The organism is Actinoplanes flavus, from assembly GCF_017592555.1.
In the GTDB taxonomy this organism is placed as follows: domain Bacteria; phylum Actinomycetota; class Actinomycetes; order Mycobacteriales; family Micromonosporaceae; genus Actinoplanes; species Actinoplanes flavus.
In genome coordinates this window covers 57,672-114,483 of record NZ_JAGFNS010000019.1, presented here as the reverse complement: position 1 = coordinate 114,483, position 56,812 = coordinate 57,672, and the positions used below count along the sequence as shown (strand labels likewise).

The following is a 56,812-nucleotide window of genomic DNA, read 5'->3' as shown; positions in this document are numbered from 1 at the left end:
CCTGCGCAAGCTTCCCGTTCGGCGCTCATCCCGAGCCGGGGGACACCACAATCTACGATCGTGACGAGAAGATCGGGGCGAAACGGTAGGCGGCGGCGCATCCGGTGGATCGGCGCCTTCCTGGTGGTAACGGGCAGCGTGACCGCCGGGGTCGTCCTGGCGGTGCAGGGTAGGGACGCCGTCGTACCGGCCCCCACCGTGGCCGCCGACCGCGGCGAGGTCACCCGGGACGTGGCCGCCACCGGCATCGTCGAACCCGCCACCACCCGCGGCCTGGCCTTCGGGGTGGACGGCGCCGTCGCGTCGGTGTCGGTGCGCCCCGGCAACCGGGTCACCAAGGGGCAGACCCTCGCCGCGCTCGACGCCACCGGCGCGGCCGACGACATGAGCGACGCCCGGATCGCCCTGTCCGAGGCGCAGAGCCGGCTCACCGAGGCGACGACCGTCGCGGTGAGCGCCGCCTGCGCCGAGCCGAAGGCGGCGGCCGCCGGACCGTGCGCCACCGGCGGCGACCCGGTTCTCACCGCCGAACAGCAGGTCCACCAGGCCGCACACCGGGTCGGGGAGGCCGAGGCGGCACTGCGCGGCACGACGCTCACGGCGCCGTTCACCGGCACCGTGCTCGCCGTCGAGGGCGGCGTCGGCGACCGGGTCGAGAGCGGGTCCACCTTCGTCACCCTGGGCGACACGTACGCCATGCGGGTCCGCGCCGCGTTCCCGGAGACCGACGCCGCCGCCCTCGAGACCGGCCAGCCCGCCCGCATCACGCCGGCCGGCTCGGACGGCACGTACGACGGCGAGGTGGTGCAGGCCGACCCGGTCGGCACGGCGGACGGCGCCCGGGTCCGGTACGGCGTGCTGGTGTCCCTCGACGACCCGCCGGGCGATCTGCTGATCGGGCAGAGCGCCCGGGTCGGGATCCGTACCGGCCACGTGGACGATGCGCTGCGGGTGCCGTCGACCGCGGTCCACGACGTCTCCGGCGACTCCGGCACGGTGCTGGTGCGCGGCGGCGGAACGACGGTCGAGCGCGCCGTGACGATCGGGCTGCGGGGCGACCGGTACACCGAGATCACCGACGGTCTCACCGAGGGCGACCAGGTCGTACGTTACCGGTGATCGCGGAATCCGTGGATCACCGGATCACGAACCGCCCGGAAGGCATGATGACGGTGTGAATGCGCTGCGCCGTCCCAGCACGGCGGTGAACGCCCTGCTGGTCCTGCTGATCGCCGCTGCCGGACTCTGGAGCTGGACCCTGTTGCGGGACGCCTCGGGGTCGGCACGGGCGAGCGCGGCGGGCGTCCGGACGGTGACCGTCACCCAGGGCACGGTCACCCGGACCGTGTCCGCGGACGGCGCCGTGGCCAGCGCCGCCACCGCCACCGCCACCTTCACCACACCGGGAACGGTCACCGCGATCAAGGTGAAGGTCGGTGACGTGGTCGGCGCCGGCGCCCTGCTGGCCCGGGTCGACCCGGCCGGCGCCGAACGTGACCTGGAACTGGCCCGGGCCGACCTGGCGGCCGCCGAGGACGCGCTGGACCGCGCCGCGAACGCCGGCGCCGACACCGGCCCGGCGGCCGACGCCGTCACCGAGGCCGAACTGGCCGTCGACGAGGCGGAGGCCGCGGTCGCCGGGACGAAGCTGAAGGCGCCGGCCGGCGGGACGGTGATCGCGGTCAACGGGTCGCTGGGCGGGCCGGGCACCACGGACGGGAGCGGGTTCGTCGACCTGGCCGATCTGACCAGGCTCCAGATCACCGCGGGTTTCCCGGAGGCCGGCGCCACCGAGCTCCAGGAGGGCCAGAGCGCCACCATCACCTGGAACGCGCTGGACGGCGCCGAGTCCACCGGCGAGGTGACCGCCGTCGCCCCGACCGCCACCAGCGAGGACGACGTGGTGACCTACGGCGTCACGGTCAGCCTCCCGGACCCGCCGGAGGACGCCAGACCCGGCCAGACCGTGACGGTCTCGGTGGTCACCGGCAGCGTGGAGAACACCGTCATGGTCGACGCGGCGGCCGTCACCAGCGCCGGCGGCCGGAAGACCGTGACCGTCCTGGGCGGCGACGGCAAACCGGAGATCCGGGAGGTGGAGGTTGGCCTGGAGGGCGACGACGCCTACCAGATCACCGCGGGCCTGGCCCCCGGCGAGCGGGTCGTGGTGCCGGCTAGGGGCCCGCGATGACCGCCACACCGACCGAGGTAGGACCGCTGTGACCAGCTACGACACCGAAGCCCTGCCGCGGCGCCGCTGGTGGAACCGCACCACGATCGGGCTGCTCGGCGCGGTCCTGCTGGCCGGCGGGTTCCTCGCCGGCGTCCAGGCCCACGACCGTTGGGGCGGCCCGGCGGTCTTCCCGCCGGACGCGGTCCGGCCGGGCGGTGATGCCGGCGGTCACCCGGCCGCGCGGCCGCTGCCGGCGGGCGGCACCACCGGGATCGTCCAGCTCGTCGACGGCGACATGCTCTACGTGACGACAGCGGACGGCGAGACGGTCACCGTCCGGGCCGGCGACACCACGGTGAAGGTGAGCCGGACCACCGGCCTGGAGACCCTCACCTCGGGGCTGCCGGTCACGGTGGAGGGCGCCGCGGACTCCGAGGGCGTCATCACGGCGACGTCGATCACGGCCGGCTGACCGGTCACCGGTAGCGTTCCCGGCGGTGCCGCGCGATCAGGACGACGGCGATGACGGTGGCGAACACGTCCGCCGTGATGATCAGACCCGGCCACCCGAACAGCAGCATCACCGGCGGAACCAGGACGAACAGCGCGACGCAGAGGACGAAGACGATGGGGAACCGGACCTCGGGCTCCGGCGCGGCCATCCGCGCGGCGAACTCGGGGTCGGCTTCGAGCTCGCTCTCCAGCTCGGCGAGGGTGCGCCGATCATCATCGCTCAGCATCGATTTGCCCTCCAGGCCCGCCTGATACCCCGGCCTCCGTGGGTCTAAACCGGCGGGAACAGGGAATTCCGCTGACATGAAAAATCAGCGCGAACCGGAAGAGAAGAAGCCCGAGGACATGCCCCGCCATCCGGCGGCACGTCCCCGGGCCGAGGCGGACCGTGAGCTGGTCCCGCCCGACGAGCCGCTCACCGGAGCCGCGGGGCCAGACCCGAGGGGCCGAGGAGAGCGGTGAGCAGGGCGGTCCGTTCGGCCATGCCGTCGGCCGACACCCATTCGGTACGGGCGTGCGCACCCCCGCCGCGGGGTGCCAGCCCGTCCACGGTGGGCCGCCCCAGCGCGCCGGTGGTGTTGGTGTCCGCCGCGCCGTCGGCCGGCCGGCCGTCCAGGGTCTGCCCGAGACCGGCCGCGATGCCCCGGATCCGGTCCAGCAGCAGCGCCCCGGCGTGATCCGGCCGCCAGGTGGGGCGGTGCGACAGCAGCCGCGCCGACACGGCCGCCCGCTCCCGGACCGGCCGCAGCGCCCGCAACTCGCCGAGCAGCGCCTCCTCGTCGGCCGGGTCGGAGAACCGTAGCCCCAGGTCGGCGTGCGCCCGGCCGGCCACCACGTTGGTCCGGCCACCGCCGGCGATCGTCCCGGTGTTCAGCAGCACCGGCCGCCGCGCCGCCACCGCCCGGACGTGGATCAGCTGGTCCACCAGCTCGTCGATGGCGTTCGCCCCGGCGTCCGGGTCCAGCGCGGCGTGCGCCTCCACCCCGGTCACCTCGATCCGGGCCCGGGTGCTGCCCCGGCGGCCCGTCTTCAGGTCGCCGCCCGGGTGCGGCGGCTCCAGGCCGAGCACCGCGGCGGCGCGCCCGGCCTCGGCGCGCACCAGGGCCCCGGCGGTCGGCGAGCCGATCTCCTCGTCGGCGACGACGATCACCCGTACCTCCGGATGGTCCTGATCCTTGATCCGGGCCGCCGCCGCGAGAAGCGCGACGAGGCCGGCCTTGGTGTCGTAGACGCCGGGACCGCGCACCACGTCACCCTCCACCGACCAGGGCATCCCGGCGAGCGTGCCGACCGGCCACACCGTGTCGTAGTGGGAGAGCAGCAGGACCGGCGGGCCGGTGACGCCGCGGGCCGGCAGGCTCCAGAGCAGGTGGTCGCCGGTCGGGTGCGGCTCGCGGGCGGTCGTGAAACCGGCGCGACCGGCGTCCGCCTCCAGCACCTCGGCCAGGGCGGCCAGCGAGCGGGCATCCCCGGTGGGTGACTCGAGGATCGTGTACCGGTGCAGCGCTGCCAGCTCGGGTGACGACATATACGAACGCTAAGTTGCCCCTACAGCGTTGTCAACGAGCGATGATGTTGCCAGGATGGCACTCATACGTTCCTTATCCTTACCCGGAGGTGCGGTATGGAGCTGTCGGTGCGGGAGCTCGACGGACTCGCCGAGTGGACTGCGGCGGCCCGCCTCTACCGGACGGTCTTCGGCTACGAGGAGCCGGAGTACGGGGTGAGCCCCCGCCTGCTGGCCGCCCTCCGGGAGAACTCCGGCTCGGTGATCGGCGCCCTCGACCCGGCCGGCGAGGTGATCGGCTTCTGCTTCGGCTTCTCCGCGGTCGACGGCGGCGAGCTCTACCACTACTCGCAGGCCGCCGTCGTCGCGCCCGGGGCCCAGGGCCTCGGCGTCGGCCGCCTGCTCAAACAGGCGCAGGCCGAGGTGGCGCGCGGCACGGGAGCGCGCACCATGCGGTGGACCTTCGATCCGTACGCGCTGCGCAACGCCCACTTCAACCTGGCCGTGCTGCGCGCCACCGGGGTCCGGTTCCTGCCCGGCTACTACGGCGGCGACACCGACCGGATCCTGGTCAGCTGGGACCTGTGGCACGCCCGCAAGTCCGGCGTCCCCGGCCCGCCCGTGCAGACCCCGGCCGACCCGCGGTTCGCCGCGCCGTCACTGTCCGACCGGGCCCGGCTGCGCGCGAGCCTCCAGGAGCGGTTCGCGTCCGGCGGCCGCCTGGTCGGCGTCGCCCGGGTGCCGGGGGCCGCGGACCGGGTCGTCTACACGTTCGAGAACGCTCAACCGTGACGACCCGGCGGTCCACCCCGTCCGAGCGGTTCGACCGCAACGTGCAGCGCCGCTCCGCCCAGGTGCTCAAGCAGCGTGTCCTGGAGCAGCAGCGCACCGAGTTCGAGAAGGCGCTGGCCTGGGCCGCCGAACAGGACGCCATCGAACGGGCCGCCGCCCTGATCGTGTCGGCCCGCCGGCGCTACCTGATCGGGCACGGCAAGTCGCTCGGCTACGCCTCGATGCTGGCGGTCGACCTGAGCGCCGGGCTGTCCGGCGTGCACCTCGTCGACGGCGGCTCGGCCCGGCCGCTCGACGTGCTCAGCGACATCCGGCAGGGCGACCTGCTGATCGCCGTGTCCCTGTCCCGCTACCGCCGGGAGACCGTGGACGTGGCGTCGGCGTACGCGCGGCGCGGCGGCGACCTGGTGCTGATCACCGACGCCGACGACACCCCGCTGTCCGCCCACGCCACGACCGCCATCGTGATCGGCGCCGAGAGCGCGTCGTACGCGAACTCGCCCACCTCGGTCGTGCTCGCCCTGCACCTGCTCGCCACCCTGACCATCGCCAGCTCCAAGGGCGCCGGCCGCCGCCTGCGCGACCGCGACGACCTCGCCGCGGAACTGGGCCTCTACACGGAAGAGACATGATCCGGATCGAGAAGGTGGAGCTGCGCCGGGTCCGGCTGCCGCTCGTGCACCGGTTCCAGACCAGCTCCCACGCCAAACGGGAGCTGGAACACATCCTCGTCACCCTCACCGGTTCGGACGGGGCCGTCGGCTGGGGGGAGATCGCCTCGCCGAGCGGGCCGTTCTACAGCGCCGAGACCGTGGACAGCTGCTGGGCGGTCGCCCGCACCTTCCTGGCGCCGCTCGTACTGGCCACCCGGTGGGAGCATCCGTCCGAGCTGGCGGCGGCCATGGCGAAGGTGCGGGGGAACCATTTCGCGCGGGCCGGGTTCGACATGGCGGGCTGGGCACTCTGGTCGCGGGCGACGGGCGTACCCCTCTCGAAAGGTCTGGGGGGTGAGCGGGCGAAGGTCGAAGCCGGTGTGTCGCTCGGCATCGAGCCCACCATCGACGACCTGCTCGCCCAGGTCGGGGCCCGGGTCGCCGAGGGATACCGGCGGGTGAAGCTGAAGATCGCGCCGGGCTGGGACGTCGAACCGGTCCGCGCGGTCCGTGCCGCCTTCCCCTCCGTGCCGGTGCACGTGGACGCCAACGGCGCCTATTCTCTTGACGATCGTGCGATCTTCGAGGAGCTGGACGGGCTCGGCCTGCTGATGATCGAGCAGCCGTTCGCACCGCGCGCCCTGGTCGACCACGCCGCGCTGCAAGCCGCCCTGCGGACGCCGATCTGCCTCGACGAGTCGGTCGAGGAGGTCGACGACCTGATCACCGCGTTACGGCTGGGCGCCGGGCGGATCCTCAACATCAAGGTCTCCCGGATGGGCGGGCTCACCCCCGCGGTCCGCGTCCACGATCTGGCCGTCGCCCACGACGTGCCGGTGTGGTGCGGCGGCATGCACGAGTTCGGGATCGGCCGGGCCGCGAACGTGGCGCTCAGCTCGCTGCCCGGCTTCACCCTGCCCTCCGACGTCTCCGGCTCGGACAAGTACTACGCCCGGGACGTCACCACCGAACCGGTCGTCTGCGACGGCGGATTCGTCGAGGTGCCCTCCGTACCCGGTCTGGGCTGGGAGGCCGACCTGGACTTCCTCGCGTCACGGACGACCGGCCGGGAGACGGTCAGCCCTTGATGCCGTGCACCGCCGGCACGGTCAGGGTGCGCCTCGCCGCCGTGCCGCCCAGCACGATCTTGCGGAGCGCGACGTTGTTGCCGGTGGTCAGCTCGGCCAGGCGGTTGCTCGGGTTCGCCGTCACCTGGATCCAGTAGGTGCCGTTCGGCAGGCCCGTGATGTCGAACGACTGGCCGGGCCGGTCCTGGGTGTAGGTGTCGCCGTTGCCGATGTCCAGCACCTCACGCACCGCCACCACGGTGTTCGCCCCGCACGAGGTCTCCAGCGAGGTGTTCTCCGGCCGCCACTTCGCACCCGCGATCGTGTAGTCGACCGCGTCCGTGTTCGCCAGGCAGAACGCCTCCTTGCCGCTGCGCACCGCCAGCTTCTTGTCGCTCTTCAGCAGCGTGTACTGCGCGAAATCGGTGAAGTGCCAGTGCTTGTGGCCCTCCCGGTCGTCCCACTCCATGGTGCCCGCCGGACGGGACCCGACCTGCTTGCCCTTCGCGTCGAAGAAATACTGGTACGCGTCCATCAGATCCGTTCCGGTACGCCGGAAGCCGTCCACCACCAGCGGAGACGTGCCGGCGTTCCAGACCGTGGCGCCGAAGTTGACGTACCACTTCCGGTCCTCCTGCGAGAGGCTGATGCCCCAGGCCGGCAGCGACCGCAGATCCGGCTTCGGACCGGCCTTCGGCGCCGCCCGCAAGACGGTGGGCCGGCTCGCCGCCGCGCGGAACTCGGGCAGCCGGTCGGAGACCTGACCGTGCGCCTCGTGGCCGCCGGCCAGCGACTTGTCCGCGACCGGCTCGACGTCGACGACGTTCAGAGCCACCTTGGCGGTGGCGCTCTTCGCCGGGATGCCGAACACCTTCCGGTACGCCGGATTCACCGTCGCCGTGGCCGTGTACCGGCCCGCCTTCAACGCCTTCAACGTCGCCGCCGACGCCGGCTGGTCGGTGATCGCGGCGTTCCAGCCGGCCTGCACACCCCAGACTGCGCCCAGCGTGAACGGATTCTCGCCGCCGCACCCCATCGGGTACGGGTTGGTCGCCGGAGCGGTCGGCCGGGTCCGCGCCGACTGGTCCGAGTTGCCGCAGAACCGCGTCCGGTACGTCGCGACCGTCTTCCCCCTGGCGTCCGCGATCGTGATCGTGGTGAAGTCCTTGAGCCCGGTGAAGTCCCTGACCGTCCCGGCCGGAAGCCGCACCCAGGTGCGCTTGCCCTTGGTGACTACGCTGCGGTGCGCGACGATCGGCTTGTCGTAACCGGCCCTCCTGGCCCGCACCACCAGCGGATCCTTCCCGGCGATCACGTGCAGGCCCAGGTTGAACGACAGATAGACGTCGTCGCCGTCGACGTACCGCTCCGCCGTCACCGTCCTGCTCGCGGCCACCAGCGTCAACGGAGACGGAACCGCCGCCGCCTCGGCCACGCCGGCGCTCGCCAGCACCACGGCACAGGCCGCGATGATCGCGATCGTCCTCTTCATGTTCTTCCTCCCCCTTGGAACAGCTTTGCGGTCATCTCACCCGCAATGCTGTGAAACTCCTGTGAAGCGAGGAGGTTTGGCGTGAACCCGGGACCCCGAGGCGGTCATCGCCGGGTTCACGCCCGATGCAGCTCCCTCAGCCGCTCTTCATCTCGGCTGTCAGTTGCCGAAGGCGGCTTTCACCTCGGCCGGGGTGAGCCCGTGAGCCCGGAAGCCGGTGGTTCCCGTCTCCAGCAGTTCCCGGGCCGCGTCCCGAACCGCCCCGTAGGCCGCCCAGGCCAGCGCCCCGCCCACCGAGACCCGCCGGACCCCAAGCTTCGCCAGCTCCGGCACGCTCGGCGCACCCGGCAGAGCGAGCACGTTCACCGGCGCCTGAACAGCGGCGACCACCCGCTCGATGTCCCCGACAGCCTTCACCCCCGGCGCGAACAGCACGTCGGCACCCGCATCCCGGTAGGCCACCAGCCGATCGATCGTGTCGTCGAGATCCCCGGCCCCGTACAGGAAGTTCTCGGCCCGGGCGGTCACCACCACCCCGTGCCGCCGGGCGGCCTCCACCGCGGCCCCGACCCGCTCGACACCGACCGCGAGCGATTCCACCACCCCCGCCACCGGGTCGTAGTCCTCGATCGACACCCCCGAAGCCCCGGCCTCCGCCAGCAGATCCACGGTCTCCGCGATCCCCTCGGCGGTCTCCGCGAACAGCCGCTCCGAGTCCACACTGACCGGAACCCCGGCCCCCGCCGTCACCGCCGCGACATGGGCCACCAGCTCATCCCTGGTGACCTGCTGATCCAGCTTCCCCAGAGTGGCCGCCAGCCCCGACGAGGTGGTCGCCAGGGCCGGGAAGCCCACCCCCTCCAGCACCCGGGCCGACCCCACGTCGAACGCATTGGCGATCACGAAGGTCCCGGCCGAGTGCAGTTCCCGAAAGCGATTACGAAGCGCATCCATGCCCTTCACCCTGGCACACCCTCCACAGGCCCCTCGCCCTCAACCCCTTCACCGGTACGCCGTTCGCCGCCCCCACCACATTCCCACCCCCACCGAACCGCGCAGCCGCTGCCGCGCCCCACCGAACCGCGCAGCCGCCCGCCACACTCCGCCGGGTCGCGCGGCCGCCCGCCGCGCCCCACCGGGTCGCGCGGCCGCCTGCCACGCTCCGCCGGGTCGTGCGGTCACCTGCCCCATCCCGCCGGGTCGGGGCGGCCGCCTGGTCCACTCCGCGGGGCCGTGCGGTTGCCTGCCCCGTCCCGCCGAGTCGCGCGGGCGCCCGCCATGTCCTACTGAGCCGTGCGGCCGCCTGCCACACCCAACTGTGCCGCGTCTACCGGGCGGAGTTCGGCTGTTCATTCCAGTCGCTGGCAGGATGGTGCTCCCGGGATATTCAATCGGCTGGATCCGTGTCATCCGAAAATGTGGCCGCGAATATGTCCGACGGGAATTCGGGCGCTCAAGCGGATCAGCCCGGAGCGAGAACGGAGAATTCTCGAAACTGTGTGAGGCCAATCCCAGTGGCGATATTCGACCCGGAGTTCGACCGGCGCACCCCTCGCGTATTGGCACTGATCGACCTTCCGGAGCCCCGCGATCCGGCCACCCGCGGCACCCCCATGGATCGCAACCACCTCCTGTCTCGCTGTCACCCGGCGTGATCCGGGGCCGAGTGCGAGCCACTTGCCCTGACAAAGCCCACCGAATGCCCACCGCGGCCACTCTCGCGACCCCATCACCCACGCCGTCCCGCCGCGCGGCCCCGTCTAGCGCGCGATCCCGGCCCTCGGATCCGACCGTCGCACGGATCTTCCGCACGGCAACCACGAACCGGGCGGCGCTGCCGCCACTCCGCACGCGGTCACCACACGCGGCAAGCGGAGCCGCGTCCGATCCACATCGAACAGAAGACATGCTGATCCGGCTATGCTGCGTTGACCCACCCGCCCCAAACCGTGCCGCGCTCGGCGGCAGGGCTCCAACCGGTGGGTTGCTGGTCAGGGCGGGTGGTTGTGCTTCGCTCGATCGCCGTGCCGTGACCAGGGGTTTTGTCGTGGTCGGTGGCTGGGCTCCAATCGATGGGTTGCTGGTCAGCGTCGGTGGTTGCGCTTCGACCGGTTGCCTTGCCGTGGCCGGCGGTTTCACTGGGACGGGCCGCTGGGCTTCGGCCGGTGGGTTGCTGGTCGGAGCGGGTGGTTGTGCTTCGCTCGATCGCCGTGCTGTGACCAGGGGTTTGGCCGTGGCCGGTGGTGGGGCTTCGGCCGGTGGGTTGCTGGTCAGGGCCGCTGGTTGCGCTTTGACCGATTGCTTCGCCGTGGCCGGATCAGGCGTGCGTGAGATCTGCTCATGGGACCGATCGACCGCGGCGGGAGGGGCGGCAGCGGCCCGGCGCAAGCGTTGAGCGTGACGCTGACGAAGGCCCCATGCTCGATGCCGCTCATGCTCGCGGCGGAAATCCTCAGCGGCTTGAGAATAGTTTCGGCGCGCGCGGCGATCACGCATCCTCGCCAACTCTTTCGGGGGGAACATCTGGAGCTGGCTCATACCTGAATTGTCTCCCGGCCGGAGAGAAAACTGTAAGCCCTGGCCGAAAGTCGATCATGCCAATCCCATTTCGAGGATGCCGCGAAGAAGACGCCACTGCTGTAGTCGGATTTCGAAGAAACTGCCGGACGCCCGCGCATGGCTCTCGATCAGCGGCATCGCGCCCATCGGGCCCGTCACGGCCGACCGGACGCCAAGGCGTGAGTGGTGGACGGCATCGAGTGGCAGAGTGGGGTGTTGGCAATCATGACGACGCCACCGCAACCGGCGGCGCGTTTCTCGACGCCATCGCAACCGGCGGCGCGTTCTTCGACGTCACCGCGACCGGCGGCGCGTTTCTCGACGTCACCGCGACCGGCGGCGCGTTTCTCGACGTCACCGCGACCGACGGCGCGTTCCTCGACGCCACCGCAACCGGCCGCGCGTTCCTCGACGCCACCGCAACCGGCCGCACGGTCCTCGATCCGGAGGGGGTGAGGGTGAGTGGGCAGGTCCGCCCGGCGGGCGCGGCAGAGCCTCGAGTCGCAGTCCGCTCGCGGGGCGGGGCGGGACGGCGAATAGTGCCGGGGGCGGCGAAGCGCGTACCGGAATATATGGCCCTCATGCAGGTGAAGATCGGCCGCCATGGCGCACGCAGATGGGGCTGATCCCGCCCTGCCCGAACTGGATGACACGGTGTTCGGGCAGGGCGGGATCAGCGGACCATCTCCGCCGGGCGGCCTCAGTCGAAGACCGAGATCCGCGTCCGGTGGTGGGTGGGTGACTCGATCTCGTCGACGGCGGCGACCGCCAGGTCGGCATAGGACAGCGTCGTGCCGGAGGCGGTCTCGCCGCCGGTGCGGTAGCGGCCGGTTCGCGCGGCGTTCACGTCCAGATGGGCCGGTGGGGTGAGCATCAGCCAGTCGACGGGGGTGTCCGCGGCGCGGAGGTGTTCCAGGCCGGCGGTGTGGGCGAGGGCGAAGGGGCGGAACTCGGTGGGCAGGACGGCCGGATCGTCGAGGAGCAGGCCGCCGTCGGCGGAGCGCAGGTTGACGAACAGGCCGATCAGGACGAGGCGCGGCACGCCGGCCGAGGCCAGGCCGGTGAGCAGGGCCTCGTCGGCGGTGACGAACCATTTCTCGTCGAGGGTGCCGAGGGCCGCCAGTTCCTCGGGGCCGGAGGCGGGGGAGACCGCGTTGACCACGGCGTCGTGGCCGCGGACGAGGTCGGCGATGGCGGCGGCGTCCTGCACGTCGCCCGGGACGACACGGTCGGCGCTGAGCGTGGGGTGGCGGGCCGGGTCGCGGACGACCCCGGTCACCCGATGGCCGCGGCGCTGGGCCTCGGCGGTGACGGCGCGGCCGGCCCGGCCACCGGCTCCGAAGATGACGATGCTGGTCATGGCGCGGACGCTAATCGACGGGGGTCTGGTTACCGCAACGAAACCGGCGATACGGTGGGCTTCGTGACGACCGAGTTGAGTCCGGACATGTTCGCTCCCGAGTGCCCGACCCGGCAGGTGCCGCTGCGGATCGGTGACAAGTGGACGGCGATGATCGTGCTCTGTCTGGAGGACGGGCCGCGCCGGTTCGGTGAGCTGCTCGTGCCGTTGCCGGCGATCACGAAGAAGGTGCTGGCCGAAACGCTGCGGGCGATGGAACGCGACGGCCTGGTGACGCGCACCGAGTTCCCGGCGAACCCGCCGCATGTGGAGTATGCGCTCACCCCGCTGGGCCGCAGCCTGCTGACCCTGATCGACGCGGCCCGCGACTGGTGCGCCGAGCACCTTCCGGAGCTGACCGAGGCGCGCCGGGCCTACACCAGTTCGTTCAGCGCCGCGTCGAAGATCTCGTGATGCCGGGCCACGTCGGCGAGCGTGGTCTGCGGGCACATCAGCGCCATGTTGTGGAACGGCGTCAGCAGCACACCCCGGTTGGCCAGGTAGACGTGCAGGAAGTCCTCGAGTTCGGGGTCCGCGCCGCGGGCTGACTCGGTGCCGTTGCGCGGGGCGGGACTGGCGAACCGGTATTCGACCCGGGCGCCGAGCCGGCTCACCGACCAGGGCAGCCGGTACCCCTCGATGATCTTCACCAGGCCGTCGGCGAACGCCGTAGCCCTCTCGATCATGCCGGCGAACGCGGCCTCGGTGAGCACCTCGCTCAGGGTGGCGCGGGTCGCGGCCATCGACACCGGGTTGCCGGCCAGCGTGCCGCCCACCCCACCCATGTCCACCAGGTCCAGATCGTCCCTTCCGCTGAGCGTTCCGGCCAGCTCCGCGCTCAATCCGTACGCCCCGACGGGCACCCCGCCACCGATCGCCTTCCCGATCGTCACCACGTCGGGCTCCAGACCCCAGTACGCGGTCGCCCCGCCCGGCCCGGCCGAGAACGTGTGCGTCTCGTCGTGGATCAGGTAGGTGCCGTACCGGCGGGTCAGCTCCCGCACCCCGGCCAGATAGCCGTCCTCCGGCAGCACGATCCCGATGTTCGTGAGCGCCGGCTCCATCAGCACCGCGGCCACGTCGCCGTACGCCAGCTCCCGCTCCAGCCCCGCCAGATCGTTGAACTCGGCCACCCGGCTGGTCATCGTGACGTCCACCGGCGCGCCGACGTTGCCCTCCCGCGAGACGCCCCGCCCGTCCGGGCCCACCACGATCAGCGACTCGTCCACCGAGCCGTGGTAGCAGTAGCTGTTCACCAGGATCTTCGACCGGCCGGTGACCGCGCGCAGCAGCCGGATCGCCCACCGGTTGGCGTCCGTGGCGGTCAGCGCGAAACTCCAGGCCGGCAGCCCGAAACGGCGGGCCAGTTCGGCGCCGGCGACCGCGGCGTCCTCGGTCGGCATCATGGTGGCCAGGCCGCTGCGGAGACGCTCGGTGACCGCGGCGACCACCGGCTCGGGGGAGTGGCCGGCCATCGCGCCGGTGTCGCCGAGAGCGAAGTCGACGAACTCGTTGCCGTCCACGTCGGTGATCCGGTTCCCCGACGCCCTGTCCAAGTAGATCGGGAAATTTCCGGCGGCCTTGTTCATCCAGGTCATCGGCACCCGGCCGAAGAGATGGGTGGCGTTCGCATAGGCGTTCTTCGAGCCGGGGTGCCGGTCGGCGAAAGTGGCGAGCTCCCTCTGCGTGAGAGTGGTCAACCGCGAGCGCGAAATGGAATCCGTCGACATGGCGCGACGCTACCAGGGAATCGTTACTCCTCCGACGCTCTCAGAACGGTTACCGTCTTTCCTCGGCCGTCGGTCACGTACAGGCGCTTGCCGTCCGGTGACAGCGCGTTGACCCGCGGACTGTCCCCGACCCCGACCGTCGACACCACCTTGCCCGAGGACAGGTCGATGACCGAGAGATTGTCGGACCCCTCGTTCACGATGTACGCGTGCCGGCTGTCCCCGGAGATCATCACCGCCTGCGGCTCCCGCCCCACCTTGATCTTGTGGATCAGCCGCTGGTCGCCGGTGTCGTAGACCTCCACCGTGTCCAGGTCGTAGTTGGTCGCCACCAGCCGCTTCCCGTCCGGGGTGACGGCCAGCGCGTGCGGCGACTTGCCGACCTTGAAATTCTTCCGCACCAGCCGGTCCGCCACACTCACCACCGAGATCTGGCTCGACTCGTGGTTGGCGGTGAACGCGGTCCGCCCGTCCGGCGTGAAGACGATCCAGTGCGGATTCGGCGGCACCGAGATCCGCGCCGCCTCGGTCAGCGTCTTGTCGTCGTAGATCTCCACCCGGGCCCCGTTGTGGATCGGCACCCACACCTTCCCGTCCGGCGCCACCGCCGGCTCGAACGGCCGCGGCCCGGTCCGGATCGTCTTGACCAGGCTCCGGTTCGCCGTGTCGATCACCGCGAGCCCGTTGCCGGTGAAGTCGTTCTCGAACAGCGACACATACAGCCGGCCGCCGTCCGCCGACAACGCCAGGAACCGCGGCGTGTTCGGCACCTTCACCACGCTGATCTTCTTCGACTGCACGTCCACGATGTGCACGTCCCTGGAACTCTGATCGGCCACGTAGATCGTCCGATTGTCCGGCGAGACCGCCACACCCTCCGGCTCCTGACCGAGTTTGATCTGCTCCAGCACCACCGGCTTCGCCAGACTCGCGGGCGCGGCCGGCGCTTGCGTCCCGGCCGGCTCGGTCGGCACGGCCCCGGGCTCCTGCGACGCCTGCTGCGTGGGAGTCGTCCGCGGCGGGGCGGCTTCCGGCTCGTCGTTGCTCAGGGCAAACCGCACTCCGGCGTACGTCGCGCCGGCCAGCAGAAGCAACGCCACCAGCACCCCCGCCACCAGAGCCAGGCGTTTGCGCGGCGGCTTACCCCCTTCGTCACCGTACGGTCCGGAGCCCCCGAACCCTGATCCGTCCTCATAGGTCACCCGGGGCGGACCGCCGTACCCGCTGCCCCCGCGCCCGCCGGCCGGCCCGTAGCCGGCAGCTCCCGGTCCACCGGGTTGGCCGAAAGTGGCCGCTCCCGAGCCGTCGGCCGGCCCGTAGCTCCCGCTTCCCGGCCCACCGGCCTGCCCGTATGCGTCGGTTCCCGGTCCGGCGGTCGGCCCGTAGCCGCCAGCTCCCGGTCCACCGGGTTGGCCGAAAGTGGCCGCTGCCGAGCCGTCGGCCGGCCCGTGGCTCCCGGTTCCCGGCCCACCGGCCTGCCCGTATGCGTCGGTTCCCGGTCCGGCGGTCTGTCCGGGAGCGGTTGTTTCGGTGCCGGCGGCCGGGCCGTAGGCGGTGCCAGGCTGTACGCCCGGGTAGCCGGCGCTGTAGGCGTCGGTTGGCTGGTCGTCCGGATGTGCTGTCCCCGGTGCCTGGGCGGCCCTGGGTTGCGTCTGTGCCCACGGGTCGGCGGCCGGTTGCGTCTGCCCCCACGGGTCGGCCGCCGGTTGAGCCTGTGCCCACGGGTCGGACCCAGGCCAGGCGGTCGCCGGGGAGGTCGGCCATCCGCCGGCCGGTGACGTGGGCCATCCATCGGCCGCCGGCGACGTCGGCCACCCGGCCGCACCGGCTCCCGCCGGCCTTGCGCTCGCCGGGCCTGAGTCTGCGGGCCTTGCGCTCGCCGGGCCTGAGTCTGCCGGGCTTGTGCTTGCCGCGCCTGAGTCTGCCGGGCTTGTGCTTGCCGGGCCTGTGCTTGCCGGGCTTGCGCTGGCATCCGCCGCGCCGGGTCCTCCCGCGACAGCGTCGGGTCCGCCAGCGACAGCGCCGGCAGCCGCTGCTGCGGCCGATGCCCCGGCCATACCCACGTCCGATGTGCCTCCGGCCGTGTGGCCGGTCCTGAGGGGATCTCCTGCCGTCAGGTTCCCGTGCGCCGGGCCGGTTTCGGAAGGGCCATGTGCGTATGTGCCCGGCCAGGGCGCGGTTGCTGTATCCGGTCCGGTCGAGGCTTCCGTTCCCGGACCAGCGGTCGACGCGGCCCACGGGCGGGCCGGTGTGCCCTGCTGTTCGGTGCCCGGCCATCCGTGCGGCTGCTGCTCCCCGGCGAACCCCCGAGCGGCACCCGCCTCCGCGAACCCACCACGCTCCGCGGCCGACTCGCCTTGCGCTGACGGGACCAGCCAAGGCCCACTCTCCTCAGCCGGTTGCCGTTGAGCCGGGATCGAGACCCCGTTCCCCGACGTCCGCCCCGGCCACGGCCCGGCCGGCCCCGCCGAACTCTCCTCCACCGAACCGCGGCCACCGTCATCGGCCCGACCGGATGCGGGCCCCTCCGCGCCATGCTCATCGAGGTCGGGGGACGCTCCCTCCCGAGCACTCTCGCCCCTGCCACCCGCGTTCACTACGGAATCCGCATTCGTGTCGCTCGGGTGCATTCCCTCTTCGGCTGCTGCTGCCGCTGCGTCCGCCGCGCCAGTGCCCGCGGTGTCTGCCGTGACAGCGCCCGGTGTGCCTGCCGTGCTCGCGACGGCATCTGCATTCGTGCCGCTCGGTTGCGTTTCCTCTGCGGCTGCTGCCGCAGCGCCCGCCGGGACAGCGCCCGTGGTGTCCGCCGTGGCGGTGCCTGCCGACACAGCGCCCGTGGTGTCCGCCGCGCCAGCGCCCGGTGTGCGTGCCGTGTTCGCGACGGCATCGGTGTTGGTGTCGCTCGGTTGCGTTTCCTCTGCGGTCGCTGCCGCAGCGCCCGCCAGGACAGCGCCCGTGGTGTCTGCCGTGGCGGTACTTGCCGTGACAGTGCCCGGCGTGCCTGCTGTGGCAGCGCCCGTGGTGTCCACCGCGGCAGTGCCTGCCGTGTTCGCGACGGCATCGGTGTTGGTGTCGCTCGGTTGCGTTTCCTCTGCGGTTGCTGCCGGAGCACCTGCCGGGACAGCGCCCGTGGTGTCTGCCGTGGCGGTACTTGCCGTGACAGTGCCCGGCGTGCCTGCCGTGCTCGCGACGGCATCTGCGTTGGTGTCGCCCGCGTGCGTTTCCCCTGCGGCTGCTGCCGGAGCACCTCCCGGGACAGCGTCCGCAGTGCCTGCCGTGTCGGAGACCGCCGAGACTCGGCCGGGTTTCCGCCCCGCCGAAGGCCAGAGACCGTCCGGATCGGACTCCTGTGAACCCCACGACCTGCCCGGTACCGGCCACCCTCCGCCGTCCACGACCGCAGGCCGTCGGGTCTGGTCGACCACGGGGTTCGGGCTGCTATCCGCGGTTTCTGATTCCGAGGCGGTTCCCGGCTCCGAACCGGTTCCCGGCTCCGAACCGGTGGACCGGACCGGGTCCGGGCTTTCCGTGATCGCCGCGCCGGTCGCGTTCACGTCCGGCAGTCCTCCAGCCGGGCTGCCGTCCGCCGATTCCTCAGCGGCCTCTGCCTGGTCGCCGTCCGGCACGGGGATGTCATCGGAAGCCGCCACGGGGATCGTTGAGCCATCGGCCGTCCGGTCCGGCCCGGAAGCCGGATCTTCCGCGCTGGAACCCGCTGCGGAATGCGCGGGGGAGTTGTCGTCGGCACCGTCGGGTTCGGATTCGTCCGCCGGGCCGACGATGACGTCATCTCGGTGTCCCGGGCCGGCCGACGGGTCTTTGGCGGAAACGGGCATGTTGTCCCTGTTGGAGACCGGTGCAGCGCTCGCCGGGTCGCTCTCCGCCGTAGTGGCGTCCCCATCTGCCTCCGAACCGGTGATCGCGACCGGTTCCGGAGAACCCGGGACATCCGCTGCTGCCGTTACCGGGAACGAGCCACGTACCGTCGCCCTGGGCGCGACCAGGGGTTCGTCATCCGAAGACCCGGACGATCCGGTCTCCGGAAGAGTGGCTCCGGACTCACTACCGCGAACACCCGAGCGCTCCACAGCCGAGGTGTCGCTGTCTGTTTCCGGTTCGGACGCCACCGAAGGCTCAACGACGGGCCTGACGGTCTCCCCGGACGGGGCTGCTTCGCTGGCACCCGCGCCAGTCGAGTCACCGTGCGGCTCGTCCACATGGCCGTCAGACACCAAGCCGCCGACGGATGGCCAAGCCACCCGACCACCGGCGTCACCCATCTGCCCGGCGGTAGAACTCTCCGTCGACGCCGATTCGCCGGTAGCTGCCCAGCCGGCCTGATGCCCCGGACCGCCCGGCCTCCCGGCCGTGGGGATGCTGGAGCGACTCGGTGACGGTGGCCCGCTGGTGGGTGCCCACGGCGAGGTCCGTGCCGCGGTGCGCGCCCCAGCCGAATCGTCCGAGCCCGGAACTCCACCGGGAGAGACCCGCGGCGACGCGCCAGCGGACAGCGCCGAAGACGCCGGTACCGACGGAGAGCTCTCAGCGGGCGGGGTGTGCGTCTGGCCGGCGGACACCCCCGATGGGGTTTCGGTGGGCCGGTCGGTGTGGGGCGCTGGGCTGGTGGGTGTCTGGTCGGTGCGGACCCATGGTGGGGTTTCGGCGGGTTGGCTGGTGGGGAGTGCCGGGTTGGTGGGTGTCTGGTCGGTGCGGACCCATGGTGGGGTTTCGGCGGGTTGGCTGGTGGGGAGTGCCGGGTTGGTGGGTGTCTGGTCGGAGCGGACCCATGGTGAGGCTTCGGTGGGCCGGTCGGGGTGGGGCGAGTGGCCGGATCGGACCCCCGGGGAAGCGTCAGCGGGCGGACCCTGGATCGGTGACGCGCCGGCAGCAGCGTCCGGATGCGAGGCGGTGCTGCCCGCGGCCGGTGACGGGGTGCTCCGAGCCGGGGGGCCGCTTGTGGGCGACCATGCCGGGGAGCCTGATGTCGGTGCCCATCCAGGGGATCCGGTTGAGGGCGGGACCGCTTCCGCCGTACCGGAGGAGGGGTTGGGGGATGCCGGCGCCGAAGCGGAGGATGGCCATGCCGCCGGTGATCCCGCGGCCGTGGGCGTGTCGACCGGCTGAGCGGGTGGTGCGGTCTCCCCAAGCCCGTGTGCCGCTGCGGAGTCCGGTGTCTGGCTCTGCCAGGGCTGAGGCCAGGCCGTCTCGCCGGGCCACGCTTCTTCGGGCGTCGGAATCTCGCCCGGCCAGGGCTGGCCGCCCGCTGCCCAGGCAGCCTCCCACGCGGCCTGCGAGCTACCCGGCGCCGGCGGAGCGAAGCCATCGGCCGGAGGCAAGGTGTGAGCGCCGGATGTGGGTGGGATGGTGTGTGGGCCGCTGCCGGGAGGCGAGGTGTGCGGCCCGGCACCGGATGTGGGTGGGATGGTGTGTGGGCCGCTGCCGGGAGGCGAGGTGTGCGGCCCGGCACCGGATGTGGGTGGGATGGTGTTTGGGCCGCTGCCGGGAGGCGAGGTGTGCGGCCCGGCACCGGATCCGGGAGGGATGGCTTGCGGGCCCCCGCCCGGAGCCGGTGTGTGCGGCCCGGTGCCGGTTGAAGGCGGGGGAGGGACGGCGTATGGGCCGGCGCCGGAAGTCGGTCGGGAACCCACCGCCGGCGACCCGGGAGGCAGGAAACCACTCGCGGCCGGAGCGCCGCTGCTGGGCGGGACAGCGGTCGGAGGGCCGCTAGCGGGGGGCAAGGCCGGAGGGCCGCTCGCGGGGACGGCCGGCGGGCCGCTCGCGGGAGGCACGGCCGGAGGGCCGCTCGCGGGTGGGGTGCCGGGCGGCGCGGGCAAAGCAGTAGCTGCGCCGTTGCCGACGGGTGCCGGGACCCAGCCGCCGGTGGCCACGTCGAAGTCCGCGGCGACCTCGCCGGTCACGGTGAGCCGGGCGGATCCCGCCGGGCCGTCGAGGGTGACCGCCCCGTCGAGCCGGCCGACCGTGGGGAACCAGGAGACGCGCAGCACGTTGCCTTCGAGGCGGGCGTGCAGGCCCTCGGTGTCGCTGGAGACCGCCGACGCGGCGGCCAGTGGTGGGCCCTGGACGGCGACGACGGCGGCGAGCTGGCGGGTTCCGGGGGCGACCCGGCCGAAGTCGACGGCCGGTTCGGCGAGGCGGATCGAGGTGCGGCGGAGGGCGGCCGACGCCGCGGCGGCGACCCGGCCTTCGCCGGTGGCGAGCCGCCGCAGCGACGAGCGGGCCTCGACGGCGCGGGACAGGTCCTCGCCGGCGGCCGCGACCGCGAGCTGGGCGATCTGGGCCATCTGGTCGCTGCCCTGGCGGCGGATCCGGGCCAGGTACGGTTGCCGGCCCGACCCGAACACCCACTGCCGCACGCTGGGGTCGCGTTCGCGCAGGTGGTCGTGGAGTTCGCCGATGCCGATCCAGCCGTCCCGGTCGCGGTCGGCGGCGCCGGTGACGACGCCGTCGGTGATGAGCCCGGCGAAGGTGGGTGGTTCGGGCCGGGCGGTGGCGGCGATGACGACGCGGCTCTGCCACTCGGCGGCCCGCGCCGCGCGGAAGTGGTGCCCGGCGTCGACGGGGCTGCCGGTCCGCCCGTCGAGCAGGACGACGGCCTGTCCGGCCCGGCTCCGCTGCATGAGGGCGGCCATCTGCGCCACGTCGATCGCGGTGTCGGTGGGCCGGCCCATCACCGTGTCGGCGGTGGCGAGGTAGAGCCCGCCGCCGGGCCCGGTCAGCATGACGCCACGGAAGTAGACGAGGACGCAGTCGTCCTGCTCCCGGCCGTCGAAGATCGACTTGATTCGGGAGTACGCCTCGCGCGCCCCGGGATCTCGTAGATACGTCACGTCGAACCCGCCGAGCGCCGGCTCCCCGAGCATGTCCGCGAACGCCGGAACATCTGCCGACGGCACCGAGAACCTGCGCAACACGGGGTCGTCGTGCTGCTCGACGCTAACCACTACTGCCAGTCGTCGCCCGCTCATCGCATGCATCACCCGCCATCCATGGTGCGATGCCGAGGCGCGACACGAAACCCCGAGTTGATTACGAACGGCGTCGATCCGGCGACACTGCGTTGTTGATCTAGCCGGGGCGCGGTGGGCGGCGCTGTTCCGCGGTGGGTGCCCGCATGGCGATCCACCAGCGATGATGTTGCCGAATCGCCGGGCTCGGGGAGAGGTGGAAGGACGTCGATCCATGGTGCGCCGGAGAGTGTGCCGAAGTCACGGCGGATTCCGGGCTTTCACCGGATCCGGTGGTTCTACCATGATCGGATGTCTGATCTGTCCGGCGCCTTCGGGTTGCGCTCCGTGACGCCGGCGACCGTCGAGGTCGATTTCGGGGCCGGTCCACAGACGATGACCGCCGCGACGGCCGTACTCGATCTGATGCATCGCGTGCCCGCCGACGGCCCGGTCGATTTCACCGCGCTGGACGCCTTCCCGCGGAGCAGGAACATCCTGTGGTCCGGCGCCGACCGGGGTCTCGCCGAGGCGCTCCGCCCCCGTCCGCGGATCCGCTTCCTCGAATGGCGCGATCCGGTCGGCGACATCGACCTCACCGGCACCGCGGTCGGCGCCTTGCGCGTGCTCGGCTGCGGCGAGCTGCGCAGCCTCCGGCTGCCCGGCATGGAGACTCTCCTCCTGGCGGGCCGGTCACGCTCGCTGCGGGTCGATCTTCCCGATGCGGGGTACGACGTGAGCCTGCGCTGGTTCCCCGACGGCCTTCACCGGATGCGAGACGCCGGGGAACCGGGCGTGCGGCTCTCCGACGGCCTTCACCGGATGCGAGGCGGTGGGGAACCGGGCGTGCGGCTTCCCGACGGCCTCCATCGGGTGCGGAACCTCTGGCTCCGGGTGGGCGCCGGGGTGTCCGCCTCGGTGCTGTCCGGCCTGACCGAGCTGACGGACCTGCGGGTCGACTTCGAGGACCCGCGGAGCACGCTGGAGGATCCGCACCTGCTGGCCGCCTGCTCCCGCCTGCGCGCCGTCTCGCTGTTCGGCGCCTACGCCCTCGGCCCGGACGACCTGCCCGATCTTCCGGAGTTGCGCCGCCTCGAGGTGGACGGGATCCGCCGCAGCGTGGCCGGGGCGCTGCGCGACCGCTATCGGGGCAGCGCCGTGCGGGTGCGGATACGGGGTGACGTCGCCGACGCCTGGCTGGCCCGGAACCTCGGCAACCCGTTCCGGAACTGGGTGGAGGAGTCCGAGGCGGCCGCCGAGGAGGCCGGTTCCGCCTATGCGCGGGCGCTCGCGGCCGCCGAGGGCATCGTCCCGTCGGCGCCGGATCGTCTTCCGCGAGCCGAGCGCGCGCTGCGCCGGTTCATCGCCGACGTCAACGGCCTGGATCAACGGTACGGGGTGATCGAGACCGCCGAACGGGAACAGGTCTGGGACGTCTACCTCGACCTGGCCGCCCGCTTCCACGTGCCGGCGCGGGAGGGGCCGGCCGAGTGGTTCGACGACGGCCGGGAGTTCTGACCCCACCATCGAAATCGGTTCCCGCCGCCTGGCCGGGCGACGCGACCGCTCCACCGGGCGCGACTCGGCGGGGTGGCGCCGGGCCGCGACCCTCGTCGCGAGGTCGAGGTGGCCCGGCGGCGGCCGCCGGGCGTGCCCCCGGTGAAGGGGCACGCCCGGGTCCGTTCAGCTCTTGGCGCCGACCAGCTCGCGGGCCTTCTCCGGCCAGGAGGCGAGGCTCGCCGAACCGCGCATGCCGGCCGCGTTGATCGCCTGCTTGAGGCTGTCCACGTCGGAGTCGGCCAGCTTCGCGTAGGTGGTGATGCCGGCCGCGGCGAGCGCGATGGCCACCTTCGGGCCGATGCCCGCGATCTTCGTGAGGTCGTCCGGCTCGTCGATCGGGGCGGGCGTGCCCGCCAGGTCGGGCTCCTCGGTGATGACGGCCTGCGCCGGAATGACCGGCTCGGGCGCGACCACCGGCTCGGGAGCGACGACGGGCTCCGGGGCCACGACGGGCTCGGGAGCGACGACGGGCTCCGGGGCGACGACCGGCTCCGGGGCGGGCACGGGCTCAGCGGCGGCGACCGGCTCGGGATCGGCGACGGGCTCGGCGACAGCGACGGCGACCGGCTCCGGCTCGGCGACAGCGACGGGCTCGGGCTCGGGCTCGGCGACAGCGACGGGCTCGGGCTCGGTGACTGCGACCGGCTCGGGCTCCGCGATGACGACCGTCTCGGCGTCGGCGATGACGACGGTCTCCTCGTCGGCGGCCTTCTCCGCCACCGGCTCCGCGATGACGACCGTCTCGGACTCGGCGATGACGACGGTCTCCTCGTCAGCGGCCTTCTCCGCCACCGGCTCGGCGGCCGCCGGCTCGGCCGGGGTCTCGGGCTCGACGGCGGGTGTGGTCTCGGCCTCGGGCTCGACGGCGACGGGCGCGGCGGTGGGCTCGTCGGCGGGCGAGGTCACGGGAGACGGCTCGGAGTCGGTGTCGGCCGGCGTCGCGACGACCGCGACGGTCTCGGTCGAGGACGTCGACGGGGTCGAGGTCGTCGTGGCCGGGGCGGCGGAGCCGGAGCGGCGGCCCCAGATCAGCCAGCCGGCTATCACGCCGATCACGAGCCCGGCAACAACGGAGAGGAATGATGCCATATCGGGCCTCCGGACAGGAGAGGAGGGTGCATGTGGTAGCGGGCAGCTTCGCACATCGCTTCAAGCTGCCACGACGAGGGTGTCGACCAGCGTCGAACACCCGCCACCTGCGGTGCCCCAAGATTTCCGTCCGGTTACGCCGATCGGGTGAACCGGTCCGGTCACCCGATCAGGTACGCGATACGGCGCCCGGAACGAACCGGTTCGTCGCATACGTGATGGCCCACAGCACCACCCCGATGAGCAGCAGCACCCCGGCCACCCGGTAGTCCGCCCCGGCCCGCCCGGAGAGGGGGCTGGCCAGGAAGGCGCAGGCGACCGCCCCGAGCACCGGGATCACCGTCGGCGCCCGGAAGTGCTGGTGCTCGACCCGGTCGCGCCGCAGCACCAGACAGGCCACGTTGACGACGGTGAAGACGCAGAGCAGCAGCAGCGCCGTGGTGCCGCCGAGGGCGGTCAGATCGGCGAACCAGATCAGCCCGAACGCGATCAGGGTGGTGAACACGATTCCCACCCAGGGCGTACGGCGACGGCGGTGCACCCGGCCCAGCACCTTCGGGAGGACCCGCTCGTTCGCCATCCCGTACAGCAGCCGGCTGGCCATCATCATGTTGATCAGCGCCGAGTTGGCCACCGCGAACATGGTGATGAACGCGAACACCCACAGTGGGAACCCGGGCGCCCCGGCCTGCACCACCTTGAGCAGCGGCGTGTCACCGGAGCCGAGGTCGGCGGGCGCGACCAGCGCGACCGCCGAGATCGCCACCAGTACGTAGATGAGCCCGGTCACGCAGAGCCCGGTGAGCATGACGCGCGGGAAGATCCGGACCGGGTCGCGGGTCTCCTCGGCCATGTTGACCGAGTCCTCGAAGCCGACCATCGCGAAGAAGGCCAGCGCGGTCCCGGCGGTCACGGACAGCCACACGCTCTCCCCGGGCGGGGTGTTGAACTCGGTGAGCCGGGACAGGTCGCCGTTGCCGCCGCCGAGCGCCCACGCGCCGACCCCGATGACGATCAGCAGGCCGGTCAGCTCCACGCAGGTCAGCACCACGTTGGCCTTGACGCTCTCCCCGACGCCCCGGAAGTTGATCAGGCCGACCAGGGTGATGAAGCCGAGCGCCACGGCGGTGAGCGCCAGCCCGTCGCCGAGGGACAGGTCGAACGCCTTGCCGAAGTTCCCGGCGAACGCCTTGGACGCGCTGGACGCCGAGGTCAGCCCGGAGCACATCACCGCGAAGGTGACCATGAAGGTCAGGAAGTGCACCCCGAACGCCTTGTGCGTGTAGAGCGCCGCGCCGGCGGCCCGTGGGTACTTCGTCACCAGCTCCAGATAGCTGAACGCGGTGAGCAGCGCGACCACGAACGCCAGCAGGAACGGCAGCCACACCGCGCCGCCGACCTCGTTGGCCACCTTGCCGGTCAGCGCGTACACCCCGGTGCCGAGGATGTCCCCGACCACGAACAGCAGCAGAAGCGCCGGGCCGATGACCCGGTTGAGGGTGGGCTGCTCCGACCCGGGCGAGGTCACATCCGCCATGAGTGCTCCTTGCGAAGGTCCACTGCGGATTAGTGACGTTACCCGTACCGTGGGTCACATGCATATCGTGCTTGCCGCAAATCCCCAGGCCGAGCAGCCGTGGGTGACCGACGCCGTCGCCGACCTGGTCCGGCAGACGGGCGCGTCGGTCACGGTGATCGCGGTGGACGAGCTGGAGAGCGAGTATCTTTCGCCGATGCCGCGCAGCGTCTACACCGAGCGGGCCGAGCATGCCGCGGAGGCCGCGGTCCGGCGGTTGGCCGGGGCCGGGATCGAGGCTTCGCGTACGGTCCTGCCGGGCCGCGCCGCGGAGCAGATCATCCGGTTCGCGAGCGAGCAGGAGGCCGACCTGATCGTCCTCGGTTCGAGCGTGCGGCCGGTGGTGACGCAGCGCCTGCTGGGGAGCGTGCCGCTGACCCTGATCGAGAAGGCGGGCCGCCCGGTGCTGGTGGTCACCCGCCCCGTGAACGAGTGACCACCAGCTCAGATCACGGGACCGCGGGGTAGTCGGCCACGAAGACCGGCTGCCCGACCTTGGTGGTGTCCGCGGCCTCGCCGACGCCGTTGACCACGTGGTCGATGATGCCGGCGCTCAGGTTGACGGTCATGATGTGGTGCAGCTTGACACCGGGAGTCTGCGGCACCTCGAACCCGTTCTCGGTGTGGATCGACGGGTTGTTCTGGTTGAAGACGTAGACGCCCGCACCGTACAGATGATGGGTCTTGACCTTTGATCCGACCTTGTAGCCGGCGTAGCCCTCGACCGATCCGTTCATCCAGTCGGCCTGCGTGGGCGGGTCGTACGGAAGCTCGTTCTGGTAGAGGACCGTGGTGCCGCGCTCGCCGTTCCAGACGGTGTTGTACTTCTGGAAGTGCTCGACGAACAGGCCGGTCGCGGTGACGTCGTCGCCGTTGATGACGGCGCCGTAGCGGCCGGTGTTGGTCTTCCAGCGGTCGGTGTCGCCGTTCACGCCGTTGGTGAAGCCCTCGACGCCGTGGTCGCCGCGCCACACCCAGGTGTGGTCGATCAGCACGTCGTCGCTGTTGACCTCGAGCGCGATGTTGGTCTTGCCGATGTGCGGGCCGCCGACGCGGAAGTAGACGTCGTTCAGCGTCGTCGGGTTGGCCGCCGAGCTGAAGCCGAGGCCGTGCTTCTGGCCGACGCGCAGCAGGACCGGCGACTCCTTGGTGCCGGCGTCGATGGTGACACCGGCGATGATCACGCCGGGCACGTTGGCGACGTCGAGCGGGACGGAGCCGTTGACCGCGGTCAGCGTGGCGTGGCCGAGGCCGAGCACCACGGTGTTCGGGCGGCGCACCTCGATGCTGCGGGCGATGTCGTACACGCCCGGGGTGAGCAGCAGGTGCTTGCCGAGCGCCAGCGCCACGTTGATCTTGGTGACCGAGTCACCCGGCTTCGCGACGTAGAAGTCGGAGAGCGGGATGGTCCGGCCGGAGGTGTCGTCCCAGGAGGTGCCGGCCGTGTTGCGCTTGGCGGCGGGCACACGCACCTGGTACTTGCCCTTGGCGTCGACGAACAGGAACGGCTTCTCCCGGCTGACCGGGGTGGTGTCGAGGGTGGTGTAGGGCGGGTTCGGGAACGCCGCGTCGTCGGGCGCGCCGGTCACCCCGGCGAACACCTGGTTCCAGACGGCGTTGGACCAGCTCGCCACCTCGCTGTTGCGGGTGAGCCACTGCTGCTGGGAGCCGTTGACGGTGGTCGGCAGCTTCGAGTTGGCGATGAAGCCGCCGCTGGCGTACTGCGGGCCGGCGGTGCAGTAGTCCATCAGCGACAGGGTGCCGTTGGTGAACTGGGTCCGGCGCAGCGAGACGGCCTGGGAGACGGCCCAGAAGTTGGCGGTCTGCCGGCAGCCGTCCTGGCCCGCGCCGTTGATGTTGACGGTCAGGTTGGACAGGGTGCGCCAGAAGTTGACGAGCGCGATGCAGTTGGGGTTGGCCGGGTCCGAGCCGAGGCAGCGGTTGTACGCCTCCACCTTGCCGTTGATCACCACGTCGCCCGGGTTCGCCCCGAGGCCGGTGATCTCCGTGTAGTAGCCGACCTTGATCTGGAGCGGCTGCTCGGCGGTGCCGTAGGTGCCCGGCTTGAACAGGTACGCGTACCGGGCCGTACCCATCTCGTTGTCGACCTGCTTGGCGTAGGTGGCGTCCAGGGTGGCCTGGATGTCACCGACCGGCATGCTGGGGTCGAAGACGGTGACGTTGGAGCCGAAGCCCGGGATGCCGGAGCCGTGCGCCGATGCCGGTGAGCCCGGCAGGGCGGCGAGTGAGAGCCCGAGAGCGAGGGCGCCCACCGCGGCGCGGCGGAACGGGCGGATTCTCGTCATGCGGAGGGATTCCTTCCGAAACAAGATCGCAATGATGCCCGTCACAGAAACAACCGTGGATCGCCCGTGTCAAGGGAAGCTGTCCGGCATGCGGCCCGAACCGGGGCAAGACGGTCAGGTTCCGGAACCAAACTGACCGAAAAGCCGGTCGGAACCGCTCCCGGAAGCGGTTACGAGACGGCCTCCGCGAAGACGACGATGTTGCTCCGGTAGCTGCCCCGGCCCCGGTCGAAGACACCGCCACAGGTGATCAGGCGCAGCCCGGGACGATCCAGAGAGGCGTACACCTGGTGGCTCGGGAAGTCCCGCTTCGGATAGGCGGCCACCTTCGTCACGGTGAACCGGGCCACGGTGCCGTCGGTACGGCGTACCGCGATGGGGTCACCCGGCCTCGCCTCACCCAGCCGGTGAAAGACCGCGGGCCCGTCCCGCGCCGTGTCCACGTGCCCGGCCAGCACCGACGCGCCCACCTCGCCCGGCGTGGGGGAGTGGCGGTACCAGCCGGCCGGGGCGTCGCCGCGCAGCGGCGGCACCTCGAGCGTCCCGTCGTCCTGGAGCCCGAGCGTCATCAGCGCGGTGTCCACACCGATCGACGGGATCTCCAGGCGCACCGGCACCGACCGCGTCATCCCCCGCTGCTTCTCACCGCCCGCCGCGCGGTTCTTCCCACCGCCCGCCGTCGCTTCCTTGTCGCCACCCGCGGCGCCCTTCGTCTTCTCGCCGCCGGCCGCCTGCTTCTCCTTCTCACCACCCGCCGCACCCTTATCGTTCTCGCCGCCCGCGGCGCCGTTCTCGTTCTCACCACCTGCGGCGCCCTTCTCCTTCTCGCCGCCCGCCGCGCGCTTCTCCTTCTCACCGCCCGACGCCGAGCCGGACGGCGTGAGGTGAGAGGGCGAAGCGCCGACAGCCCCGGCCTCGACGGGTAGCGGTCCGGTGTCCTCGGTGCGCAGGCCGAGCGTGACGGTCGCGGTTCCGAGCAGAGCCAGCACGGCGGCGAAGGCCGCCGCGCGGCGATCATGGATGCGGGGCATGCCGCGCCTATCGGTGGTCCGGGCGCCGCATGCTGTACGCCCCCGCACCGGCCGCCGCGATCAACAGGAACAGGCCCGTCACCAGCAGCGTGAGGCGCCGCCCGCCGACCAGACCGCCACCCCCGGTGTCCACGCCGCCGGAAGGTGTCGGCCGCGCAGAGGCGTTGGGCTCATCGGTGACCGGGGGAGGCCCGGTCGTAACGGGAGGTTCGGTCGTGCCGGGCGGTTCGGTCGTGCCGGGTGGCTCGGCCGTGCCCGGCGGCGCGGCCGTGCCGGATCCACCGGAGCCTGGCGGCACTGATCCGTTTCCGCCACCGGACGGCCCCGGGTCAACGCCACCCGGCTGCGAGACGCTCGGATTCGGCTCGTTCGGATTCGGCTCGTTCGGGATCGTCCCGCTCGGAATCGGCCCACTCGGGATCGGCCCGGCCGGGTTCGACGCTCCCGGGTCCGGCGACGCGGGCGGGGCCGATGACGCCGGCCCGGCGGCGGGCGGCTGGTCGCCGTCCCGGCTGTCGCAGTACGCCAGCACCGAGAAGAGCAGAATCAGCGCGAGCAGCAGCCCCGCGCCGATCGCGACGGCCCGGTTGTTCTGCAACGGGCTCGGCCGGCGGTGTGCCGGATAGCTGCTGGGGTCGGACATGCGGTCCTTCCGGGGACGGCCGGGGTGGGCGCCACGCTAGTGGTCCTCTTCCCCGTTCCGCAGCCTTCTATCCGTGATCGGTCACTTCGGACGGTCACCGGGGCCGGGCGGGGCGGCAGCTTGGGGCGTCGAGCCCCGCCCGGCGCGACAAGCGTGCCGCGCGCCCCTCTCGTTTCGCTCTCGATCCGCTGTCCGGTGCGGATCACCGCGGAACCGATGCGCTGTCCGGTGCGGATCACAGCGAAACCGATCCGCTGTCCGGTGCGGATCGCGGCAGAACCGATCGTTGTCCGTCCGGACCACAGCGGAACCGACGCGCTGTCCGGTGCGGATCAGAGCAGGACGAGGTACGCGGTGAGCGTCAGCACCACCAGGGCGACCACGGCGACGGCCGCGGGCAGGATCATCCGGTGCGGCTCCCGGGCGGACGGGCCGGGCAGCGGCTCCGGCGTCCCCGCGACGGTGCGGCCGGGTGCCGCGTCGACCGGCGGCATGGCGTACGGAACGGCGGGCACCTCGGGGTGCGGCGCGGGCGGGGCCGAGCGCGAGCCGGAGAGCAGCGGCAGCCCACCCTGCCGCGCGGAGGCCGGCTGGGCGGTGCGTAGTGGCGCGTCGTCCGGGTCACCGGGGGCGACCGTGTGCCGGCCGGGGGCCGCGGGGCCGGTCGGCGGCACCGGCGGGAAGAAGCCGTTCGGCGGTGGCGTCGGAGGGCCGCCGGGCTGGATGTGATCGGTCCACTTCCCGCCGTCCCACCAGCGCTGGGCCGGTAGACCGCTCGGATCGGCGTACCATCCGGCGGGCTGCGACATGGCGTGCTCCCTTCTCTGGCCTGGGGCGAGGGCAGACTCTCCCGATCGGCCGGAGACGCCGGGTCTGAAGGGTTCCCGGCGGCGGGGTGAGTGGGGTTCCCGCCCGCCGGGGCTGACCGGCGGGCGGGTGACCCGGCTCAGGAGCGGGTGATGACCAGGTTGTCGACGGCGGCCTCGACGAGCGAGGCGGTGCCCGCGTCGGCGGCCTCCACCCGGATGCGGACGGTCTGCCCGGCGTACGCCGACAGGTTGGCGGTCGCCGTGGTCCAGGCCGCGGCCTTGTTCGTGGCGCTCGCCGTCTGGCTGAGCACGGTCGTCGTGGTGGTCCCGGAGACGACCTGTACGCGCAGGTAGTCGGCGCTCGTCGCGTTGTTGAGGTGGGCCAGGTACCAGGACAGGCCCAGCGTCAGCGTGCCGGTGGGCAGCGTGATCTGCGGGGAGACGATGCTGGTGACACCACCGTCGAGGTCGTTGGCCCCGGCACTGGATCCGGCGGTGGCCCCGGTGATCAGGGCGTAGCTGCCGCCGGCCGCCGCGTCGAGCTGGGTGGCCACGCCGGAGCTGCTGGTGGCGGCCGGGTTGCCGCGTTCGAGCAGGCCCGCGGTGGCGGTGTTGCCCGTGCCGGCGGTCCAGCCGGTCGCGGTCTCCAGGCCGTCGGACCAGACGGTGGTTCCGGGCGGCGGTTCGGTTCCGCCGTCGGCGAGGGTCCAGACGGAGTACGCGATGGCGTCGCTGTTGCGGTCCAGCGCCGTGTCGTTGATGTTCGACGTGGTGTCGCAGGAGGCGTGGTAGCAGGGGTCGAAGCGGGTGGCGGTGCCGCCCCAGAGCTGGACCTGCGCGGAGGTCTTGGTGCCCTCGGCCCCGGTGAAGATGCCGCCCGCGGGGATGCCGTTGGCGATGAACGGGCCGTAGTCGCTGCGGCCGTCGAAGTCGGTGCCGCGGGTCGGCACGCCGATCGAGGAGAAGTAGGCGGCCAGGGTCGCCTCGATCTGGGCCGATCCGGCCGGGCCGGGACCCGAGCCGGTGCCGTCGGAGTTGTCGCCGTCGTAGAGGAAGTAGCCGGGGTTCGGCGAGCCGATCATGTCGAAGTTCAGGTAGCCGGTGATCGCCGACCGCTGTGCGCTGGTGAGCGAGTTGACGTACGCCGTCGAGCCTCGCAGGCCCAGCTCTTCCGCGCCCCACCAGGCGAAACGCAGGTGCCGGTCCGGCTGGAAGCCGGATCGGGAGACCTGGAGGGCGACCTCGAGGATGCCCGCCGAGCCGGACCCGTTGTCGTTGATGCCGGGGCCGGCCGTGACGCTGTCCAGGTGGCCGCCGATCATCAGCGTGTCGCTGGTGTCACCGCCCGGCCAGTCGGCGATCAGGTTGTAGCCGGTCGCCCCGTTGTACGTGAACGACTGCTGGGTGGTGGTGAAACCGGCCGCGTCGAGCAGGTTCTTCACGTAGGTGACCGAGGCCAGGTAGCCGGGGCGGCCGTGCGCCCGGTTGCCGCCGTTGGCGGTCGCGATGCTCTGGAACTGGCTGAGGTGCGCCTTCACGTTGGCGACCGCGATGTCCGGCGCGGCGGCGGCCTGGGCGGGGCTGGTGATGGCGACGGCGAGGCCGGCTGTCAGGGCGGCGACGCCGATGAGGGGTCTTGCTCGCACGAGTTCTCCTCTGCGGGCTCAGGAATCTGGGGTGGCCCGAGCATCGCAGAGGAGAACGCCCGGACCCCCATATCAATCGATACCTATCAGGGGCCCGGGCGTCCGGTGCGGATCAGTGCACGGCGTTGCGCTTGGCGGCCTGGATCTGCTCGTACACCCGGGTGCGCAGCTGGATGAACCGGGGGTCGGCCCGGGTGGTCAGCTGGTCCCGCTGGTCGGGCAGATCGATGGCCAGCTCCTCCTGCACCACGGTCGGCGACGTGGAGAGCATCACCACCCGCTGTCCGAGGTAGACCGACTCGTCGATGTCGTGGGTCACGAACAGGATGGTCACACCCAGCCGCTTCCACAGCTCGCGGACCAGGTCCTCCAGGTCGGCGCGGGTCTGCGCGTCGACGGCCGCGAACGGCTCGTCCATGAGCAGCGTCTGCGGCTCGTACGCGACCGCGCGGGCGATCGCGACCCGCTGCTGCATGCCGCCGGACAGCTGCCACGGGTACGCCGACGCCGTGCCGGTCAGGCCGACCGCGTCCAGTGACTGCTCCACCAGTTGCCGGCGCCGGGCCCGCCCGACTCCTTTCTGCTTGAGCGGCAGCTCCACGTTGTCGCGCACGCTCATCCAGGGGAACAGGCTGCGCCCGTACTCCTGGAACACCACGGCCATGCCCGGCGGCGGCCCGTCGACCGGCTTGCCGTCGACGCGGACGTCCCCGGCGGTCGGGTCGAGCAGGCCGGAGACGCAGCGCAGCAGGGTGGTCTTGCCGCAGCCGGACGGGCCGACCAGGCAGACCAGCTCGCCGTTGTCCACGGTGAACGTCAGGTCGCGGAGCGCCTCCACCTCCCGGTTTCCGGACCGGTAGACCTTCCGTAGTCCCTTCACTTCGAGCATCGTCGCTCCTCCCTCAGCTCTGGCGCTGCGCCGCGCGCAGGCCCTCGTACCATCGCAACGCCCGCCGCTCGGCGAGCCGGAACAGCAGCGACAGCACGAAGCCGAGCAGGCCGAGCAGGATGATCCCGCTCCACATCTCGGGGATCGCGAAGCTGCGCTGGAACTGCACGATGGTGAAGCCGAGGCCGTTGCTGGCCGCGAACATCTCGCTGATCACCATCAGGATGATCGCGATGGACAGCGCCTGGCGCAGTCCGGCCGCGATCTGCGGGCCCGCCGACGGCAGGATCACCTTGGTGATGCGGGCGACGCCGTTCACCCCGTACGAGCGTGCGGTCTCCAGCACCACGCCGTCCACCGCGCGGACGCCTTCCACCGTGTTGAGCAGGATCGGCCAGATGCACCCGAAGACGATGACGATCACCTTCATGGCGTCGCCGATGCCGGCGAACAGCATGATGACCGGCACCAGCACCGGCGGCGGGATGGCCCGGAAGAACTCCAGGACCGGCTCCACCGTGGCGCGCAGGCGCCGGTTCATGCCGATCGCCACGCCGGCGCCGATGCCGATCAGGGCGGCCAGGAGGTAGCCGGCGAACAGGCGCAGCAGGCTGGGCGCCACGTCGGCCCGCAGCCGGTCGAGGCTCCAGGTGTCCCCGAACGCGACCAGGATCTTCTCCAGCGGCGGCGAGTAGAAGCTCTCGCTGCCGGCGGAGAGGAGATACCAGCCGGCGAACAGGATCAGCGGCAGTGCGACGGCGAGCAGGATCCTCTTCACGACGTTCATGCGGTCACCTCTCCCCGCACGGACTGGTGCCAGGCGAGCAGGCGGCGCTCGCCGGTACGAGCCAGCAGGTTGATGATCACGCCGAGCACGCCGGTGACGACGATCAGGGCGTACATGGTGGGAACGGCCTCGGAGGCCTGCGCCACGGCGATCTCCTTGCCCAGGCCGGGCGAGCCGATGACCAGCTCGGCCGTGATCGCGAGGACCAGCGCCACCGAGGCGGCCAGCCGGACGCCGGTGAAGACGTACGGCAGGGCGGTCGGCCAGAGCACGTGCCGGATCCGGCCCCACGCGGAGAACCGGAAGCTGCGGGCGGTCTCGAAGGCGACCGGGTCGACGTCGGCCACCCCGTACAGGACCTGGACCAGGACCTGCCAGAAGGCGGCGTAGCAGACCAGGAGAAGGGTGGAGCCGAGGTCGGTGCCGTACATCAGCACGGCGAGCGGGATCAGCGCCACCGACGGGATCGGGCGCAGGAACTCGATCGTCGAGGCGGTCAGCGATCGCAGCACCGGGATCGACCCGATCACGATGCCGGCGAGCACGGCGGCGCCGACCGCGATCGCCAGGCCGGCGGACCAGGCGATCAGCGTGTCGGTGAGGGCCGTCCAGAACGCGGGGGTGCCGGCCTCCTCGGCCAGCGCGGCCGCGATCCGGCTGGCCGGCGGCAGGTACCGCTCGTCGACCAGGCCGAGCCGCGGCGCCAGCTCCATGACGAGAAGCAACCCGGCCAGGCCGGCAGCGCCCAGGAGGGCGGTGCTGCCGGACCGGGCCGGGTTGCCACGACGGGGGGACGTCACGGGAGGAGCTTCTCCAGGTCCGGGGTGCCGGTGAAGATGCCGTCCTCGGCGCCCAGGGTGGCGAGGGTCTGCACGGACGGCTCGTTGATCTGGGTCGGCCACTTCGGCAGGACCAGCGAGGCGCGGAGCTTCTCGTCGATCTTGGTGTAGGTGCCGAGCACGGTGCGGACCTCGTCCGGGTGCGCGTCGGCGTAGGTCAGCGACTCGTTGATCGCCTCGGTGAAGCGCTTGACCAGGTCCGCGTCCTTCTCGATGAGCTGGGTCGACGCGAAGTAGGCGGCCACCGTCAGGTTCGGCGCGGTGTCCACGAAGGTCGAGGCGATCTCCCGGCCACCCGCGGCCTTGATGGTGGACAGCTGCGGCTCGACCACCCACGCGGCGTCGACCTGACCGTCCTGGAGGGCGGCCGGCATGTTCGGGAACGGCATCTCGACGAAGTTCAGGTTCTTCTTGTCGCCGCCGTCCTTGCGGACCGACTCGCGGGTCACGGTGTCACCGATGTTCTTCAGGGTGTTCACCGAGATCTTCTTGCCGACCAGGTCCTTGGCGGTCTTGATCGGGCTGTCGCCCTTGACCACGACGGCGCCGAAGTCCTTGCCCGCCTCACCGGTCGACGCGACGCCCGCCGCGATCGCCTTGATCGGCACGGTCTTGGTCTGGGCGATCAGCAGCGAGGTGAAGTTCGAGAAGCCGAACTGGAACTGGCCGCTGACCACACCAGGGACGATCGCCGCGCCACCCTGGCCGGCCTCCAGGGTGAGCTCGATGTTCCGGCTCTTGAAGAAGCCCTTCTCCTTGCCCAGGAAGATCGGGGCCACGTCGACGATCGGGATGACACCGACCTTGACCTGGTCGACGCCTTCGGCATCGGTCGTGCCGCCCGAGTCGCCGGAGGTGCCGCAGGCCGCGAGGGCGCCGGCGAGGACGGCCGCCGTCAGCCCCGCGAGAAGTCGCCGCATATTTACTCCTTCGAAATGTGTGCGCATGACGAACGTGAGTTCTCATGGAGAACGCTATGATGTGCCCCGTGTCACGTCAACGACTCGGGTCGATCAACTGATGCCGCGCGAACCGTACTACGTTCAATCGCTGGAGCGGGGGCTCGCGGTCATACGTGCGTTCGACTCCCGGAACCCGGAACTCACGCTCAGTGACGTGGCTCGGGCCTGTGGTCTCACCCGCGCGGCCGCCCGCCGATTCCTGCTCACGCTCACCGATCTCGGGTACGTGCGGACCGACGGCCGGCTGTTCTCGCTGGCCCCACGGGTCCTGGAGCTCGGCTACTCGTACCTCTCCAGCCTCTCGCTGCCGGAGGTCGCCGAGCCCCATCTGGAGCGCCTGGTGGCCGAGGTCCGGGAGTCGTCCTCCATGTCGGTGCTCGACGGTGACGACATCGTCTATGTCGCCCGTGTCCCGACAAGTAGGATCATGCGGGTCGCCATCAACGTCGGCACCCGATTTCCGGCATACGCGACGTCGATGGGCCGGGTCATGCTGGCCGCACTGCCGGAGCCGGAGCTCGACGCGTACCTCGACCGGGCCAAACTGGAACGCCTCACCGACCGCACCATCCACACGCCCGACGCGCTGCGCGCCGAACTGCGGCAGGTGCACCTCCAGGGGCACTCGATCGTCGATCAGGAACTCGAGGAGGGACTGCGGGCCATCGCGGCGCCGATCCGGGACCGCACCGGCGCCGCCACCGGGGCGGTGAACATCTCGGTGCACGCGGCCCGGGCCACCGTCGACGAGATCCGCGAGCGGCTCCTGCCACCGCTGCTCGCGGCCACCGCCGCCATCGAGGCGGACCTGCGGGTCGCGGCGCCGCGGCGGACCATCGCCTGAGTCAGGCGGCGACGGCCGCCGCGTGCAGGTGCGCCGAACCGGGTACGCGCTTGGCGGCGTACATCGCACTGTCCGCCGCGCGCAACAGATCGTCCTGGTCGTCGCCGTGCCGCCCGCAGGCCACGCCGATGCTGGCCCGGACGCGCAGCGCCCGGCCGGCCACGGTGACCGGATCGGCCAGCCCGGCCATCACCCGGCCGATCACGGTGGACGCCTCGGCGCAGGTGGTTCCGGGCAGCACCAGCACGAACTCGTCGCCGCCCAGCCGGGCCGCGGTGTCGCCGGGCCCGACCGCGCCGGCCAGCGCACCGGCCACCCAGGTCAGCAGCATGTCGCCGGCCTCGTGGCCGTACGTGTCGTTGATCTCCTTGAATCCGTCCAGGTCCAGCAGCGCCACGTGCACCGGGCACGGACCGGACAGCGCCTCGGCGAGCCGCCGGTGGCACAGTGCCCGGTTGGCCAGCCCGGTCAGCCCGTCGTGCGAGGCCGCGTGGTCCAGCCGTTCCAGCAGCAGTCTGTTGTCCTGCAACGCCCGGGTCTGCCGGTACGCCACCACCGCGGTCAGCGCCACCGCGGTGAACGCCACCGCCACCATGTCGTCGGACCCCTGCCAGGCCGCCACCAGCAGCAGCCCGTCCACCGCGGCCACCGCCACATAGGGCAGCACACTGTACGGCCGCCGCCGCGCCGGCCGGGTCCGCGAACCCGGGACGCGGGCCTGCGACCCGGCGGCCTCGGCGGCGAACCAGAACACCAGCGGCAGGTAGATCTGCGCCATGAACAGCCGGGCCTGCACCCCGGCGAGCAGCGGCTGGAGCATCGGCGCCAGGGCCGCCACGAACACCCCGGCCGCCAGAATCCGCAGACCGTGCCGGTCGATCGCCGCGTAGTCCGACACCATCACCTTGGCCAGCGCGAACACCACCAGAATCGCCAGCACCGCGAGAGCCAGCGAGGTCAGCACCGTCGAGGCCGTCCCGTCACGCAGCGCCGGCCGGGTCCCGAAGTGCCAGATGAACAGCGCCGCCGCCAGGGCCATGGTGCCGGCGTCCAGGGCGACCCGCGCGCCCGCGCCCGGCCGGCTGTCGCCGACGGGCAGGCGCGCCAGGGCGAAGATCAGGCAGAGCAGCGCCAGGCCGTCCAGACACAGCATGACCGAGCCGGTGTACGACGTACGCGCACCCGGGTGAGCCAGGACATCGGCGGCCTGCGCCGTCTGCCCGGCGGCCACCAGCACCGGGATCGGGCTCAGGTGCCGCCAGAACCGGCGGGTCGGGGCGGGCAGCGCCCGGTCGCGGGAGACCGACCAGAACGCGACCGCCGCCAGCGGCCCGCTCACCGGGATGGTCGCCCACAGCAGCCAGGCCGGCCCCACCGGGTGAACCGCCGTGATCGCGAACCACGTCACGGCCACCACGAAGAGGGCCAGGCACGTCCGCGACACCATGCGCCTGCTCGTCTCCACGAAATGTCTGATCGACACGGTCGCCGGTGACCTGAGTCCGACCGGTCTTCAGCGCTGTCTCGACCGCGGCGACCCAAGGGGCTACAGCGCCAGGGCGGCGGCGGCCACGAACACCACCTGCATGGCGGTGCGCAGAGGCAGCGGGGTGACCGGCCGGCCGCCCAGGCTCAGCCCGCGCCGGGCCGCCGACACGTTGGCCGGGAACATCGCGAGCATGAGCAGTGCCAGCCCGGCCGCGGCGTAGGGCGCCAGCGGCGGGATCAGCAGGGCCACGGCGCCGGCCAGCTCCAGGACGCCGGTGAGGGTGACGAGCAGATCCGGCCGGGGGAGCGCGGGCGGCACCATCGCGATCATGTCCTGCCGCCAGCCGGGCCGGAAGTGCTGCGTCCCGGTGAGGACCAGCATCAGCGCGAGGCCGCCGCGCAGGGCCGGCTGCCAGCCGTCGAGGGCGTCCACACCGGCCAGGCCGATCAGGCGGAGCACGGCGGACCCGGCGATCAGGGCGAGGAGCGGAATCATGAGCATCACCTTTCCAGTGGAAAGTTTCCACTGGAAAGATAACGCGGTGTTCCGGATTTTGCCAGTGGAAAGATAGGGTTCCGGTATGGAGCAGCCCGCCTACCACCACGGGAACCTGCGCCGCGTCATGCTCGACGCCGCGCTCCAGGCCATCGGCGAGTCCGGTCCCACCGGCTGGAGCCTGCGCGAGCTCGCCCGCCGCGCCGGGGTGTCGCACACCGCTCCCGCGCACCACTTCGGGGACAAGACCGGCCTGCTCACCGCCGTCGCGGCCGAGGGCTTCGACCTGTTCGCGGCGGCCCTGGAGGCGGCCGGCGGCGACTTCCTCGACGTCGGCGTGGCGTACGTCCGTTTCGCCGTCCGGCACCGCTCGCACTTCCAGGTGATGTTCCGCCCCGAGCTGTACCGTCCGGCCGACCCCGCGGTGGCCCCGGCCCGCGCCCGCGCCGCCGCGATCCTGTCCCGCGGCGGCCGTGCCCTCTCCCCGGACCCGGCCCGCGACCGGGTCGCCACGGTGGCCGCCTGGTCGATGGCCCACGGTTTCGCCGACCTGTGGCTCAGTGGCGCCCTGGCCGACGCCGCCGAGATCGACCCGGAGACCTACGCCCGCGAGCTCACCACCCTGGCTTTCGGGCATCTTCATCACTCTAAAGCCTGATCTATCTCATTTCCGGTCGCTGATTCAGACATTGGCGATAAGTCCGGTATAAAGTCGCGGTGATCGCGCGGGGTTTCCGACCCACCGCTGACCCGACGGCGAATGCCCGTGTTCAGCCCGCCCCGCGCCGCCGAGTGATCTCGCGGTGATCTCGGCCCGGCAGAACAAATCGGCTCATGCTGCGCGGAGAGGGCTTCCGCGCTTAATCGTTAGCGAGTTCTCGTGGATCACAGCCATCGGGAGATTCGTGCGGTCGTCTGCTATGGGGTATTCGATTTTCTGACTCCACGGCCGGTCGACTGGACGATCCCGCTGATGAAGAACATCGTCATTTCGTACCGTTCCTACAAGCGCACCGGAAGGCCTCTGGTCCACGCGGAACCGGACCGGGACGGCCGTCCGGTCCCGCGCCGGGAGGCGGTGCGGGAAATCGGGTCGGCGGTCAACGCGGCCAACGTCGAAGCGCTGCGGGCGGTATTCGCCGAGAAGAAGCAGCGGGAGGAGAAGTACGAGCGCTGGGCCAAGATCGTCGCGGAGGACGATCGGTACGGATACCTGCGCGGGCTGCTGAACGGCGCCGATCCGCGCGATCACGAGGCGATTCTCGTCATCGGTGTCGCCGGGGTGGATTTCCAACGTGCTCGCCCTCTCGTCCGGCATCGACTGGTCGACTACCGCGCGATCGGGACCGAGATCGCGAAAATGTGGAGAATGGCAAACCGTCGTGACTACCGGGAAGGCTGACTCGTGAAGATGGGCAGCGAGATCGAATTCGAGTGTGGGCACGCGGAACCGGCGGAGACGGACGAGTTCTCCCCGTACGCGGACGGATACGCCGTGCACGAGGCCGGGCACGTCCTGGTCCGGTACGGCGAATTCGAAACGGCGTTGAAATGCATGGAATTCGCGTTGGATCGCGGTGTCGTCCGGGCGGACGACGACGTCGTCGTGATCGAGGAGACCATCGGGCGGGCCGGGTGCCCGCGGGAATCCGTCGTCGTGCCGGCCGCCCGGGTGCCGACCGGCGGCGAGGGCGGGCAACCGCTGCGGCCGGTGGTGGGCCGGTTCCGCGGCTCGGCCGCCCTGCTCGCCGCGGCCGTCGTCCTGGGCGCCCTCCTCGTCGCCGTGCAGCTCACCGTCGTGCGTGGGAGCCGCCAGGAGACGGTCGCGAACCCGCAACGACTCAACTCCCTGGTGCTGCAGACCGTGCCCGAGGGGGAGGCCCGGCACCTGCCGGTCGTTCAGGACGGCGCCGCACGCCAGACCGAACCCGAGACACCGGCCGGCACCCCGCCGGCGACCGCCCCGGAGAGGACCGAGCCGCTGGACGAGACCGTGACGGTGCTCCGCGGGCCGAACCGGAAGGGCGGCATCAGCACCGCCTTCGTACCCCGGGAACGCGGCACGAAGAAGAACGAGTCACGGATGCGCTGGAAGGAGGTGAGGTCGTCGCGTCTCGTCACCACCCTCCAGTCGCCGGAGGACGCCGCATGCACCTGGCAGTTCCGCGGTGGCGACGGCGCCACGCCCGAATACCGCACCTCGCAGATCGCCGTCGAGCCGGGGGAGGCGCAGAAGGTCGAGGTCCCGGTGAACCGGTGGCGGACCGTGACCGCGGTGGCCGAGACGGACCGCGCCGGAGGCGACTGCTTCATGGTGGACCCGATGTTCGTCGAGGACACGACGAAGGACGATGAGCCCCCGCGTCCCGTGTCGACGGTCCCGGACCGCTGGCTGGAGACGGCGGCACCCACGGCCACGCCCGAACCGGCCGGGACGCCCACACCCTCGGCCGAACCGTCGCCGACCGCCCCGGCGACGAGCGACGGTCTACTACAGTCGGCCGGCCCAGAGGTTCCGGCGAAGGAGTAGTGCCGTGCGCGTCACCGCCCACCTCGATGTCGAGATGCTCGCCATCGAGACCGAGGACCAGGTCTCCGTGATGATCGAGCTGGCCGCGCCGCCGGTGCCCGGTGACGGCGCCGAGCGGCCGCCCAGCACCCTCGTGGTGGTGCTGGACCGCAGCGGCTCGATGAGCGGCGGCCGGCTCGACGGGGCGAAGAGCGCGCTGATCGCCCTCGTGGACCGCCTGGATCCCCGCGACCACTTCGGCCTGGTCGTCTTCGACGACCGGGTCGACGTGGTGGTGCCGGCCCGGCGGCTGACCGACAAGGCGGCGGCCAAACGGGCCATCGCCGGGGTGCAGGCGCGCAACAGCACCGACCTGTCCGGCGGCTACCTGCGCGGGCTCCAGGAGGCCCGCCGGGTGGCCGGGGCGGCCGGCGCCACCGTCCTGATCATCAGCGACGGGCACGCCAACGCGGGCATCACCGATCCGGAGGCGCTGGCCCGGGTGGCGGCCGAGGCGTACACGCACGGCGTCACCACGTCGACGCTCGGGTTCGGGCTGGGCTACGACGAGCGGATCATGTCGGCGATCGCCCGGGGCGGCTCCGGCAACGAGCACTTCGCCGAGGAGCCGGACACCGCCATCGCGCTGATCGCCGGCGAGGTCCAGGCCCTGCTGGCGCAGACCGTCCAGGCCGCCTCGCTGCACGTCCGGCTCGCCCCGGTGGTCAGCGGCGTGCTGGTGGTCAACGACCTGCCGGCCAACGTGGTCGACGACGGCCTGCTCATCGAGCTCGGCGGCTTCTACGCCGACGAGACCCGTCGGCTGGTGCTCACCTTCGAGGTGCCGGCGGTCGCCGCGCTGGGCCTGGCCGAGATCGCGACGCTGACCTTCACCCACGTGGAGCTGCCGGCGCTGGCCCAGCACACGGTGACGGTGCCGGTGCACGTCAACGTGGTGCCCGGTGACGTGGCCGCCGGCCGGGTGCCCGACCCGGTGGTCCGCACCGAGCTGGTCTACCTGCGCGCCCAGCGGGCCAAGCGGCGGGCATCCGAGCTGCTCAACCAGGGCGACTCGACGGCCGCGCTGGAGGAGATCCGGCAGGCCCGGGAGGAGATCGGCAAGGCGCGGGCGGACGCTCCGGAGTCACTGGCCGCCGACCTCGCCGAGGAGGCCGCGACACTCGACTACCTGGCGCGCGAGACCGAGATGGGCTCGGCCTCGCGCGCCGGCAAGTTCCTGTCCGCCAGCTCCCGGGCCCGCCTCCAGAAGCGCGGCCGGCGATACGACACCCCGCCGGTCCCGCCCACCGACGAGCCCGAGGAGCAGGCCTAACAGCGGCGATAGGCGGCGAGGCCGGCGAACCGCCGCGGGTGCTGCCAGTCGCCGCCGGCCCGGTCGACCGGGCAGCCCGCGTTCTCCAGCCGCTGGGCGACCTTGTTGCGCCAGTCCACGGCCGCGCTGATCGTCACGTAGTTGAGGCCGGCCAGGTCGGCGGTGCGCCGCATGACACCCGCCTCCAGGATGATCGTGTGGTCGGGCAGCGCGGCCAGGGCCATGCCGAGTTCCAGGAACACGTTGGGCCGCGCCTGGCAGCCGGCCGGCAGTTCGCCGTCGGTGTCCGAGGCGTCGCGCAGATCCGGGTGCAGCTGGACGACGTCGTCCGGGGTGAGGAGCGCGACGACGGCCTGGGCCTCCCGTACCGCCCGGGTCACCACCTCGGCCAGTGCGGGCGCGCCCTTGCCGGTGGCGCGGACCAGGTGTTCCCACTCCTGCGGCTGCAATCCGAGGGCACGCAGAAAATCGAAGACCGCGTTGCGTACGTCCAGATCGCGGCCGTGGATGACGAAGACCGTTCGCGGATCCTCCGCCCGCCGTCCACTCGCGCTACGCGGCGCGGCGAGGACCTGATCTCCCACCACCGTCCGGTCACCGAACGCCACGTTCGTACCGTGCAGGTTCTTGATCGTGTTCTGTTGTCCCTTGCCCATTTTCCTCACTTCTCCGGGTCGTCCTTGTCCTCCTTGTCCGGCGTCTGGTCACCGGCCTTGCCCTTCTTGCCGAACACGACGTTCTTGGAATGCAATTGGCCGATCTTGTTCTGTTGGCGATGGATCACCGTTCGAATGTCGTCCTCCAGTGAGGACGTGTCGATGTTGCGGCTCTTCAGATAGTCCGAGAGGCCGTTGCGGAGAGCCTGCATGAGGAACGCGATGGTGCGGTTGATGTCCTGCACCGCGTTCGGGTGGACCATGATCACTCCCTCCGCCAGCTTCTCCCGGACGGAGTAGGCGGCGCCGCGGCCGACGGGTCTGTGGTGCCGGATCCGGTAGTTCGTGAACCAGGTGGCGAAGACCCGCTGAGTCAGGCGACTGAGATCGCCGGGCAGCCAGAACAGCCCCCGGACGGCGGCGCGCCAGACGCGCGTCGATCCCCGGCAGACCGCTGACGTGCCGTGCGTCCACCAGTCCCTGGGCAATTGGTGGATGTTCGCCGACCCGCCGATCGTCATCAGGGGAAGCATCAGCGTGTCGATGTGCAGCATCAGGTTGTCGCCGGTCAGATCGGCCCGCAGGAACAGGGTCAGGATGATCCGCTCGTCCCAGTTGACGACCGGCACCTGGTAGCAGAGATAGGTCCGCCGGTCCGCGGTCGGATGGAGGAGACTCGGCAGCATCCGCTCCAGCGGCAGCCAGCAGTCCGGCAACTCCGGAAGGCCGTTGCCGTCGACGTAGGTCCGGTAGCCCACCCACGAGCCGGGCAGGTCGTCGGTGAGGGCGACTCGCTCCAGCCCGTGGTGCACCGACACCAGGTCGACGGGCTTGGGCTTCTTCCGTGAGCCGCTCGCCGTGGTCCGTCCGCGGGCGACGTCGATGTCGAACTGGAACTGATCGATGACCGAGCCGCTGCCCACGAAGGTGTTCTCCAGGAAGGTGTCCCGGCGACTCCCGAAGTCGTAGGTGACGACCCGGGCCAGCGCGTGCTCGGATGTCTGCGGCGGCTCGGGGCTGTCGTGGAGGTCGGCGAGGCGCCGCGCCGGCCGGGCGGGCAGCGCCGGCGCCTGTTCCCGGGGCGGTCGCTCACCGCTCCCGCCCGGCCGGCCGAACATCGCCCGCCGGGCGCGCGCCATCACGACAGTCTCGTCCAGGATGCCGATGAGCAGGACGACCCCGGCGGCCACCCCGATGACCATCGCCTCCCGGCGGCCGACCGCCTGCCAGAACCCGTACCCGGTGAAGCCCAGGGCCGCGACCACGACCGCGGCGCACCACCAGATGAACTGCCGCCAGGACTCCTTCCGCTGCCGGTACCAGATCGCCACCCGGCGTGCGGTCCACCGCCGTCGGCGCATCAGCCGCCGGAGCGCGACGGCCGCGACGATCCAGGCGATGGTCGCGCCGACGGCCACGAGACGGCCGTGCGCCCACCACCGGGAGACGAGCGTGACGACCATGGCGAGCAGGACCAGCCCGAGGGCGGTGTCACGGATGCGCTGCCAGCGCCGGGCCCACCAGGCGTGCCGGATGACCGCGGTGCTGTCGACGCCGTAGTTGGGGCCCCATGCCCGGTGCCGCTCGCCGAGGAACAGTTCGAGCACGGAGTTCCGGAGGCCGGGGTACAGGTGCATGGAGGCGCAGAGCTGGCGTGTCGGCGTGCTCGTCCACGAGCGGTGCGGCTCCTCCGGCACCTCCACGGCCGGGGGTCTCTCCTGGAGGGTCGTCATCGGTGGACGACCTCCTGCGGAGGGTTGAGCGGTGCGAGGTCGGCGGCGTCCGGGACCCGCAACCGGTGACGGACGGCCCGGTAGAAGTCGAAGAGCGCCGCGAGCGCACGGTCCCGTGGCGGATCGGCCGGATAGTCGGCGGCCCGGGGATCGATCCCGGTCGCCGTCATGACCTGCAGGGCCCACGCATGGCGTACGAACCGCCGCGCGGCCAGCTGGACCGGTTCGTCGGCGAGGATCCGGACCTCCGCCATGAGCGTCTGCAACCGGCCGCGTTCCCGGCGGATCTGTTCCAGGCTCGCCGGCCGGTCGGCCTCGTCGAGCGTCGCGTGATGGTCCGCGAGATCGATGACGGTACGGGCGCACGCGGCGAAATCCGCGCACGTGCCCTGGATCGCGTTGTCCCAGCGCGTGCCCAGCACACTACGGTGCCGCACTTTCTCGATCATGATGGTGGGAACCGATCCGGCTATCGCACCGACCACGATCGACAACAGCATCATGGCGTTCTGTCCTCCGTCATCGATCATCGACATCACCGTCGACCGATGCGCGTGGGTCCGTGATTCCGTAGATTCGGCTCATCCGGTCGCGTCCTCTCCGTGCCGAAACCCGCGCCAGAAATCGATCAACGCCGTCAGTTCCGGTCACCGACTCATAGGAAATCCGAAGGATGCTTCCCGCAAAAGGCTCCGGGCGCTTCCCGATCGCTTCCGAAACGCTTCCGGACCTCGCCGTGCTCGGGCCCGCCGAATTGACCGTCGGGGGTGTGCCGTGGCGACTGTCGCCCCGGTCGATCGCCGTCCTGCTGCGGCTCGCCGTGGACGCGGGGGAGTTCGTGCCGGTGGACCGGATCTACCGGGACGTGTGGAGGGACGCCCGTAACCGGGTCGATCGCCACGAGCGCACGCAGGTGCAGAAGGCGGTCAACGAGATCCGCCGGGCCGGCGCCAACCTGGTCGAGACGTACCGGCTCGGCCGTACCGCGTCGTACCGGTGGGGATTGGCGCCGGACCGGATCGACTTCCTGCGATACCGCGACCTGGTCGGCCGGGCGCGCCGCTCGGACGCGGCGATGGCGGTGGACCTGCTCCGTGAGGCGTCGGCGCTGTGGCGGGGCGGCCCGCTGCCGGAGGTGTCGCACCTGCCCTTCGCGAAGCCGGTCATCGACGGCCTGTGTGACCTCCGTGCCGCCGCGGACCGTGATCTCCTCCAGGCGTGCGTGGACATCGGCCGGTACGAGGAGGCGCTGGGCCTCGCCGAGCGCCTGGTCACCGAACACCCCGGAGACGACGGGCTGTCCCTGGTGGTCGCCGATCTCCGGCGCCGGCTGCGGTCCGGCCGGCGGGATCTGCTGCGCCGTACGTTGCACGGCGCGCAGCCGTCGACGGTCTCGGTGGTGGTCGGCGACCTCCTCGCGGAGGACGACGCGCATCTGGTGATCGGGTTCACCGACACCTTCGACACCGACGCCCGCCAGGATGTCGTGATCAGCGGCGGATCGTTGCAGGCGGAGGCGGCCCGGCGGTTCTTCGGCGACGACCGGGGACTGCTGGACCGGCGGTTGCGGAACGCGCTGGCGGAGGTGCAGCCGGAGGGGCGCGAGACGCGGGCGGCCAAACGCCGGGGCAAGCTGATCAGATACCCGGTCGGCACCGTGGCGGTGCTGAGGGCCGGCGGCCGGCTGCTGTTCGCCGTGGCGTACAGCAGGATGGGCAATGACCTGGTCGCCCGTTCCTCCGAACAGGACGTCGCGGTCAGCCTGGAGCGGCTGTGGGACGCCGTCTACCTGCACGGGCAGCTGAGGCCGGTCGCCGTGCCGCTGATCGGCGCGGGGCTGTCCCGGATCTCCTCGGCCACGCCGGACCAGCTGATCATGACGCTGGCCGGCTCGTTCGCCGTCCGGAACCGGGCCGCCCGGATCAGCCCCGAGCTGCGGATCGTGCTGCGCCCGGAGGACGTGCCCAGGATCGACCTCGGAAGACTGGCCCGGTTCCTCGACGGCGAGGGGTGAGGGTCAGGGCAGCCACTTCTCCCAGACGGCGCGGTTCGCGTCGGCCCACCGGCGGGCCGCGTCCTCGGCGGACAGGCCGTTCTGGGTCATGTCCTTGGCGACCTTGTTCTGGTCGTCGTTGGTCCACTTCCAGTTCTTCAGGAAGGTGGCGGCCGGGCTGCCCGAGTCGACGAACCTCTTCCGGGCGATCTTGTCGAGGTCGTACGGCTGGTAGTCGCAGGCCACCGTCTCCGGGTCGGCGTCGCAGCCGGGCGTGTAGTTGGGCAGCGGAATCCGTACCAGTTTGATGTCCGACAGCAGCCACTGCGGCTCGTAGAAGTAGCCGAGCAGCGGCGTCCGGTTGGCCTGCGCCCTGCGGAACGCGGCGATGAGTTTGTCCTCGCTGCCCGCGTACACCACGGTGTAGTCGAGTTTGAGGTTCTCGATCAGCTTGTCGTCGTTGGTGACGAAGGACGGGTCGCCGGCCAGGAACTGGCCCTTCTCACCGGAGGCCTTGGTCTTGAAGAGGTCGGCGTAGCCGTTGAGCTTGCGCCAGTTCGTGATGTCCGGGTAGGTCTTGGCCATCCACGGTGGCACGTACCAGCCGATGACGCCCTTGTTGCCGGTGAGCCCGAGCTCCACGGCGACCTTTTGGCCGTCGATGTACTTCTTCTTCAGGTCGTCGTGGCCCCAGTTCTCCAGGATCACGTCGATGCTGCCGTCGACCAGGCCGGCCCACGAGGCGGTCTCGCTCAGCTCCACGGTGCCGACCTTGCAGTTCAGCTCCTCCTCGAGCAGATAGCTGACCACGGCGACGTTGGCGGAGTACCCGGACCAGGGGTTGACCGCGATGTTCACGCTGCCGCAGCCGACCGGGTCGGGCACGCCGGGCGGCGGCGCGATGGCCGCCTCGGTGCCGGAGCAGCCGGCCAGCGCGGCGATGCCGATGACGGCGACGAGCCGGGAGAGTGCGCGCCTCACCGGATCGACCCCGCCCGCTCCCGGCCCGCCCGTTTGGCGAGAACCTCCTCGGTGAGCGCCACCAGGACGCTCTTCACCGACTCGCGGTCGCGCGCGTCGCACTCCACCAGGGGTACGCCCTCGCCGACTCCGAGCGCGTCGCGGACCTCGGCGAGCTGGAAGCGCTGGGCGCCGGTGAACCGGTTGACGCCGATGATGAACGGGATCTCGTGCTCCTCGAAGTAGTCGATGGCCGGGAACGAGTCCTCGATCCGCCGGGTGTCGACCAGCACGATCGAGCCGAGCGCCCCGTCGACCAGGTCGTCCCAGAGGAACGCGAACCGGTCCTGCCCGGGGGTGCCGAACAGGTAGAGCAGCAGCGCGTCGTCCAGGGTGATTCGGCCGAAGTCGAGGGCGACGGTGGTGGTGGTCTTGCCGGACACCGCGGAGGTGTCGTCGATGCCGATCGACCTCTCGGTCATCTCGGCCTCGGTGACCAGCGGCTCGATCTCGGAGATGGCCCCCACGAAGGTGGTCTTCCCGACGCCGAAGCCGCCGCTGATGACGATCTTGACAGCGATGGGGTGCGCTGTCGACGGCTCCCTAGAGCGCCCGGACACGGTCCCTGATCCTTTCGATCAAACTGGTGGAGAGCTCGCCGGGCTGATCCTCGACGGAGAGGTAGCCCTGCGTGATCAGGTCGGCCACGATGACGCGGACGACGCCGAGCGGCGCGCGCAGCGCCACCGACAGGTCGGCGACCGACATCGGCGCCTGTGCGAGTTCGACGATGCGCCGGGACTCGAAGCGCAGCGGCGCCGACAGCGCGGCCGGTGCCGCGTGCAGCAGTGTCTCGATCCGGATTCCGTCGTGCAGTGGCTCGGTACGCCCACCGGTCAGCATGAACGGGCGGATCACCGGATCCTCGTCCATGCCGCCCGAGTGCAGCCCGTACCCGTCGGACGGCCGATGGGAACCGGCGTACGGAATCTCCGACGACTCGCTCATCGCGGTAGGTGTTGCCGGGACTCTGCGATCAGGGCCGGGGTGAGCAGATCGCCGAAGCGGTCGGCGAGCAGTGAGATCTCGTAGCCGACCAGGCCCAGATCGCAATCACTGCCGGCCACCACGCCGAGGACGCTGCCGCCGCTGATGACCGAGACCAGCAGGAAGCCCCGGTGCATCTCGATCATGATGAGTTTGAGGCCGTCGAAGTCGTACCGGCGGGAGGCGCTGCGGGCCAGGCTGGCCAGGCTGGAGACGATGGCGGCCAGCTGGTCCGCCTCGGCCCGGTTCAGCCCGTCCGACCCGGCGATCAGCAACCCGTCGGAGGACACCGCCACGGCGTCGCGCACGCCGTCCGTCTGGTGGACGAAGTTGCCGAGCAGCCAATTGAATTGGTGCCGGTCCGCCGAGGTGTCAACGCTCATCATTCTTCTTTCCAGGTTGCTGCCGAGGGGCCATTTCTGAGTACTCGTCATTGAGGGTTGTCCGCGACCGACATTGAGCCGCGGGTCGCGGGAGGTTGGCAGCTGGTCTCCACCGTCGCGAACAACTCTCACTTAAGCCCCGCCTTTTCGGCGTTGCCGCGCTGGATGCCGCCGCGCAGGGCATTGAGCCGGTCCCGGACCGCCTCCGGCGAATCGGCGACCGGCGCCGGCTTCTCGGCCGGAGCGGTGACCGTCTCGGCCGGGCGCGAAGAGTTGCGCTGCGTGCGGGGGATGCGCTTCTTCAGGCCATTCGCGGTACGGGGTGCGCCGTCGACCGCGGCGGTTTCGTCCTGCACCACCACGTACTCGATGGCGGTGGACCGCAGGGGCCGTGTGCCGTTCGCGACGGGTGCCGGCTCCAGCCGCAGCGGTGCGGTCGGCGCCGGTGGCTCGACGGTGGCGGTGACCTGCCGCGGGATCGGAGTGATCTTGCGGGCCGGCGCGGGTGGCCGGGGCGCGGCGCCGACCGTGTGCGGGTCGGACAGGATCTCGGCGGGCAGCGTGATCCGTGCCGTCACACCGGTCACCGGCGACGGCGTGAGCTGGACGTCGATGCCCATCTGGAGGGCCAGCCGGCCGACCACGTAGTGCCCCAGGAACCGGGCCGGGGCGGTGATGAAGTCGCCCCGGCCGCGCAGCCGCTCGTTGGCCTGGGCCAGGTCCGCCGGGGTCATGCCGATGCCCTGGTCGGTGATGGCGATCAGGTAGCCGTCGCCCATCCGGCGGCCGTGGATCTCCACGTCCACGTCCGGCGGGGAGAAGGCCAGACCGTTCTCGATGAGCTCGGCCAGCATGTGCGCGATGCCGCTGACCGTGGAGCCGGCGACCATGGTGTCGTCGACCCGGCGCAGGGTGACCCGGCGGTACTCCTCGACCTCGGAGACCGCGGCCCGGATCACGTCGGAGACCTGCAACGGCTCGGAGAGCTGCCGGGGGCTGGCCGCGCCGACCAGGACCAGCAGGCTCTCCGCGTTCCGGCGCATGCGGGTGGCCAGGTGGTCCAGCTCGAACAGGTTGGCCAGGCCGGCCGGGCTGGACTCCTCCCGCTCCAGCTTGGTGATGAAGCCGAGCTGGCGGCGCAGCAGGTTCTGGTTGCGCCGGCCCAGGTTGGCCAGCGATTCGGCGGTGGTGCGCCGCAGCATCGCCTGTTCGGTGGCGAGCGCGTAGGCGGTGGCCTGCACCCGGTCGAAGGCGTCGGCCACCAGGCGGACCTCGGTGCTGGCGCCGCGCGGCACGAGCACCGGGGGCGGGGGAGCGGTGCTGTCGCCGGCCGCCGCCTGCTGGACCGCCTCCGGCAGCTGTGCGCTGGCCAGCAGGTTCGCCTCGGAGGCCAGGACGGCCAGCGGGCGGGCCACCGACCGGGACGCGACGGTGGCGAGCCAGACGGAGCCGGCCAGGCAGAGCAGCACCGCGCCGAGCAGCACGCCCATGCGTACGGTCGCGTCGTCCTCGAGGGTGGCGGCGCGCGCCGTGATGACCGACCCGATGTGCTGTTCCAGCTGGAGCATGTCGTCGAGCACCGTGGTGTGCGCGGACCACCAGGACTGCGGGTTGACCTGGAGGTACCGGTTGTCACCGGACTGGAGGGCGACCTGCTCGAAGTAGGCGGCCTCGCGGGCGGCGCCGGTGTCGAACACGTAGTCGCGGGCGCCGCGCTCGGTGCTGTTGGCGTACCGGTCGAAGGCGGCGAGCGCGGCGTCCTTGCTGGACCGCATGGTGACGAACTGGAGGAACTCGCCGGACTTGAAGCCGCTGGCGGAGAAGACACCGTTGAGGAAGGCGCGCTCCTGGGCGATCGCCTCCTTGATGTCGCCGAGCGCCTCCAGCGCGGCCGCGCCGCGGCGCAGCTCCGGGTCGCTGGTGCCGTCCAGGTCGAAGTCGAGGTTGCCGAGGTCGGCGATCCGGGCGGTGTAGAAGGAGAAGGTGGCGGCCCGCTCACCGGAGCCGGTGTCGGTGCCGGCCCGTACGCCGGTCAGCCCGTCCAGCTGCTGGAGCGCCGCGCCGACCCGGTCCTCCACGTCGCCGCCGTCGGCGATCAGCACCTCCAGCTGGTCGCGCCGCAGGTCGACCGCGTCGCGGGCGGGCAGCAGCTCGGCGCGGAAGCCGTCGTTGCCGCCGAGCAGGCCGGCGGTCAGGCCACGTTCGGTCTGGAGGTCCTGGACCAGCTCCTGGACGGCGAGGTCGATGGTGACGGCGCGGGCGGTGTCCGAGGCGGTGCGGTAGTTGCCGACCTCGCCGACGGCCACGATGGTGAGCAGCACCAGGGTGGTGGCCACCGGCAGGGCGAGGGTACGCACCACGCGCCGGCGGATCGTCCCACCGGCGCGTCGTGATCGCGCTCTCTCGTCGCCGGGGTGGCTGCTGGGGGCCGGCGCGTTCCCGCCCGGCTCGGACTGCTCGGCGCCCTCAGCATGGACGGACAAGCGATCAGCTCCTTTGTCGACCGCCGGCTCGGCTCGCTCACGGCCGGCGTACACGTCGATTCATTGCGGTCGATCCGCAAAGTTTGTTACGTGAAGCGGGGGGTGGCGCCAGGGAATCGCGGTCGCCGGTAATGGAACTGATCTTCGGGGACCGCCGGAACAGAATCGTCTCTTCGTCCTTGATGGTCAACAGTGCGAGCCGAAATTTACGATGGTGCAACGTCGAATAGCATTGTTGCGATTACTCATCGTGAGATGGGAGCGTTATCAGTCACCCGCTGTGAATTCCTGTGCGGCGTCGACGATCCAGTCGGCCAGATGCGCCGCGAAGGACGACCGCACCAAAATCCAGAACTCCGTCTCCCGCCGCCAGATGATCACCGGCGCGTGCGCCAACGTCGTCTGTGCACAGTCGCCGACCCGGAAGACACGCGGGTGAAGGTCGATCGCGCAGCCCATCGCCAACAGGTCGAGCACCCGGGAGCCGCCCACGGCCACGGTGGTGCGCTGAGCCGAGACGTCCACCGCCGCTCCGACGGCGGACGCCGACGACCCGACGACCAGCCATTCGTCCGGGCCGAGCTGGAGAACGTTCACATCACCGGACGGACGGGTCCGTACGTTGAGCTGGGTCAGGAACGGCACCTCGGCCACGGTGACCGCGCCGCCGGTCGCGGCCGCCACCGCCGCCAGCCGGTCCGCGGCGCCGCCCAGAGGGGAATTCCGCTCAGCCATCTCGCCGGGTTCCTTCCGGGTCGTAGAGCACCGAACCGGTGACCGTCACCGGTGTCACGCCGTCGTCGAGGGTGGCCCACAGCGTCTGTCCGATCAGGTCACGGCCGCCGCGCACCAGGGCCAGCGCGAAGGTCCGGCCCAGCGCCGCGCTGTGGTACGACGACGTCACGTGCCCCAGGGCGGCCGTCTCGTCCGGCCCGGTGAGCAGGTGCGAGCCCTCCGGCAGCAGCGATCCGGCGTCCGGCAGCAGCCCGACCAGCTGCTTGCGGTCCGGGCGCGCGGTGTCCGTACGGGAAAAGGATCTGCGGCCGATGAAATCGGCCTTCTTGCGCGAGACCGCCCAGCCCAGCCCCAGATCGTGCGGGGTGACCGTGCCGTCGGTGTCCTGCCCGATGATCGGGTAGCCCTTCTCGGCGCGCAGCACGTGCATGGTCTCGGTGCCGTAGGGCGTGATGCCGAACGGCGCGCCGGCCGCCAGCAGCGCCTCCCACAGCGCGACGGCGTCCCACCAGCTCACGTTGATCTCGTAGGCCAGTTCGCCGGAGAAGCTGATCCGGCAGACCCGCGCGGTGCGGCCGGCCACCTCGGCGTCCCGCCACGTCATGAACGGGAAACCGGCACGGCTCACGTCGAGGGCGGGCGCCAGCGTGGCGAGAACCCGGCGGGAGTCCGGTCCGACCAGCGCCACGGTGGCCCACTGCTCGGTGACCGAGGTGCAGTGCACGCGCAGTTCCGGCCACTCGGTCTGGAGCCACTCCTCCATCCAGTCCAGGACCGCGGCGGCGTTGCCGGTCGTGGTGGTGACCAGGAAACGGTCCTCGGCCAGGCGGATCACGGTGCCGTCGTCGAACACCATGCCGTCCGGGCGGCACATCACGCCGTACCGGATCGCGCCCGGCGCCAGCGTGCTGATCATGTTGGTGTACAGGCGATCCAGGAACACCGCGGCGTCCGGCCCGCGCACGTCGATCTTGCCGAGAGTGGAGGCGTCCATCATCGCGACGCCCTCCCGGGCCGCCCAGCACTCGCGCAGCACGGCGGCGGCCATGTCCTCGCCCTCGCGCGGGTAGTACCACGGCCGCTTCCACTGGCCGACGTTCTCGAAGCGGGCGCCGTTCGCCTCGTGCCAGGCGTGCAGGGCGGTCACCCGGACCGGATCGAAACGCATGCCCCGGTTCCGGCCGGCCAGCGCCGCGAAGCTCACCGGCGTGAACGGCGGCCGGAACGTCGTGACACCCAGCGCGCCGACTTCCACGCCGAGCAGTTCCGCGATCACCCCGCTGGTCAGCGCCCCGGACGTCTTGCCCTGGTCGTGCGCGGTCCCGGCGGTGGTGTAGCGCTTCACGTGCTCGGCCGAGCGCATCCCGGTGCCGGTGGCCCGGGTAAGGTCGGCCACCGTCACGTCACGCTGGAGATCCACGAACGCGGTGGCCGGATCCCCGCCGGGCAGCGTCCAGACGGCCAGCGGCGGCCTGCCCTCCGGGTCGCTGACCTCCGGCAGGACGATCGCGCCGGCTTCGAGACCGGCGGCCTCGGCGGCGCGCCTCCCGGCCGCGGCTCCCTCGGCGAGACAAACCCCCAGGGTGTACGAACCCGCGGCGGCCCCGGCGACCTCCAGTGCCTGCCGGCAGTTCCCGTCCGGACGGAAGGCGGCCAGCCCGGGGTCGTGGACGAGCCGCCCACCGGCCTGGCTGTAGAGCGCGCCCACCGGATTCCAGCCACCGGACACCAGCAGCAGATCCGCCTCCAGACGGCGCTCGATGCCGTCCGGGGTCCGCAGCGTCACCGCCTCGACCCGCTCGGTCCCGGCCACCCCGGTGATCGCCCAGCCGTCCCGCAGATCGGCGATCGCGGCGATCTCCACGCCGGCGGCGGCCAGATCCCGGGCCGCGTCGTGCGCGCTGTCGTTGCCGGTCAGCACTACGGCACGGCGGCCGGGCAGCACGCCGTACCGGTTGACGTAGGTGCGCGCCGAACCGGCCAGCATGACGCCCGGCCGGTCGTTGCCGGCGAACGCCACCGACCGCTCGTGCGCCCCGGTGGCGAGAACGACCCGGCGCGCCCGGATCCGCCACACCCGCTCCCGGGCCCGGTGCTCCGGCAGCCCCGGCCGCCGCTGCACCGCCACCACGTAGTTGTCGTCGTAGTAGCCGACCGCCGTGGTCCGGGTCAGCAGCCGCACCTCGGGGGCGGCCGCCAACTCGGCGGCCACCCGGTCCACCCAGTCCAGGTGCTCACCGGTGCCGAGCAGGCTGCCGCCCGCCCGGATCTGGTCGTCGACGACGACGACCCGGGCGCCTGACGACGCGGCCACCGCGGCGGCCGCCAGCCCGGCCGGTCCGGCGCCGATGACCAGGACGTCGCAGTGCGCGTACATCCCGTCGTACCGGCCCGGGTCGGGATCCGCCGCGAGCCGGCCCCGGCCGCGCAGGCCGCGCGCCACGAGCCCGTCGTACAGCTCCACGGTGGTCGCCGTCAGCATCGGCTCCGGGAACGGCTCCTCGATCTGGACCAGGGCGTTCGGCTCCTCCACCCCGGCCGCGAAGATCCCGCGCGGTCGCCCGGTCCGGATCCCCGACGAGACCCGGTGGACCCCGTTGGCGAGCAGCGCCGACGCGAGCGTGTCACCGGGATGCCCCTCGTACTCCCGGCCGTCGAACAGGAAGGCCAGCGCGCGGCCCCGGTCCACGAGCCCACCCGCCTCGGTACGGAACGCCTGGCTCATCTCAGTACCTCGTTCGTCACGGTGTCGCGGACCAGGCTGAACCAGCGGCGGCAGCCGGCGCTGTGGCTCCACCGCTCGCGGAACGGGCCCTTCGGGTTGTCGCGGAAGAACAGGTACCGCGCCCACTCCTCGTCGGAGAGCGCGTCCGGGTCGGCCGGATAGGCCACCCCGGCCTGCCCGCCGTAGTGGAACTCGGACTCGTCACGGGGCCCGCACCAGGGGCAGGGGATGAGCATCATGGTGGTTCCTCGCAGCTCCAGTGGCTCAGTGGGCGACCGCGGCGGCGCCGTGCTCGTCGACGAGCGCCCCGGTGACGAAGCGCTCCAGGCTGAACGGGGCGTTCAGCGGATGGGGTTCGCCGTGTGCCACGGTGTGCGCGTAGCACCAGCCCACCCCGGGAGTGGCCTTGAACCCGCCGGTGCCCCACCCGCAGTTGAGGAAGAGGCCGTCCACCGGGGAAAGTCCGACGATCGGCGAGGCGTCCGGGGTGACGTCCACGATCCCGCCCCAGGTCCGCAGCACGTGCGCCCGGGCGAAGGCCGGGAACAGCTCCAGCGCGGCCGCCATCTGCCGCTCGATGATGTGGAAGGCGCCGCGCTGCCCGTACCCGTTCCAGGTGTCGATGCCGGCGCCCATCACCAGCTCGCCCTTGTGCGCCTGGCTCACATAGACGTGTACGGCGTTCGACATGACCACCGTCGGGTGCACCGGCTCCAGCAGCTCGGAGACGAGTGCCTGCAACGGGTGGCTCTGCAACGGCAGGTCGATCCCGGCCATCTTCGCCACCACCGAGGTGTGCCCGGCCGCGCTGAGCGCCACCCGGCCCGCCGCGATGGTGCCGCGGGTGGTGTGCACCCCGGTGACCCGGCCGCCGCTGATTCGCAGGCCGGTCACCTCGCAGTCCTGGATGAGATCCACCCCGAGGGCGTCGGCGGCCCGCGCGTACGCCCAGGCCACGTGGTCGTGCTTGGCGATGCCGGCGCGCGGCTGGTAGGTGGCGCCGTGCACGGGGTAGCGCACGTCCGGCGAGATGTCGATGATCGGGCAGATCTCGCGGACCTGCGCGGGATCGAGCCACTCGGCGTCGATGCCGTTGAGCCGGTTGGCGTGCACCCGGCGCACGCTGTCGCGGACGTCCTGGAGGCTGTGCGCCAGGTTGAGCACGCCCCGCTGGCTGAACAGGATCGGGTAGTCCAGCTCCTGTTCGAGGCCCTCCCACAGCTTGAGGGAGTGCTCGTAGATCCCGGCGCTCTCGTCCCACAGGTAGTTGGACCGGATGATGGTGGTGTTGCGGGCCATGTTGCCGCCCGCCAGCCACCCCTTCTCCAGCACCGCCACGTTGGTGATGCCGTGGTTCTTCGCCAGGTAGTAGGCGGTGGCCAGGCCGTGCCCGCCGCCGCCCACGACGATCACGTCGTAGGCGGCGGCCGGCTCCGGGTTACGCCACAGCCGTTCCGGGTGGTCGACTAGCCCGCCAGCCACGCCTTCACCTTGTCCGGGTTCGCCTCGACCCACTTCTTGGCCGCGTCGGCGGCGGACATCTTGTCCTGGGCGATGTACTTGGCGACCACGTTCTGGTCGTCGTTGGTCCAGCTGAAGTTCTTCACCAGCTGGTAGGCCGGGCCGTTGGCGTCGGCGAACTTCTTGCTGACGATCTTGTCGAGGTCGTACTCGGGGTAGTCACAGGCGACCTTCGCGGCATCCGCGTCACAACCCGCGGTGTACGCCGGAAGGCTCACCTTCTTCAGCGGCACCTCGGCCAGGAACCACTGCGGTTCGTAGAAGTAGCCGATCAGTGGCGTCTTCTTCGCCTCGGCCTGCCGGAACGCGGTGATCAGCGCGGTCTCGCTGCCCGCGTAGACCACCTTGTAGTCCAGCTTCAGGTTCTTCACCAGCGCCTCGTCGTTGGTGACGAACGACGGGTCGCCGTCGAGGAGCTGGCCCTTGTCGCCGGACTCCGAGGTCTTGAACTGGGACGCGTACTTGTTGAGGTTCTTGTGGTCGGTGATGTCCGGGTACTTCTCGGCCATCCACGGCGGCACGTACCAGCCGATGATGCCCTTGTTGCCGGTCGACCCGGCGGCCACCGCCACCTTCTGCTCGTCGATGTACTTCTTCTTGAGGTCGTCGTGGCCCCAGTTCTCGACGATCGCGTCCACCTCGCCGGTGGCGAAGCCCTGCCAGGAGATCTCCTCCTTGAGGTCCTTCTTCGTCACGGTGCAGCCGAGATCCTTCTCCGCGACGTACGCGATGACCGCGGCCGTGGCCTCGTAGCCGACCCACGGGTTGACGGCCAGGTTGAAGGTGCCGCAGGGGGCCGCCGCCGCGGCGGACCCGGGCGTGGTGGTCTCGCCGACCTTCTCGCCGCCGCAGGCGGTAAGGGTGAGCGCCGTGATCGTGGCGACTGCCGCGATACGCGTCGATTTCATGATTCAGTGAC

General features: G+C 71.6%; 52 protein-coding genes (1 of these 52 running past the window's edge). 18 read left to right on the top strand and 34 right to left on the bottom strand.

Features of this window, described 5'->3' with window-relative positions; genetic code table 11:
• The first annotated feature begins 60 nt into the window (after positions 1-60).
• The 3 genes from J5X75_RS27205 to J5X75_RS27195 are packed head-to-tail and all read left to right on the top strand — an operon-like array spanning position 61 to position 2,645.
• Positions 61-1,119: an efflux RND transporter periplasmic adaptor subunit gene (locus J5X75_RS27205; protein ID WP_208470348.1), complete on the top strand. Its 1,059-nt coding sequence runs from the start codon at positions 61-63 to the stop codon at positions 1,117-1,119.
• 55 nt (positions 1,120-1,174) lie between these two features.
• On the top strand, positions 1,175-2,191 hold the full coding sequence (locus J5X75_RS27200) for an efflux RND transporter periplasmic adaptor subunit (RefSeq protein WP_208470347.1): 1,017 nt from the start codon (positions 1,175-1,177) through the stop codon (positions 2,189-2,191).
• Positions 2,192-2,219: 28 nt separating this feature from the next.
• Positions 2,220-2,645, top strand: coding sequence for a hypothetical protein (locus J5X75_RS27195; protein WP_208470346.1), 426 nt, complete (start codon positions 2,220-2,222; stop codon positions 2,643-2,645).
• A gap of 4 nt (positions 2,646-2,649) precedes the next feature.
• On the opposite strand, the gene J5X75_RS27190 is transcribed toward J5X75_RS27195, so the two are convergent.
• Both J5X75_RS27190 and J5X75_RS27185 read right to left on the bottom strand, forming a co-directional pair.
• Entirely contained in the window at positions 2,650-2,913 is a 264-nt protein-coding gene (locus tag J5X75_RS27190; protein WP_208470345.1) for a DUF3040 domain-containing protein, read from the bottom strand.
• 188 nt (positions 2,914-3,101) lie between these two features.
• Positions 3,102-4,214, bottom strand: a complete 1,113-nt coding sequence (locus tag J5X75_RS27185; protein WP_208470344.1) for a M20/M25/M40 family metallo-hydrolase — start codon at positions 4,212-4,214, stop codon at positions 3,102-3,104.
• Between the two features lie 96 nt (positions 4,215-4,310).
• Here J5X75_RS27185 and J5X75_RS27180 point away from each other — a divergent pair, with 96 nt between their 5' ends.
• Genes J5X75_RS27180 through menC form a run of 3 tightly spaced genes read left to right on the top strand, consistent with a single transcriptional unit; the run spans position 4,311 to position 6,726 of the window.
• Positions 4,311-4,985 (top strand): GNAT family N-acetyltransferase, encoded by a 675-nt coding sequence (locus J5X75_RS27180; protein ID WP_208470343.1) that lies wholly within the window; start codon positions 4,311-4,313, stop codon positions 4,983-4,985.
• Positions 4,982-5,617: a MurR/RpiR family transcriptional regulator gene (locus tag J5X75_RS44650; protein ID WP_208470342.1), complete on the top strand. Its 636-nt coding sequence runs from the start codon at positions 4,982-4,984 to the stop codon at positions 5,615-5,617. Before J5X75_RS27180 ends, J5X75_RS44650 begins: the two co-directional genes overlap by 4 nt.
• A complete protein-coding gene (gene menC, locus J5X75_RS27170) occupies positions 5,614-6,726 on the top strand; it encodes an o-succinylbenzoate synthase (RefSeq protein ID WP_208470341.1) in 1,113 nt (370 codons plus the stop codon). Before J5X75_RS44650 ends, menC begins: the two co-directional genes overlap by 4 nt.
• Here the strand turns inward: menC and J5X75_RS27165 are convergent.
• Both J5X75_RS27165 and J5X75_RS27160 read right to left on the bottom strand, forming a co-directional pair.
• Entirely contained in the window at positions 6,716-8,197 is a 1,482-nt protein-coding gene (locus J5X75_RS27165; RefSeq protein WP_208470340.1) for a lysyl oxidase family protein, read from the bottom strand. The genes menC and J5X75_RS27165 overlap by 11 nt on opposite strands.
• Positions 8,198-8,356: 159 nt before the next feature.
• The gene (locus J5X75_RS27160) at positions 8,357-9,151 is read right to left on the bottom strand and encodes an isocitrate lyase/PEP mutase family protein (protein ID WP_208470339.1); all 795 of its coding nucleotides are present in this window, start codon (positions 9,149-9,151) and stop codon (positions 8,357-8,359) included.
• 1,386 nt (positions 9,152-10,537) lie between these two features.
• Here J5X75_RS27160 and J5X75_RS27155 point away from each other — a divergent pair.
• A complete protein-coding gene (locus J5X75_RS27155) occupies positions 10,538-10,741 on the top strand; it encodes a hypothetical protein (RefSeq protein ID WP_208470338.1) in 204 nt (67 codons plus the stop codon).
• A 215-nt stretch (positions 10,742-10,956) separates the two neighbouring features.
• A complete protein-coding gene (locus tag J5X75_RS27150; protein WP_208470337.1) occupies positions 10,957-11,382 on the top strand; it encodes a hypothetical protein in 426 nt (141 codons plus the stop codon).
• Between the two features lie 74 nt (positions 11,383-11,456).
• On the opposite strand, the gene J5X75_RS27145 is transcribed toward J5X75_RS27150, so the two are convergent.
• Positions 11,457-12,116 carry an NAD(P)-dependent oxidoreductase gene (locus J5X75_RS27145; protein WP_208470336.1) on the bottom strand — a complete coding sequence of 220 codons (660 nt, stop codon included), beginning with the start codon at positions 12,114-12,116 and terminating at the stop codon, positions 11,457-11,459.
• A gap of 63 nt (positions 12,117-12,179) precedes the next feature.
• Here J5X75_RS27145 and J5X75_RS27140 point away from each other — a divergent pair, with 63 nt between their 5' ends.
• Positions 12,180-12,569 (top strand): winged helix-turn-helix transcriptional regulator, encoded by a 390-nt coding sequence (locus J5X75_RS27140; protein ID WP_307798279.1) that lies wholly within the window; start codon positions 12,180-12,182, stop codon positions 12,567-12,569.
• Here the strand turns inward: J5X75_RS27140 and J5X75_RS27135 are convergent.
• Together J5X75_RS27135 and J5X75_RS46095 are read right to left on the bottom strand one after the other, a co-directional pair.
• Positions 12,530-13,885, bottom strand: a complete 1,356-nt coding sequence (locus J5X75_RS27135) for a transaminase (RefSeq protein WP_208470335.1) — start codon at positions 13,883-13,885, stop codon at positions 12,530-12,532. The two genes, J5X75_RS27140 and J5X75_RS27135, sit on opposite strands and share 40 nt — an antisense overlap.
• A gap of 23 nt (positions 13,886-13,908) precedes the next feature.
• Positions 13,909-15,087, bottom strand: coding sequence for a YncE family protein (locus tag J5X75_RS46095; protein WP_208470334.1), 1,179 nt, complete (start codon positions 15,085-15,087; stop codon positions 13,909-13,911).
• A gap of 4,821 nt (positions 15,088-19,908) precedes the next feature.
• Here J5X75_RS46095 and J5X75_RS27125 point away from each other — a divergent pair.
• Positions 19,909-20,724, top strand: coding sequence for a hypothetical protein (locus J5X75_RS27125; RefSeq protein WP_208470333.1), 816 nt, complete (start codon positions 19,909-19,911; stop codon positions 20,722-20,724).
• A 438-nt stretch (positions 20,725-21,162) separates the two neighbouring features.
• On the top strand, positions 21,163-22,368 hold the full coding sequence (locus tag J5X75_RS27120; RefSeq protein WP_208470332.1) for a hypothetical protein: 1,206 nt from the start codon (positions 21,163-21,165) through the stop codon (positions 22,366-22,368).
• A 165-nt stretch (positions 22,369-22,533) separates the two neighbouring features.
• Here J5X75_RS27120 and J5X75_RS27115 read toward each other — a convergent pair whose 3' ends face one another.
• Positions 22,534-23,499 (bottom strand): helix-hairpin-helix domain-containing protein, encoded by a 966-nt coding sequence (locus tag J5X75_RS27115; RefSeq protein WP_208470331.1) that lies wholly within the window; start codon positions 23,497-23,499, stop codon positions 22,534-22,536.
• Between the two features lie 169 nt (positions 23,500-23,668).
• Positions 23,669-25,036, bottom strand: a complete 1,368-nt coding sequence (locus tag J5X75_RS27110) for an APC family permease (RefSeq protein WP_208470330.1) — start codon at positions 25,034-25,036, stop codon at positions 23,669-23,671.
• A gap of 58 nt (positions 25,037-25,094) precedes the next feature.
• Between J5X75_RS27110 and J5X75_RS27105 the strand changes: the two genes are divergently transcribed.
• Positions 25,095-25,511: a universal stress protein gene (locus tag J5X75_RS27105; RefSeq protein ID WP_208470329.1), complete on the top strand. Its 417-nt coding sequence runs from the start codon at positions 25,095-25,097 to the stop codon at positions 25,509-25,511.
• A 13-nt stretch (positions 25,512-25,524) separates the two neighbouring features.
• Here the strand turns inward: J5X75_RS27105 and J5X75_RS27100 are convergent, their stop codons facing one another.
• The 9 genes from J5X75_RS27100 to J5X75_RS27060 form a co-directional block, all read right to left on the bottom strand.
• Positions 25,525-27,381: a pectate lyase-like domain-containing protein gene (locus J5X75_RS27100; RefSeq protein ID WP_208470328.1), complete on the bottom strand. Its 1,857-nt coding sequence runs from the start codon at positions 27,379-27,381 to the stop codon at positions 25,525-25,527.
• Positions 27,382-27,551: 170 nt separating this feature from the next.
• Positions 27,552-28,412, bottom strand: a complete 861-nt coding sequence (locus J5X75_RS44640; protein ID WP_238489438.1) for a class F sortase — start codon at positions 28,410-28,412, stop codon at positions 27,552-27,554.
• Between the two features lie 7 nt (positions 28,413-28,419).
• Positions 28,420-29,055, bottom strand: coding sequence for a hypothetical protein (locus J5X75_RS27090; protein WP_208470327.1), 636 nt, complete (start codon positions 29,053-29,055; stop codon positions 28,420-28,422).
• 332 nt (positions 29,056-29,387) lie between these two features.
• On the bottom strand, positions 29,388-29,864 hold the full coding sequence (locus tag J5X75_RS27085) for a DUF2510 domain-containing protein (RefSeq protein ID WP_208470326.1): 477 nt from the start codon (positions 29,862-29,864) through the stop codon (positions 29,388-29,390).
• Between the two features lie 137 nt (positions 29,865-30,001).
• Positions 30,002-31,510 carry a M28 family metallopeptidase gene (locus J5X75_RS27080; RefSeq protein WP_208470325.1) on the bottom strand — a complete coding sequence of 503 codons (1,509 nt, stop codon included), beginning with the start codon at positions 31,508-31,510 and terminating at the stop codon, positions 30,002-30,004.
• Positions 31,511-31,622: 112 nt separating this feature from the next.
• Entirely contained in the window at positions 31,623-32,399 is a 777-nt protein-coding gene (locus tag J5X75_RS27075; protein ID WP_208470324.1) for an ABC transporter ATP-binding protein, read from the bottom strand.
• 13 nt (positions 32,400-32,412) lie between these two features.
• Positions 32,413-33,186 (bottom strand): ABC transporter permease, encoded by a 774-nt coding sequence (locus J5X75_RS27070; protein WP_208470323.1) that lies wholly within the window; start codon positions 33,184-33,186, stop codon positions 32,413-32,415.
• Entirely contained in the window at positions 33,183-33,986 is an 804-nt protein-coding gene (locus tag J5X75_RS27065; RefSeq protein WP_208470322.1) for an ABC transporter permease, read from the bottom strand. Before J5X75_RS27065 ends, J5X75_RS27070 begins: the two co-directional genes overlap by 4 nt.
• Positions 33,983-34,945, bottom strand: a complete 963-nt coding sequence (locus J5X75_RS27060) for an ABC transporter substrate-binding protein (RefSeq protein WP_208470321.1) — start codon at positions 34,943-34,945, stop codon at positions 33,983-33,985. Before J5X75_RS27060 ends, J5X75_RS27065 begins: the two co-directional genes overlap by 4 nt.
• Before the next feature lie 100 nt (positions 34,946-35,045).
• On the opposite strand from J5X75_RS27060, the gene J5X75_RS27055 reads away from it, so the two are divergent.
• Positions 35,046-35,831, top strand: a complete 786-nt coding sequence (locus J5X75_RS27055; RefSeq protein WP_208470320.1) for an IclR family transcriptional regulator domain-containing protein — start codon at positions 35,046-35,048, stop codon at positions 35,829-35,831.
• Between the two features lies 1 nt (position 35,832).
• Here J5X75_RS27055 and J5X75_RS27050 read toward each other — a convergent pair whose 3' ends face one another.
• Complete coding sequence (locus J5X75_RS27050; RefSeq protein ID WP_208470319.1) at positions 35,833-37,278, bottom strand: GGDEF domain-containing protein; 1,446 nt, start codon at positions 37,276-37,278, stop codon at positions 35,833-35,835.
• 99 nt (positions 37,279-37,377) lie between these two features.
• Complete coding sequence (locus J5X75_RS27045) at positions 37,378-37,815, bottom strand: DoxX family protein (protein ID WP_208470318.1); 438 nt, start codon at positions 37,813-37,815, stop codon at positions 37,378-37,380.
• Between the two features lie 85 nt (positions 37,816-37,900).
• On the opposite strand from J5X75_RS27045, the gene J5X75_RS27040 reads away from it, so the two are divergent.
• From J5X75_RS27040 to J5X75_RS27025, 4 genes are all read left to right on the top strand, one after another.
• The gene (locus J5X75_RS27040; protein WP_208470317.1) at positions 37,901-38,473 is read left to right on the top strand and encodes a TetR/AcrR family transcriptional regulator; all 573 of its coding nucleotides are present in this window, start codon (positions 37,901-37,903) and stop codon (positions 38,471-38,473) included.
• 315 nt (positions 38,474-38,788) lie between these two features.
• Positions 38,789-39,217 (top strand): hypothetical protein, encoded by a 429-nt coding sequence (locus tag J5X75_RS27035; protein WP_208470316.1) that lies wholly within the window; start codon positions 38,789-38,791, stop codon positions 39,215-39,217.
• A 9-nt stretch (positions 39,218-39,226) separates the two neighbouring features.
• A complete protein-coding gene (locus J5X75_RS27030) occupies positions 39,227-40,345 on the top strand; it encodes a hypothetical protein (RefSeq protein ID WP_208470315.1) in 1,119 nt (372 codons plus the stop codon).
• 4 nt (positions 40,346-40,349) lie between these two features.
• Positions 40,350-41,657 carry a vWA domain-containing protein gene (locus tag J5X75_RS27025; RefSeq protein ID WP_208470314.1) on the top strand — a complete coding sequence of 436 codons (1,308 nt, stop codon included), beginning with the start codon at positions 40,350-40,352 and terminating at the stop codon, positions 41,655-41,657.
• On the opposite strand, the gene J5X75_RS27020 is transcribed toward J5X75_RS27025, so the two are convergent.
• From J5X75_RS27020 to J5X75_RS27010, 3 genes are read right to left on the bottom strand one after another with little or no spacing between them, the layout of a single operon-like run.
• Positions 41,654-42,313, bottom strand: a complete 660-nt coding sequence (locus J5X75_RS27020; RefSeq protein ID WP_208470313.1) for a TIR domain-containing protein — start codon at positions 42,311-42,313, stop codon at positions 41,654-41,656. The two genes, J5X75_RS27025 and J5X75_RS27020, sit on opposite strands and share 4 nt — an antisense overlap.
• A gap of 5 nt (positions 42,314-42,318) precedes the next feature.
• On the bottom strand, positions 42,319-44,046 hold the full coding sequence (locus J5X75_RS27015) for an AbeC-like domain-containing protein (protein WP_208470312.1): 1,728 nt from the start codon (positions 44,044-44,046) through the stop codon (positions 42,319-42,321).
• Positions 44,043-44,576, bottom strand: a complete 534-nt coding sequence (locus J5X75_RS27010) for a hypothetical protein (RefSeq protein ID WP_208470311.1) — start codon at positions 44,574-44,576, stop codon at positions 44,043-44,045. The genes J5X75_RS27015 and J5X75_RS27010 overlap by 4 nt, the downstream gene beginning before the upstream one ends.
• Positions 44,577-44,815: 239 nt before the next feature.
• Here J5X75_RS27010 and J5X75_RS27005 point away from each other — a divergent pair, with 239 nt between their 5' ends.
• Complete coding sequence (locus J5X75_RS27005) at positions 44,816-46,060, top strand: AfsR/SARP family transcriptional regulator (protein WP_208470310.1); 1,245 nt, start codon at positions 44,816-44,818, stop codon at positions 46,058-46,060.
• 3 nt (positions 46,061-46,063) lie between these two features.
• On the opposite strand, the gene J5X75_RS27000 is transcribed toward J5X75_RS27005, so the two are convergent.
• The 11 genes from J5X75_RS27000 to J5X75_RS26945 form a co-directional block, all read right to left on the bottom strand.
• A complete protein-coding gene (locus J5X75_RS27000; RefSeq protein WP_307798278.1) occupies positions 46,064-47,020 on the bottom strand; it encodes an ABC transporter substrate-binding protein in 957 nt (318 codons plus the stop codon).
• Positions 47,017-47,619, bottom strand: coding sequence for a GTP-binding protein (locus J5X75_RS26995; RefSeq protein WP_208470309.1), 603 nt, complete (start codon positions 47,617-47,619; stop codon positions 47,017-47,019). Before J5X75_RS26995 ends, J5X75_RS27000 begins: the two co-directional genes overlap by 4 nt.
• Positions 47,603-47,932 carry a DUF742 domain-containing protein gene (locus tag J5X75_RS26990; RefSeq protein ID WP_307798290.1) on the bottom strand — a complete coding sequence of 110 codons (330 nt, stop codon included), beginning with the start codon at positions 47,930-47,932 and terminating at the stop codon, positions 47,603-47,605. The genes J5X75_RS26995 and J5X75_RS26990 overlap by 17 nt, the downstream gene beginning before the upstream one ends.
• Positions 47,933-48,003: 71 nt before the next feature.
• On the bottom strand, positions 48,004-48,429 hold the full coding sequence (locus J5X75_RS26985) for a roadblock/LC7 domain-containing protein (RefSeq protein WP_208470307.1): 426 nt from the start codon (positions 48,427-48,429) through the stop codon (positions 48,004-48,006).
• Positions 48,430-48,557: 128 nt separating this feature from the next.
• Entirely contained in the window at positions 48,558-50,789 is a 2,232-nt protein-coding gene (locus J5X75_RS26980; protein WP_443607287.1) for a sensor histidine kinase, read from the bottom strand.
• Positions 50,790-51,179: 390 nt separating this feature from the next.
• A complete protein-coding gene (locus J5X75_RS26975) occupies positions 51,180-51,647 on the bottom strand; it encodes a sarcosine oxidase subunit gamma (RefSeq protein WP_208470305.1) in 468 nt (155 codons plus the stop codon).
• Positions 51,640-54,372, bottom strand: coding sequence for a 2Fe-2S iron-sulfur cluster-binding protein (locus J5X75_RS44635; protein WP_238489436.1), 2,733 nt, complete (start codon positions 54,370-54,372; stop codon positions 51,640-51,642). Before J5X75_RS44635 ends, J5X75_RS26975 begins: the two co-directional genes overlap by 8 nt.
• The gene (locus tag J5X75_RS26960; RefSeq protein ID WP_208470304.1) at positions 54,369-54,611 is read right to left on the bottom strand and encodes a sarcosine oxidase subunit delta; all 243 of its coding nucleotides are present in this window, start codon (positions 54,609-54,611) and stop codon (positions 54,369-54,371) included. Before J5X75_RS26960 ends, J5X75_RS44635 begins: the two co-directional genes overlap by 4 nt.
• Positions 54,612-54,636: 25 nt before the next feature.
• Positions 54,637-55,854, bottom strand: coding sequence for a sarcosine oxidase subunit beta family protein (locus J5X75_RS26955; RefSeq protein WP_307798277.1), 1,218 nt, complete (start codon positions 55,852-55,854; stop codon positions 54,637-54,639).
• Positions 55,839-56,801, bottom strand: coding sequence for an ABC transporter substrate-binding protein (locus J5X75_RS26950; RefSeq protein WP_208470302.1), 963 nt, complete (start codon positions 56,799-56,801; stop codon positions 55,839-55,841). The genes J5X75_RS26955 and J5X75_RS26950 overlap by 16 nt, the downstream gene beginning before the upstream one ends.
• 3 nt (positions 56,802-56,804) lie before the next feature.
• A protein-coding gene (locus tag J5X75_RS26945; RefSeq protein WP_208470301.1) for an ABC transporter permease crosses the window boundary here: on the bottom strand, positions 56,805-56,812 show its end. The gene runs 1,960 nt beyond the window's last position; 8 of the gene's 1,968 nt are visible here — the last part of the coding sequence; the start codon falls outside the window, past its right edge; its stop codon occupies positions 56,805-56,807.

What these genes read in the sequence shown, in the direction of transcription:
- J5X75_RS27190 (WP_208470345.1), bottom strand. Translation starts at nt 2,913, where the DNA reads ATGCTGAGCGATGATGATCGGCGCACCCTCGCCGAGCTGGAGAGCGAG.
- J5X75_RS27185 (WP_208470344.1), bottom strand. Translation starts at nt 4,214, where the DNA reads ATGTCGTCACCCGAGCTGGCAGCGCTGCACCGGTACACGATCCTCGAG.
- J5X75_RS27180 (WP_208470343.1), top strand. Translation starts at nt 4,311, where the DNA reads ATGGAGCTGTCGGTGCGGGAGCTCGACGGACTCGCCGAGTGGACTGCG.
- menC (WP_208470341.1), top strand. Translation starts at nt 5,614, where the DNA reads ATGATCCGGATCGAGAAGGTGGAGCTGCGCCGGGTCCGGCTGCCGCTC.
- J5X75_RS27165 (WP_208470340.1), bottom strand. Translation starts at nt 8,197, where the DNA reads ATGAAGAGGACGATCGCGATCATCGCGGCCTGTGCCGTGGTGCTGGCG.
- J5X75_RS27160 (WP_208470339.1), bottom strand. Translation starts at nt 9,151, where the DNA reads ATGGATGCGCTTCGTAATCGCTTTCGGGAACTGCACTCGGCCGGGACC.
- J5X75_RS27155 (WP_208470338.1), top strand. Translation starts at nt 10,538, where the DNA reads ATGGGACCGATCGACCGCGGCGGGAGGGGCGGCAGCGGCCCGGCGCAA.
- J5X75_RS27145 (WP_208470336.1), bottom strand. Translation starts at nt 12,116, where the DNA reads ATGACCAGCATCGTCATCTTCGGAGCCGGTGGCCGGGCCGGCCGCGCC.
- J5X75_RS27135 (WP_208470335.1), bottom strand. Translation starts at nt 13,885, where the DNA reads ATGTCGACGGATTCCATTTCGCGCTCGCGGTTGACCACTCTCACGCAG.
- J5X75_RS27120 (WP_208470332.1), top strand. Translation starts at nt 21,163, where the DNA reads ATGTCTGATCTGTCCGGCGCCTTCGGGTTGCGCTCCGTGACGCCGGCG.
- J5X75_RS27115 (WP_208470331.1), bottom strand. Translation starts at nt 23,499, where the DNA reads ATGGCATCATTCCTCTCCGTTGTTGCCGGGCTCGTGATCGGCGTGATA.
- J5X75_RS27110 (WP_208470330.1), bottom strand. Translation starts at nt 25,036, where the DNA reads ATGGCGGATGTGACCTCGCCCGGGTCGGAGCAGCCCACCCTCAACCGG.
- J5X75_RS27105 (WP_208470329.1), top strand. Translation starts at nt 25,095, where the DNA reads ATGCATATCGTGCTTGCCGCAAATCCCCAGGCCGAGCAGCCGTGGGTG.
- J5X75_RS27100 (WP_208470328.1), bottom strand. Translation starts at nt 27,381, where the DNA reads ATGACGAGAATCCGCCCGTTCCGCCGCGCCGCGGTGGGCGCCCTCGCT.
- J5X75_RS44640 (WP_238489438.1), bottom strand. Translation starts at nt 28,412, where the DNA reads ATGCCCCGCATCCATGATCGCCGCGCGGCGGCCTTCGCCGCCGTGCTG.
- J5X75_RS27090 (WP_208470327.1), bottom strand. Translation starts at nt 29,055, where the DNA reads ATGTCCGACCCCAGCAGCTATCCGGCACACCGCCGGCCGAGCCCGTTG.
- J5X75_RS27085 (WP_208470326.1), bottom strand. Translation starts at nt 29,864, where the DNA reads ATGTCGCAGCCCGCCGGATGGTACGCCGATCCGAGCGGTCTACCGGCC.
- J5X75_RS27075 (WP_208470324.1), bottom strand. Translation starts at nt 32,399, where the DNA reads ATGCTCGAAGTGAAGGGACTACGGAAGGTCTACCGGTCCGGAAACCGG.
- J5X75_RS27070 (WP_208470323.1), bottom strand. Translation starts at nt 33,186, where the DNA reads ATGAACGTCGTGAAGAGGATCCTGCTCGCCGTCGCACTGCCGCTGATC.
- J5X75_RS27060 (WP_208470321.1), bottom strand. Translation starts at nt 34,945, where the DNA reads ATGCGGCGACTTCTCGCGGGGCTGACGGCGGCCGTCCTCGCCGGCGCC.
- J5X75_RS27055 (WP_208470320.1), top strand. Translation starts at nt 35,046, where the DNA reads ATGCCGCGCGAACCGTACTACGTTCAATCGCTGGAGCGGGGGCTCGCG.
- J5X75_RS27050 (WP_208470319.1), bottom strand. Translation starts at nt 37,278, where the DNA reads ATGGTGTCGCGGACGTGCCTGGCCCTCTTCGTGGTGGCCGTGACGTGG.
- J5X75_RS27045 (WP_208470318.1), bottom strand. Translation starts at nt 37,815, where the DNA reads ATGATTCCGCTCCTCGCCCTGATCGCCGGGTCCGCCGTGCTCCGCCTG.
- J5X75_RS27040 (WP_208470317.1), top strand. Translation starts at nt 37,901, where the DNA reads ATGGAGCAGCCCGCCTACCACCACGGGAACCTGCGCCGCGTCATGCTC.
- J5X75_RS27035 (WP_208470316.1), top strand. Translation starts at nt 38,789, where the DNA reads ATGAAGAACATCGTCATTTCGTACCGTTCCTACAAGCGCACCGGAAGG.
- J5X75_RS27030 (WP_208470315.1), top strand. Translation starts at nt 39,227, where the DNA reads ATGGGCAGCGAGATCGAATTCGAGTGTGGGCACGCGGAACCGGCGGAG.
- J5X75_RS27020 (WP_208470313.1), bottom strand. Translation starts at nt 42,313, where the DNA reads ATGGGCAAGGGACAACAGAACACGATCAAGAACCTGCACGGTACGAAC.
- J5X75_RS27015 (WP_208470312.1), bottom strand. Translation starts at nt 44,046, where the DNA reads ATGACGACCCTCCAGGAGAGACCCCCGGCCGTGGAGGTGCCGGAGGAG.
- J5X75_RS27010 (WP_208470311.1), bottom strand. Translation starts at nt 44,576, where the DNA reads ATGATCGATGACGGAGGACAGAACGCCATGATGCTGTTGTCGATCGTG.
- J5X75_RS26990 (WP_307798290.1), bottom strand. Translation starts at nt 47,932, where the DNA reads ATGGACGAGGATCCGGTGATCCGCCCGTTCATGCTGACCGGTGGGCGT.
- J5X75_RS26985 (WP_208470307.1), bottom strand. Translation starts at nt 48,429, where the DNA reads ATGAGCGTTGACACCTCGGCGGACCGGCACCAATTCAATTGGCTGCTC.
- J5X75_RS26975 (WP_208470305.1), bottom strand. Translation starts at nt 51,647, where the DNA reads ATGGCTGAGCGGAATTCCCCTCTGGGCGGCGCCGCGGACCGGCTGGCG.
- J5X75_RS44635 (WP_238489436.1), bottom strand. Translation starts at nt 54,372, where the DNA reads ATGAGCCAGGCGTTCCGTACCGAGGCGGGTGGGCTCGTGGACCGGGGC.
- J5X75_RS26960 (WP_208470304.1), bottom strand. Translation starts at nt 54,611, where the DNA reads ATGATGCTCATCCCCTGCCCCTGGTGCGGGCCCCGTGACGAGTCCGAG.
- J5X75_RS26950 (WP_208470302.1), bottom strand. Translation starts at nt 56,801, where the DNA reads ATGAAATCGACGCGTATCGCGGCAGTCGCCACGATCACGGCGCTCACC.